Here is a 55,940-nt window from a genome sequence, read left to right on the forward strand (position 1 = left end):
GCGCCGCATGAGTTCGAATTCGTTCGACCCTCGCGCCACCACACCGTTGCCGCGGCCGTGCCTGTTCCCGCTCGTGCCACTGCTGTGCCTGATCCCGGTGGCCTGGCTGAGTGCGGGTTGGTCCTTCGGCCGCATCTCTCGCTGGTTCCGCCGCCGGTCGGCGCCGCGACCGGTGCGGACCGGTTTCGAGCGGATCTCGCGTCGTCTCGACGCCCCGGTCCTCCGTGGCGCGGAACTGTACGAACGTCCTCGGCCGCGCACGCCCGTCCATTCGACGTAAACAGGAGTGCGACATGGGTATACGCAGTCGGTGCCGCCCGATGCTGCCCGGTGTTCTGACGGCGGTGGTCGTGACGATCGGCGCGATACAGCCCGCCGCCGCCGCGCCCGCCGATGATGCCGAGGCGAGCGATGCCCAGATCCTGGACACCATCCGCGATACCGCCGCGCAGCTGACGCCGCTGCGGGGACCAGCACGGGACAAGCTGGTCGCGTCGGCCCGCGGCATACCGATTTCCATTGTGCGAGCGGCGGATTGGGACGGCACCTCGGCGTACCGGCTATCGGCCGGGCGAGCGGCGACGATCACCCCCCTCGGCGATACGCGCGGCGCTGTCGCGGTGCTGTTCGATGCCGACGGGACGGTCGCCCATCACATCGAGACGAGCCTTGCCCCGGGCTCGGACGGGTCGGCGGCGGTGACGACTCGGATCGACGCACGCCCCCCGATGACGCGCGCCCTGTCCGCCGACCGGTTGCGCGCCGCCGCCCGCGATATCGCGGCGAAGGAGATCCTGCTGGGCCCGGGCTGCTGGGCCGTGGCCGCGACCGCGATCCTCGCGACACTGCTCGTCGTGATCCTGATCCCGCTCAACATGATTCCCTTCTTCGGGGGCATCCTGTTCGGGATCCTGGCGGCGGCGCTGCTGATGAGCTGGATACCCGTGATCCCCGCCTGTCTGGGCCTGTAGCCCCGCGTCGTCGAGCGACCAGCGCCGGATCAGGGCAGCCGATCGTTCGACCGACGTAGCGCGGCGAGCGCGCCGACCAGGAGGATGAGACCGCCCTCGATGGTGTGCACGATATTGCCGAAGGTGTCGACCGCCATCAGATGTAGGACATTGTGGCCGCCGAGGAATCCGAGTGCGGCGACGAGTAGATAGAACGGGCCGCAGGTCCAGGTGTAGGCGAAGGCCCGATTGCGTTGTGGCGCAAGGACGAGACCGGCCAGGCCGGTGAGTAGATGGAACAGGGCGTGCCAGCCGTTGACGGTGACGGGGATGAAACCGAGGAACTGGATGGTGCAGGAGTTCATCTGCCCGCCGAAGGCCATATCGGGATAGATGCCGAAGGCGATGACGCCGTTGGCGGTGAACCAGGCCCCGATGACGAAGACGAACAACTGCAGCGGCGAACCCAGGACCGCGGTGACATAGCGCAGGATCGCGGCGCGGAGGGTGTCATAGGTCGGCATGGCATTCCTGAGCATCGGATTCTGCTAAGTCGGTCGACTTAGAACTGGACGGAAGTATCGTCTGAGTCGATCGGCTTAGTCAAGGGATGATCTTCCGCCCGGATGATTCGACACCCCCGCGGTGGTCGGTGTGGTTGCGCTGGATCTTGCACCGCGGGGATGCCATTGCGGAGTTGCGTTCTATGCACCACCTCCTTTGAATGCGGTCCAGAACTGGTGGCGTACGGCGTCCCAGAGTGGGGTGAACTCCGGGAGGAATTCGCGGGCCGACGCGAGGTCGGGATGTCGGCCGGTCTCGAAGGTCGCGACCGCCGTGCCGTCGGCGGCATTGCGTACCGACAGGATTTCGAGTCGGTGCAGGGCCCATCGCCAGACTGCCTCCACGCCGTCGACTTCCGTTCGGTGGATTCCGTTCACGCCGTCCCCCTTTCGTTCGCTGACGGGATCAGGGGATCACGGGGTGCCGGGTGGAATCGGGAAGATCGGTCTGTCCGAAGAGGTTTCGGGTGAAACCGCAGGAAGCGGTCCGTATCAGGAGTAGAGTGCGTACCGCGCTGGATACGTGAACGGTCCACTTCCGTAGGGGGTAGTAGATACATGTCCAACGCCGATGACGATCAACCATCAACCCTTGCCCAGCGGGAGCTGGGGCGCTTCCTCCGCGACAAGCGAGAGGGTATCGGGTTGACTCTTCAGCGGGCCGCGCGATTGGCGGAGCTGAGCAAGACCGCCCTCCAGCGCTTGGAAACGGCGAGTTTGAAGAAGAAGTACCGGACGAACGATGTCCGGGCGCTGTGTGAGATCTATGAGGTAGACCCCGAGGAGACTGCTCGCGCAATCGAATTAGCCGAGCAAGCCAAGGATGATGCCTGGTGTACCGGATTCAGCGGGGTGCAGAGACATAAGTTCACCATCGGCTTGTGCATAGATCTGGAACGGATCGCGAGTCGGATCACCGACTGTAACGAGATCGTGCCGGGACTGCTGCAGACTGCAGACTATGCGCGGGTATTGATCGGCTCCTACTACTATGAGGAGACTCTCGAGGAGATAGAGCAACGAGTCAATGTTCGAATGAAAAGGCAGGCGATCGTGACTCGCAGGGCTCAACCAGTGGAATTGGATGTCCTGCTTCATGAATCGGCTCTGCATCGTATCATCGGCAATCGACACATCATGCGCGCGCAGTTGCATCATCTGGCAGAGATGGGTAAGCGGTCGAACGTTACTATTCGCATAGTTCCGTTCTCTGCCGGGTGCCCGCGAGGGCTATTGATCGGACCATTCGTAATCTTCGACTTCGAGGCGAACTCCAGGGGCCGGAGTGTTGCACCGTCAGTCGCATATCTAGAAAAGGGCGATGCGCGTGATCTGTTCCTCCATCGGAAAGGCGATATCGATCGCTATCGCGAGCTGGTATCCGTCGCCAGAGCAGTTGCCCTTAACGAACAGCAATCGCGAGACCTGCTGAGGCGGGCGGCAAGGAGCTATGAACGATGAGTGATCAGGCCGGGATCGGTTGGTTCAAGAGCAGCCACAGCGGTGGTGAGAGCGAGTGCGTCGAGGTCGCCTGGCTCCCCAACGGCGAGACAGCCATCCGCGATTCCAAGAACCCCACCGGCCGGCCTTGATCTTCACCTCAACCGAATGGGACGCCTTCACCACAGCGCCGCGTAGTTCCACAGCGCATCGATAACCAGCACAAACCCGAAGACCAGCAACAGGATTCGGATCGACGGCGGCCCGAAGCGCGTGAGCGCTCGCATGAGCGCGCGGTAGACGCGACGCGCTCGGGCCGACCGTAGGGTGGCGGCGATGAGCACGAGTACCGGTGGGATCAAAGCGATTATGCAGTAGGCGACGATGATCAACGGCCACAGCGCCGGTCGTGGGTCGCGCGTGGAGAGCATGGCCAAAGCGGCCAGGTAGGGGACGGCCGTGGGGGCCTGGCCCAGACCGATGGCCGCGCCGAGCAAGGCCAGGAGCCCCGGGCGTCGGCGGGCCTCGAGAATTCGGTCCGGTACCGCGGCCGGTCCGCCGGATAGGCGGACCGTGCCGAGGATCAGCAGGACGATTCCGGCGACGAGTTCGCCCCAATAGCGGATCGTGGGGGTTATCTCGATATCGATCAGGTCCGTGAGGAAGCCCAGGCCCAGGACCGTGCAGATGCCGAAAGTGGTTGTGACCGCGAAGACTCCGGCGAGGAAGCTCAGCGCGCCGGGAATCGGGGAGCGGCGGGCCAGCCTGCTGTCGACGATCACCGCGGAGGTGACGCCGACGAGCAGGAGGTCCAGTGAATCGAGGAACGCGAATCCGGCCAGCGCCACGAGGAAGATCAGCATCGTTCCATCGAATGTACCGGCCAGGCGGTTCTAGAAGCCCAGTCGCTCGCCGATCTTCGAAACCGTCTCGCTCACTTCATGTCCCACGGTGCTCACTACGCTCGCGACATCGTTGCCGAGGTTGCGTACCGTGCGGATGAGCGGATCCTCCGATTGGTCGAAGTCCTGGCGGTAGGTGCGGGCCGCCTCGCGGATCTCGTCGCCGAGGCGGGTTTCCTTGTCGTTCTCGCGCAGCGGGTAGGTGCCGCCGAGGATCCGGTCGTAGTCGCCGCCGGTGATCCAGCGGCGCAGTTCGGCGGCGCGCAGTACCGAGAACGGATGCGACTGCAGCTCGAGATTCAGCAGTTTCAGCACGCCGTCGCGCAGATCACCGGTGCGGTCGTAGTCGTCGGCCTGTTCGAGGAAGGCGGCGTGATTCATCTCGTGGACCATCGCACCGCCCGCCAGCTTCATATGCACCCGTACCGACGCCTCGACATCCTGTCCGCACAGCAGTCCGGCCCGGTCGCCGGACAGTTCGGATTTGCGGCTCCACTCCATCAGCGCGGCCACGATCGCCCGTAATGCCCAGCCGCCCACCGGCATCCAGCCGATCGAACTCGCCAGCCGCAGCAGATGCATGAGCATCGTCCGATACACCGCATGTCCGGACATCGCATGCCCCAGCTCATGGCCGACGATGAATCGCAGCTCCTCGGGATCGAGCAGATCGACCAGTCCGGTGGTGAGCACGATGAACGGCGCGTCCATACCGACGGTGAAGGCATTGACCTGCGGATCCTGCACGACGAACATCTCCGGCGTGACCGGCGCGTCCAGCACGCGCACACAGTCCGCCCGCAACTCGTGCAACGTCGCGAACTGCCGCTCGTCGACCCGAACCGCGGTCGCCAGATACATCAGCCGATGCTGACGTTCCCTGAGTAGCCCCGACAGAATGCGCAACACGGTGTCGAATCCGCTCAACGACCGCAACATCACCAGGGCGGTGCGGTCGGCGGGGTGTTCCCAAGCGCGCGTACTGATCCCCGGAAACGTGCGCCGGATCCGGTCTGGACTGCTGTTCATCTGCTGCTCCCCGTTTCATCGCCGATCGTCCACCCGCCCCGATGGCGGAATGCGATCCCCTCATCTCATCGGCAACGACAGGGTAAGGAGTTACTCCCGGTCTGTCACCCCCTGCGCGCGGGGCGCACGATGATCTCGTTCACGTCGACATCGGACGGTTGGGCGAGGGCGTAGGAGACGGCCGCGGCGATGGCGGTCGGGGGGATCGCGTGGGCGCGGTAGGTGCGCATCGCCTCGGCCGCGCCGGATTCGGTGATCGAGTCCGCGAGTTCGGAGGTGACCACGCCGGGGGAGATGGTGGTGACGCGGATGGTGGGGTCGCATTCCTGGCGCAGGCCCTCGGTGATCGCCCAGGCGGCGTACTTGGTACCCGAATACACCGCGCTGGTCGGGACGACCTGATGGGCGCCGATGCTGGCGATCGTGACGAAGTGGCCCGCGCCCTGGGCGGTGAAATGCGGTAGGGCCGCGGCGATTCCATGAAGCAGGCCGCGGATGTTCACATCGATCATCCGGTCCCATTCGTCGACCAGCAGCGAGTCCAGCCGCGACAGCGGCATGACCCCGGCGTTGCCGACGAGGACGTCGATGCGGCCGGTTCGCTCCCGCGCCAGCGCGACGAACTCCTCGACCTGCGCGCGATCGGTCACGTCGAGCCGGACCGGATGCAGGCTGCCGCCGGATTCGGCCGCGGCCGCCGCGGTGTGCTCGGCGAGGGCGTGCAGGCGGTCGAGGCGGCGGGCGCCCGCGATCACATGATGTCCCTCGCCGATCAGCCGGGCGGCGACGGCCGCGCCGATTCCGCTGCTGGCTCCCGTGACGAGCACGGTCTTAGGGGTAGTGGTCGTGTCTTCGATCTGCATGTCGACCACTCTTCGCCCGCCGACCGTGCCGCGGGAGGCCGCCGTTCTCCTGGGAGCCGCGCACACAGGTCGCGGTGTGCGCGGCCGTTTTTCACATGGTCGCGGTATCGATGACGAAGCGGTAGCGGACGTCGCTGGCGACGGCGCGGTCGTAGGCCTCATCGATCCGATCGGCGGCGATGATCTCGATCTCGGCGCCGATGTTGTGCTCGGCGCAGAAGTCGAGCATCTCCTGGGTCTCCGGAATGCCGCCGATCATCGAACCCGCCAGGGCGCGACGGTAACCCGCGAGGGTGAACGGGCCGACCGAGAGGTCGTTATCGGGCAGGCCCAGGATGACCAGGGTGCCGTCGAGGTCGAGCAGCTTCATGTATTCGTCGATGGGCAGTTCCGCCGAGACCGTGTTCAGGATCAGGTCGAAGCGGCCGCGCAGATCGCGGAAGGTCTGCCGATCCTTGGTCGCGTAGTAGTCCTTCGCGCCGAAGCGCAGGCCGTCCTCCTGCTTGCTCAGCGAAGTGCTCAGGACGGTCACCTCCGCGCCCATCGCGGCGGCGATCTTGACGCCGACGTGGCCCAGGCCGCCCATGCCGATGATCGCGACCTTCTTGCCGGGGCCCGCATTCCAGCGGCGCAGCGGCGAATACAGCGTGATGCCCGCGCACAACAGCGGCGCGGCCTGTTCGAGGGAGATGCCGTCGGGGATGGACAGGACGAAGGTCTCGGTCACCACGACCTGGGTGGAGTAGCCGCCGAAGGTGACCCCGCCGGGCTGGTACTCCTCGGACACCTTGGTGTTGTAGGTCATCGTGGTGCCGCGCTCGCAGACCTGCTCCTCGCCCGCGAGGCAGAACCGGCACTCGCCACAGGAATCCACCATGCAGCCGACGCCGACCCGGTCGCCGACCTTGTGCTTGGTCACCGCGGAACCGACGGCGGCGACGAGTCCGGCGATCTCGTGGCCGGGCACGCACGGATAGGTGGTGCCGTGCCATTCGTTGCGGGCGGTGTGGATATCGGAGTGGCAGATGCCGGCGTACTTGATGTCGATCAGTACGTCGTGGGGGCCGAGTTCACGGCGCTCGATGGAGGTCTTGGCGAATCGACCTTCGGGCGTAGAAATGGCATACGCGGCAGCTGTGGTCATGCGTTCATGCCTACTCTCGCATAGTTGAGTTTGCAAACTATCGAGAGATAGACGACTGGCCGGTCGGATATGCCCGCCGAGGCTGTGACCGTGTCCGATGCTGATCGGATGGCGATTCTGCTGGCCCTGGTCTCGATGTGTTCGACCCTGGTGGGCGGTTTCGTGGCGGCCCGGATCGGGGAGCGTAAGCGTTTGGTGCTCGGCCTGGCCGCGGGCGTCATGCTCGGCGTGGTCGCCTTCGATCTGCTGCCGGATGCGTTGGCCGAATCACACGACGAGGTGGCCGGGGTGCCCGGCGCCCTGATCGCGAGCGTGGTCGGCTTCTTCACCGTGCACATCATCGAGCAGGAGATGGCCGTGCATGTCGGCCACGAACACCAATTCGGTGCGCACACCCATGGTTTCCAGTCGGTGGGCCTGTTCGCCGCGGGCGGCCTGATCTTCCACAGCATGCTCGACGGATTGAGCATCGGCGTCGGCTTCCAGGCCGGGACCGCGCTGGGCGCCTCGCTGGCGATCGCGGTGATCTGTCACGACTTCGCCGACGGATTCAACGCCTTCACGATTCCGACGTTGTACGGCTACGCGCGTCGGCGGGCGGTCGCGCTGCTGTGGCTGGACGCGCTCGCGCCGGTGGTCGGCGCGCTGATCGGGACGCTGATTCATGTGCCCGCGACACTGGCCGGGCTGTATCTGGGCTACTTCGCGGGGTTTCTGCTCTATCTCGCGACCAGTGACATCCTGCCCGAGGCTCATGCGGGCACACCGTCGCGCTGGGTGCTGCTGTGCACGATCGCGGGTGCGGCGCTCATGTTCGCCGTATCCGTACTGAGTCATTGATTCCGCGACACGGACCACTTGTTTTGGTACACATAGAAGCACAATCGCCGATAGGCCTGCGGCTACGCACGAGGCGGAGGTGGTGTCGATGTACGACGGCACGGATACTGCCGATGCGAACAGTGCGGAGTCGACTCGTACCGGTCGGCCGGGCCGGGTGGCCGCACTCGTGCTGGCCGCGCTGCTCACGGCTGCGGTGCTCTTCGGATATCGAGATCAGTTGCCGCGCTGGGCCTTCGGGGTCGGCGACTCCTCGGCCACACTGCTCGGGCCGCCGCTGCCGCCGATGGATTCGGCCGTGGTCGCCGCCGATGTCGAGCCGCAGCTGGTGAACATCAACGTCTCGATCCGGCCCAGCGGGATCAGCGCCGCCGGGACCGGGATCGTGCTCACCGCCGACGGGCAGGTGCTGACCAGTCATCACGTGGTCAAGGGCGCGGATGTCATTACCGTCGGGGATCTGGGCAATGGCCACGACTATCCCGCGACCGTCCTGGGTTACGACGCGACCGCCGATATCGCGCTGCTGTCGCTGCCCGGGGCGATCGGATTGCCGGTGGCACGGGTCGGCAGTTCGGCGGGACTGCGCCTCGGCGATGAGATCCTCGCGATCGGCAATGCGGGCGGCACCGGATCGCCGACGGTCACGCCGGGAAGTGTGACGTCACTGAGCAGTTCGATCGTCGCGCGCGATGCGGCCGATCTGTCGCGCAAACAGCTCACCGGCATGATCGAGGTGGCCGCGCCGGTGGCCTCCGGACAATCCGGTGGGGCGCTGGTGGATCGATACGGCGCGGTGGTGGGTGTGATCACGGCGTCGTCGGGGGAGGTGGCCCGGGCGGCCGGGCGGGCCAGCGGTTATGCGGTGCCGATCGATACGGCCATGTCGGTGATTCGCCAAATCCGTTCGGGCACACCGACGGATACGGTGCACGTCGGTCCGACCGCGACGCTCGGGGTGCTCACCTCCGATGCCGGACAGCTCGCCGGGGCGCGCATCGATGTCGCCCTGTACGGGCAGCCCGCATATCTGGCCGGATTGACCGCGGGCGAGGTGATCACGGCCGTCGACGGCCGCGTGATCACCTCGGTGCAGGCGCTGAAGGCGGCGCTGAACGTGCGCAAACCCGCCGACACCGTACGCCTGGATCTGGCCGAACCCGACGGCTCACACCGCGCGCTCGCGGTGGCGCTTGCCGTCGGGCCGCCCAATTAGAACAGCGACAGCCAGTAGTTCTGGAAGCGCAGGAATACCAGCAGCACCACGACCGCGTAGAACACGGCCACGAAGGTCCAGCGCCACTCCGCGAGGATCCGCAGCGGCCCGCGCGAGGCGCCCCACAGCTGATCGGTGGTCACGGCGAACAGGATCGGCGTGGCCACCCACACCACCATGCAGTACGGGCACAGCGCGTTGATGCGGTAGAGGCTCTGGAAGATCAGCCAGAAGATGAATCCCATGCCGACCAGCAGACCCAGCCACAGTCCGCCCCAGAACCATTGGGGCAGGCCGACTCCCGCGATGGCGAGCACCGCAATGGTGACCACGACCGAGAATCCGACGATGCCGATCATCGGATTCGGGAATCCGAAGACCTGCGCCTGATGCGTGGCCATCACCGAACCGCAGGACAGGATCGGATTGATACTGCAGGACGGGTGGTAGTCGGGATTCTCGAACAGTTTGAACCGCTCGACGGTCAGCGTGACCGCGGCTATCCAGCCCGCGAGGCCGCCGATCAGCAGCAGCCAGGCGGAGCGAGCAGGTGTGCCGATCACTTCGCCACGGCCTCGATCTTCTGCTTGAAGGTGTCGGGCATGAGGTCCTGACCCTGCAGCTGCTGGCCGTTGACGAAGATGGTGGGCGTCTGATGGATGCCGCTGTTCAGTGCGTCCTTGGTGACCTTCTGGACGTACTTGTCGTACTTGTCGTCGGTGATGCACTGTGCGACAGCGGGATCGGTGTACCCGTTGTCCTTGGCGATCTGGACCAGCTTGTCGTTGGGCAGGCCGCCGGCGCCCTCAGGGGGCTGCTGCTTGTACATGTTCGCCAGCCAGGGCTGGAACTTGGTCGGATCGCTACCCGCGACGCAGTACGCCGCATTGGCCGCGCGCGAGGAGTAGCGGGTGTTGCCGCCGGAGTTCGGATCCAGGAACGCGATGATGTTGTATTCGACCGCCGCGTTACCGGAGGCGACCGCATCCTCGAGCGCCTGGCTGTTGGCGGCCTCGAACGCCTGGCAGGCCGGGCACTGCAGGTCGGCGACCACGCGGACGACCGTCTTGGCGCCGGGCTTGCTGATCCGGATCGAACCGTTGTCGGTGATGGAACCGGTGACGCCGTCGGGGGTCGCGGGCTGCGCGGCGATGGCCGGCGTGGGTCCGGGATCGTTCTTCTCGGCGCTACGGACCGCGATACTGATCCCGATGGCGGCGATGAGGCCGATCAGCACGACCGCCACACCCACTTGGATGAGGATGGTGCGCTTGCGGTCGGTGCCTTTCACCGATGCCAACGCGTTCTTACCTCGCGGATTCCTGCTCACCTTCGAGTTCACCACGCCTTCCTGTTTCGTGAGGACCCTCGTACCGTGCCGCCCCGATCGTACGGGCGCAACGGAACGGACGTCGCGCCCGCACAATGATTACCGGCGAACCTGAGATTCCAATCAGAACTTCATGCAATCAGAACTTCATGTTCGACGGATGTATCGACCCCTATCCGTCGGCGAGGCGGCGCTTCTGTTCCTCGACATCGAATTGGGCCTTCGGCCAGGTCAATTCGAGGCCCTGCAGGGCATCTATGAGCAGTTCGGTGACGGCCAGGCGGGAGTACCACTTCCGGTCGGCGGGTATGACATGCCAGGGCGCGTACTCGGTGGAGGTGCGGTCGAGCACGGCTTGGTAGGCGTCCTGATAGGCGGGCCAGTAGGCGCGCTCGTCGATATCGCCGGGGTTGAACTTCCAATACTTGTCGGGTCGTTCCAGGCGCTGCGCCAGGCGTTTGCGCTGTTCGTCCAGGGAGACGAACATGGCCACCTTCACGATCGTGGTACCTGCCTCGACGAGTTTGGCCTCGAACTTGTTGATCTCGTCGTAGCGCTTGTCCCACACTTCCGGCGGGACCAGCTCATGGACACGCACCACCAGCACGTCCTCGTAGTGGGAGCGATCGAAGACGCCGATCTGGCCGCCGCGCGGCAGCTTTCGCCGAATACGCCACAGGTAGTGGTGCCGCTTCTCCTCCGCGGTCGGCACGCCGAAGGCCGCGTGATCGACGCCCTGCGGATCCACCGAGCCGATGACATGCCGCACGATGCCGCCCTTGCCCGCGGTGTCCATGCCCTGCAGCACCAGCAGCACGCTGCGGGGATCGCCGGAACGGCCGTTGGCATAGAGCATTTCCTGCAGATCCGACAGCACCTGGGTGCGCTCGTCGAGCAACTTCTCACCGTCGGCCTTGGCGCCCTTGTATCCGGGGGTGGCCGAGGTGTCGAGATCGCCGACCTTCACACCGTCGGCGCGCAGCGCCTTGATGATCGAACCGGGTCGAGGAGATTTGGGCATGCAAGCGAGTATGGCCTGTGTCGGGCCGGAATCACTGGATGCAGGCCAGGCGGGTCAATTGGGAGGCGAGGTCGCTGTCGGCGACGGGAGTGAGGGTGAGATCGGCGGCGGTGGTGAGCAGATAGCGGCCGTCGCCGGTGAAGTCGAGCCAGGTGCGGTGGCGGGTCGGGGGCGACATCGGGTTATCCGGTGCGGCGGTGACGGTGATGAAGCCGCGCGAATCGACCGGATCGCGGAGTTTTCGCCGGAAGCGGGCCGCATTGCGATGGCCGTGCGTGCGATAGGGCGGCTTACCCTCCGGGTCCAGCACCGCCTCCTGCGGCTCGCGCATGGTCCCGCCCCCGCCCGGCGGCGCGGAGCCGATCACCTCGACCAGTTCGGCGCCGACGGCGCGGGCGTGGCAGATCAGGACGACCACCGCGTCGGGACGGCCGATCAGGATTCCGGCGTGCTGATTCACCACGGACGCGAAGGCCAGGATCCGCTCCGGATCGGCGCCGGTCCGCTCGCCGGAGATCGTGATCGTGGTCGCGTCGGTGCGGGCGCACAGCAGCAGCGCCGCGGTCAGATCCGCATCGGTATTGCGGGCGTAGCGGTGCCGCAAACCCAGTGCGGCGTACTCGGATTCGGTGCGCGTGGTCGTCGCCGGGGTCATGTTCACGGGATAAGGCCGTCGATCCAATCCGGTCTCGGCGGCCCAGACGTGGGTGAACTCGTCCGGGGTGAGAACCCACTTCACTACGCACGCCCCCAGCTCGACGCCGGAGCGAACCGGGGTACGCGATCCCCGGAGGCGGGCAGGGTCGGGTTGTAGACATGGGTGAGCACGTCGCGGGCATCGGCGAGCGCGGCCGCGGCGGCCAGGTCGTGGGCCATCCGGCGCTGTCCGCCGTGCACGGCCTCGGCCGTCGGATCCGTCAGCGGCCGATAGGGTGGCGGCGGGGGCGGGATGGCGTCTCGAATGGATTGCGCCGCTTCGGCATTGGCGGCCATGAGGCGCTGCAGGGTATCGCAGACATCGGGCAGCGCCAGGCCGCGGTCGACGAATTCGCGGGTGGTCCGCTGGGCGACGTCCTGGGTCTGGCCGCGCCAGCGCGCGAGCTCACCGTTGACCGAATCGGAGAAGACGCGGAAGGCCTCGCCGACGAGTTCGGCCTGGCGACGCCAGGAATCGGCGATCCGGCCCAGCGCCGCGGGATCGAGCGCCTCGTGCACCAGATCCCAGATCTCCTGATGGGTGAAGGCGCCGAAGACCTCTCGATCCGGCACATAGGGCGGATCGACATCGGCGGGGGTCACAGATGGTCCCCCGACCGCACGGCGAGCAGCTCCACGGCGGCGCGGTTGGCGGCCTCGGCATCGTCGAAGCGTTTGCCCGCGGCCAGATAGGCGGCCTTGAACAGCAGCGCGGTCTGTTGATACGCCGTGATGGTGTCCAGGAATTCGCGGCTCTTTCCGGCGAAGCCGCGGGTCAGGGCGCGGCCGGAGGGCAGATTCGGGAAGCCGGTGAGATCGGCGACCCGCAGTTCGGCGCCGTGGGCGCGCTGCAGATCGTCGACGAGGCGGTCACAGGCCGCGGCCAGATTGCGGGCCACATCCTCGGCGATTTCGAAGACCGATCCCTCCGAACGCGTTGCCGCGCGGTACAGATCGCGGGCACCCTGCTGTCCGGTCTCCGGAACCCCCACTGCTGCTCCCTTTCCAGTCACCGCCCCCGGCCCCGGTTCGCGACCTTACCCGACCATGATCGGATGCGCCCGGGGTCGCCGCTGTGACTCGGCACACCATTGCGACCGCGAGGGTTGTCTAACTGCCTGCGCCCAAGGCGATTCCGAGCATCGTCTGGACGAGGGCGGCGGCGAAGCCGGGCAGGGCGCTGCGGCCGGACGGGTCGACCAGGGTGGAGGCGACCGTGGTGGTCGTGCAGCCCGCGGGCGGGGTGTGGCCGGACAGCACGCGGTCGAGCCAGGCGAAGGCGGGACCGGCGGCGGTCAGGGCGATGATGGTGTGGTCGCTGACCAGATCGGGCAGGGCGTCGCGGGTATAGGTCACCGAGGCGCCGCCGGCGCAGAATCCGTCGACCAGATTGTCCACGGCGGCAATGGGACTGACCTCGTCGTTCAGGCCGTTCACCACATAGAGCGGGGCCGTGGGTGTGGCGAATCCGCGGGCGCGGGCCCGCAGTGCCGCGGCCAGGGTCGGATCGGCCAGGACCTGATCCATCGGGGCGATCATGAGTTGATCGGAGCGGCGGAACAGGTTCTTCAGCACGGTCTCGGGGGCGCATTCGCGGCCCGCGGCGGCGATGACGGCCCGGCCCTCGGGGGTCAGATAGTGGTCGATGGTGGCGGCGAGTTCTGGGGAGTCCTTGGCCAGCGCCGCGACGCCGATCGGGGCGAGGCCGCCGAGCAGGCGGCCGTTCACCGCGCGCAGCGCGCCCTCGAAATCGTTGACGGGAGCGCCCAGGACGGCTCCGGCGAGATCGAGCTCCGGCGCGTACTCCGGTTGCAGTTCGGCGGCCCAGTCGGTGGTGATGCCGCCGCCCGAATAGCCCCACATCGCGGTGCGGGTGGCGGTGCCGGGCAGGCCCAGCGGGGTGAAATGCTCCGCGGCGCGGATGCCGTCGAGGACGGTGTAGCCCATCACGCGCGGGGTGAGGAAGTGGTTGTCGATGCCCGCGGCGTCCGGAACCGAGACCGCCCAGCCCTGCGCCAGTCCGGCCGCGGTGAGCGCGAATTCCATGGGCGGTAGCGCCCATCCGGACTGTTTCGCGGTATCGAGGATATCGAGTGGATTGCTGTTGACCAGCGAATAGGAGGGCATGCAGGCGCGCTGGATCGAATCGTAGGCCATGTTGTAGGACAGCAGCGGCCGCGGCCGCGCCGGTCCCTGCGGGATCATGACGGTAGTCACGGAGGCATAGGGACTGCCGTCGGAATCGGTGGTGCGATAGAGCAATTGCCAGCTTTGAGCGCGAACCGGGAACAGCTCCAGCGCCTTCACCACGACCGGCCTGCTGCGCAGCACCGTGCCGGGCGCGGTGTTCTCGTAGCCCGCGGGCGGGGTGTAGAAGGAGTCGTCGTCGCCCTGTGCGATATCGGTGTAATCGCCTGTGCTGGTTGATGTTTCAGGCTGTGCCGCGGCCATGGGCGCGAGCTGCGCCGCGCCGGAGAGCGCGGCCGCGCAGATCGCGAGAACCATTGTCGCCGAGCCCCATCGGCAACCGATAGTGACTGCCATGCCCCACCCCTCCCTGCTCCGAGCATCCGCGATTACTGTAACTCGTTACAGATCTGCGAATGATCGAATCGGTCGAGATCTATTGGGGCCGAGAGGCACTCACGTACTGCAGCAGGCCGTGGATCTCCTGATCGATATCCACCAGACCGGATCGCGCGAACAACTCCGGGAACGTATCGACACCGAATACGCGCAGTCCGCCCGCGCCGCCTACCATGCTGCTGACGAAGCCGAACCAGGTGTCGGTGCGCTGGCTGGCGCTCAGCGCGATGCGCCCGCCCGGAGCCAGGACCCGGATCATCTCCCGGACCGCCTCGAGCGGATCCGGAATCAGATACAGCGCGCCGAAGCAGCAGACGGCGTCGAAACTCCCGTCCGGGAACGGCAATTGCCGGGCGTCGCCGCGCAGGTAGCCGACCCGGGGGCCGGAGTTGTCGGCGAGGGCCTGGCGCAGCATGGGTGTCGAGAAGTCGAGACCGACCGCATAGCCGTCGCCGGAGAGCTGTTCACTCAGATAGTGGGTGATATTGCCTGGGCCGCAGGCGACATCGAGAACCTTGCTGCCCGCACCCAGACGCAGGGTGCGGGCGGCGTCGCGGCGATCGGCCTGCATGGTGCGCCCGGTTGCCACGAAGAATGCCGCCGGGCGCCAGGCCCGCTCGTAGACGACGGCGAAGGCGGAGCTGTTCATGGTGCGCCGGGCGAGATTCACGCGGATTTCCTCAGACTCGCTCGACCTTGACGGTCATCCCCGTCGCGCGCAGTCGCTCGGTGAGCGCATCGCCCATGGCCGAGGCGGGTGTCAGAATTCCGGCCAGCTCGGGCAATTCGTCGAAGGCCAGGCTCAGTCCCGCCTCGCCCAGCATGACCGAGGTCGCCTGATAGCCGGGATCGCCCTTACCCGCGAAGGTGCACACGTACTTCGTGCCGGAGGTGGTCCGGGCGAAGGTCTTCATCGTGAACCAGCCGCTGCGCCGGGACTTCTCGTCCGGACCGGTGCCGGGCTTGGGCAGGATGCGATCGAGCAGCCGCCGGCCGGCCGCGACGCGCGACAACACCGCGCCGGTCACCATGGTCGCCGCGATACCGCCCGCGAAGCCCGCCGCGACCAGCGGCGCCGCCGGGGACGAGCCGGTGCCCATGACCTCGCGATAACGGAAGTTCTTGCCGTACACCCAGCCCAGCAGCCCGTTACTGCGCCGCACGATCTTGGTGTTGTGCTGGGCCATGATGAATGTCGTCACCCAGCCGCCCAGGCTCGGATCGATGGCCGAGGCCCGCGACAGCGCCTGATCGGACTGGCGGCCGACATCGGGTTCCATCGAGCGGTCGGGGCTCAGCGAATACGGATGCGACAGCACCGAACCCTTGGCCGGATCGGCGGCGATGGCCTCCATCATGGCGCGCCCGGAGTCGATGGTGCCGCCGCTGGCGCCGCCCTTGAGCCAGGCCACCAGGGTGGTGTCGGTGAGCTCGCCGGTGTTGTCGTCCACCGAGCGGCGGTACAGCTGATAGACGCTCAGATCCGACGGAATCGAGTCGTAGCCACAGGAATTCACGATCTTGGCGCCGGTGGCCGCGGCCTGTTCGCCGTAGCGGTCGATGCATTCGCGGATGAACAGCGGCTCACCGGTCAGATCGGCGTAATGGGTCCCGGCCCGCGCACACGCCTGCACCAGCGCCATGCCGTACCGCAGATACGGGCCGACCGTGGTGACGACGACCTTGGTCCGGGCCGCGAGCGCGTCGAGGGCCGACTGATCCGACGAATCCGCCACCAGCAGCGGCCAATTCGCGGCCACCGGTCCCAGTTCGTCGCGCACGGCGGTGAGCTTGTCGGGGGAGCGGCCGGCCAGCGCGATGCGTGCGCCCGACGGCGCGGTCTCGGCCAGATAGTCGGCGGTGAGCTTGCCGACGAAGCCGGTCGCGCCGAACAGCACGAGGTCGAATTCCCTGTCTGTCATGGGTCTTTCACGTCTCCTGACGGATGATCACGCCTTGCTCCGCTTGGCGGTGCCGGACTTGCGGTGCGTGGTGGTTCGGGTGGGATTCTTCTTCGGCTGCGGGCGTTGCGCCAGCCAGGCGTGATGGAGTATGCCCAATTCGGTGACCGGCGGATCGCCGTAGAGCCATTCGCGGGCGATGCGATGCCAATTCGCGGTCGCCTCCAGCTGGCCCAGGACACCGAAGGTGAGGAAGTCGGCGCGTCGGGAGAACAGATGCTCCGGCGGCAGATTCTGCTGCTTCATCCCGGCGTATTCGGCGGCCCGCGGATCGACGGCGAGAATGAAGGCGCCGCTGGCCAATTCGGGGGTGATGGTCAGTTCCTCGTCGAGCAGCACCCACTCACACGCGGCCAGCACGTATTCCAGGGCCTCCTCGGGCGTGACCGCATCGGGCTCGTCGATCACGCCCCGATCGATCAGCAACTGCCACAACTCCTCCGCGCGATCCTCGGCGGCGAACCGGACCCCGGCCAACTCGGCCTGCACATGCTTGGGATCCATCCGGTTGTAGAGGCCGAAGTCCAGGAACGCCACCTTGCCGTCCTCGCCGAGCAGCAGATTGCCCGGATGCGGATCGCCGCAGAACTCGTTGAAGGTGAACAGCGATCCGACGTAGAAGCGGTAGATGATCTCGCCGATGCGGTTGCGCTCCGCCGCGGGCAGTGTGCGGATCTCCTCGAAGCCGCGGCCGGGGAAGTATTCGCTCACCAGCACCCGGGTACTCGACAGCTCCGGCATCGTCCTCGGCACGACGATGAACGGGTGGCCGGTGTAGAGCTCGGCGATCTCCCACTGGGTGTTGGCCTCGGCGACGTAATCCAGTTCGCTCTCCAGATTCAGCCGCAGCTCGTCGAGCACCGCCGGGGTCACCCACGGCATGGCCGACTGCAGCACGCGCCGGAACATGGCCAGATTCTTCAGATCCGCGCGCACCGCGACATCGATACCCGGATACTGCACCTTCACCGCGACCCGGCGGCCGTCGTGCAGGCGGGCGCGATACACCTGGCCGATCGAGGCGGCCGCGATCGGCTCGGGCTCGAATTCGGCGAACAGTTCGGAGATCGGGCGGCCGAAATCTTCTTCGATCACCGCGATCATGGTCTCGAAGGAGACCTTCGGCGCGCTGTCGCGCAGGACGGCCAGGCGGCGCTGGAAGCGTTCGCGATGTTCGGCGGGGACCAGATCCAGATCCAGTACCGACAGCATCTGACCGAGCTTCATGGCGACGCCCTTCATGGTGCCCAGCACCATGACCATCTGTTCGGTCGCCCGGATCATGGACTCCTCGGCCATCCGGGCTCGCACCGCCTCCGAGCGCCCGCGCATGGAGCGCCGAGTTCGCTGAGCGCGGATGACATTGCCGGCGACCGCCACGCCCAGCTTCGTCCCACGAGCAAGCCGGGACGTCGGCAATTCCTTCGCCATGGAGAGCTACTCCGCCTCTCTGCGTGTTCCTCGACCAGCGTTTGCCGCCTGCTAACAGGCTGGCCGATCATGGGAGCCCGGGTCAAGGGGTGAGGCGTGGTGTCGCGCCACGGATTATCGCGACGCGGATTGTTGCATCGAGGAATACGACCGGCTGTATTTTCCGCTCCACAACGGTCCCGACACGCTCTTCCTCACAATGGTCCCGGCACGCTCTTCGCCGGGATCAATCCTCGGTGGGTAGCTGATGCGGCTGGGCGTTGAACGCCTCCGGTGAACCCTTCGCGCGGACCATGCCCTCGATCGCGCTCCACGCCATCATCGTCATGTGGTCGAGCATCTTGTCGGCCGTCATGGCGCGGTTGGTGATCCACCAGTCGGTGGCCAGCTGCACGCCGCCCACGAGGACGTAGGCGTAGAGCATGACGCCCTCGGTCTCGACACCGCGGTCGAAGGCCTTGTCGCGCAACACCGCGGCCACCACATCGGCGAACAGGCGCTCGAAGTCGGCGAGGGTGGACTTGTCGGTGGTGGAGCCGTTGCCCATGATGAAGCGGTAGACATCGGTATCGGCGTCGACCGTGTGGACGTAGGCGGCCAGTGTGTTGCGCACCAGCCGGTATTCGTCGAGGTCGTCGCTGATCGCCTCGTAGATGCGCGGCATCAGGGTGGTCTCCACGAAACGTTCCATCGTCGCGCGGGTCAGATCGCCCTTATCCGAGAAATACCGGTACAGAACGGTTTTCGACACACCGATCTCGGCCGCGATCTCGTCCATGCCCACATCGCCGCCGCGTTTGCGGATGGCGGCCAGGGTGCCGTCGACCAGTTCTTCCCGCCGATCGATCTTGTGCTGATGCCAGCGTCGCTTGCGCCCATCCACTCGGCCCGGACGCGCCGGAGCGCTCGCGCCGGAGCGCGCGGCTCGGTCGCCGACTTCGACGAGGTCTTCGGTGGACAGGATGGACTCCTCGTTCGGGGATTTATCGGGGGGCGCATCCAGCTTAAGTCCTCCGCGGCGGGGTTGGCCGGGTCCCGGCGAAATGTATGCGAGGTTCGGGCGTGGCGGAAGTGCGTGGCGAGAGGTTGGTCGATCGACCCAGCAGAATGGGAATATGGAGCAATCTCCCGGCAGCGTGCCCGCTGTGTCCGAATCGCGCGCGGTCGTCGAATCGCGCGGCGAAGTGGGAAAGACCACAGGCCGAACCCCTACATCGTTCGCCGATCTGATGGACGAGGCCGGTAAGCGGCGCGATCTGCGCCGGATGAAGATGGTCGCGACGGGCTTTCTGGTCGCGGCCACGGTGATCTATCTGCTGTGTTGCTGGATCGGTTCGCGCGGTGTCGGCGGGAACTGGGTCGGCTATGTGCGGGCGGCGTCGGAGGCGGGAATGGTCGGCGCGCTCGCCGATTGGTTCGCGGTGACCGCGCTGTTCCGGCATCCGCTGGGCCTGCCCATTCCGCATACCGCGATCATCCGCAAGAAGAAGGATCAGCTCGGCGCCAGCCTCGGCGATTTCGTGCGCACGAACTTCCTGTCGCCGGATACCGTTGTGGCCAAGGTGAATTCGGCGCAGATATCGCTGCGGCTCGGGCGCTGGATGGCACAGCCGGCGCATGCCGCGCGGGTCTCGGAGGAGACCTCGACACTGTTGCGCGCGGTGATCGGCGCGCTGCGCGACGAGGATGTCGAGCAGATCATCGATCAGACCATCGTCAAACGCATTGCCGAACCGCTGTGGGGCCCGCCGATCGGGCGGGTGCTCGCCGAACTGCTGGCGGAGAATCGCCACGCGCCGATGCTGGATCTGCTGGCGGAACGCGCCCATCAGTGGGCCCTGAGCAGTCAGGAGACCATCGATCGGATCGTCCTGCGCGACGCGCCGTCGTGGGCGCCGAAATTCGTGAACGTGCTGTTGTCGGAGCGCATTTATCGGGAATTGGTGGAATTCACCTGGAAGCTGCGTTCCCAGCCCGATCACGAGGTGCGGCTGGCGGCGACCCGGTTCCTCGAGGATTTCGCGCGCGATCTGCAGCACGACGACGCCATGATCAAGAAGGCCGAGCGGATCAAGACCGAGATCATGGGCCGCGAGGAGATCACCGGAATGGCACAGGCCACCTGGCGGGCCGCCAAACGGATGATTCTGGAATCGGCCGACGATCCGGACAGCACGTTACGCCGTAAGGTCACCGAGAACGTGCAACAACTCGGTCAGCGACTGGTCGACGAGCCCGAACTGCGCGGGCGGATCGACACTTGGACCGAACGGGGCGTTCGGTATCTGGTGTCGAACTACGGTTCCGAGATCGCGGCCCTGATCAGCGATACGGTTGCCCGGTGGGATGCCGACGAGGCAAGTTCCAAGATCGAATTGCAGGCCGGGCGTGATCTGCAATTCATCCGCATCAACGGAACGGTGGTGGGATCGCTGGCGGGACTTGCGATCTACGCCGTTTCGCATGTGCTGTTTCCCGGCTGGTCGGCGTAGCGCCGAATGTTAGCCGAAACAGTGCTAGCAGAGTGCTTGCAAGAGTTAGCACCTCGTTTTAGAATCGACGGTACAACCGCCGGAAGGTGAGTGATGACAGAGGATCCCGAGGTTTCCGATCCGAACACCGGGGAAACCGCAGAAACATCTGCGGCCGACCGGGTGGCCCGCGTAGCCAACGCGGCCCACGACATCGGAAGCTTCATCCGGTCGCAGCGCGAAGCCGCGCAAGTCTCGCTGCGACAGCTCGCACAACTGGCGGGGGTGAGCAATCCGTATCTCAGTCAGATCGAGCGCGGATTGCGTAACCCGTCCGCCGAGGTGCTCGCCCAGATTGCCAAGGGTCTGCGGGTCTCCTCGGAGGTCTTGTACATGCGGGCCGGTTATCTCGAGCAGCGGCCGCATAGTCCGGTCCGGGATGCCCTGCTGGCCGATACGGGAATCACCGAGCGGCAGAAGCAGGTCCTGCTGGATATCTACGAATCGTTCCGCCGGGAAAACGCGGGGAACGAGATCGTAGGGGACATAACGGAATCCGAGGGAAGTGTTCCCGAGGGGACCAGGGACAACGATGTTCCGCACCATGCCACTGATGGCACGACTATCGAAGTTCCACGCCAGGAGAACGAAACATGACCGAAGCCAATGCCACCGTGACCAAGCCGCTCTACGCCACCGTCGGGGCCGGTGACGCCCTCTACAACGCCGTCACCGAACTCGTCGATCGGGTCCGCGAGCGCGCCGCCACCGCCGATGTGACCGGCCGGGTCGAAGAGGCCCGCGAGCGCATCGCCAATCTGCCCGCCGACGTTCAGGATCAGTTCGAGACGCTGCGTCAGCGCCTGTCGACCCTGCCCGCCGAACTGCCGGACGACGTCGCCGAGCTGCGCGAGAAGCTCACCCCCGAGGAGCTCCGCCGGGTCGTCGACCAGTACTACCACCAGCTGCTGGAGCTCTACTCGGATCTCGCCGTGCGTGGTGAGGAGCGGGTCGGCAAGCTGCGCGAGATCAACTCCGCCTTCGACGAGCAGTTCGGCAAGGTGGAGAACACCTACACCGATGTCGCGGGCCGCCTCGAGGATGTCCTCGGCAAGGTGACCGGTCAGGCCCGCGGCCTGCTGGGCAAGGCCGCCAACGGGGTCGAAGAGGTCGAGGACGCGGTCGAGGCCGAGGTCGTCTCGGTGACCAACGAGACCACGCCGGCGTCGGAGTCGGAGGCCGCGACCAAGACGGCCGCCGCTCCGGTCAAGAAGGCGCCCGCCAAGAAGGCCCCGGCCAAGAAGGCCACCAGCAGCACCACCGCTCCCAAGAAGTAGGGTGCTTCCCTGCCCAACGCCCCCGTACGACAGAGCAGCGCGGACCTCGGTCCCGCACGCGGATCCTTTCCAGGCCCCGCACGCTGCGGATCCTTTGAAGGCCCCGCACACTGCGGATCCTTTGAAGGCCCCGCACACGCTCTTAGTGCGGGGGCGTTGCTTCTATCATGGGAAGCGTGTATCAGCTGACAAGTGCAATCATCTGGCTGCTGTGGCTCGCGGCCATGGGGGCGACCATCTTCGCGCTGGTCCACGCGATTCGGCAGCGCGCCGATGCCTTCACCGCCGTCGACAAACTGACCAAGCCGATCTGGGTGACCATCCTCGTGGTCGCGCTGGGACTGCTGTTCCTGGCCCGAACGCCCGTCGGGCTGATCGGTATCGCCGCCGTGGTGGCCACCGGCGTCTATCTGGCCGATGTGCGGCCGAAGGTGGACGAAATCCAACGCGGTCCGCGCTGGTAGAGGTCGTTTTCCCGTCACCCGTCGTTCGCATTGGCGCACGGCGGGTGTCTTATTTCTGTCCAGCTAGCACTAGCTAGCACTCCCGCTGTGAGTTACCGTGGCTATGAGTAACACACAAAGGAGTGTTCGATGTCGGCAACGCTGCCCAACCCGCTGGCGGGTGTCGCGCGCCGGGTCCATGACCTGCTGCTCGCGCATCGAGTCCACCTGCGCACCCGGGTATACGCGACCGCGGAATTCGGTCCGCCGACCGCACCCTGTGAGGTCGTCCCGGTCACCACCGCCGACGGGATCGGGCTGCGGGTGCACGCCTACGGACCCGCCGACGGCGATGTGGTGGTTCTGGTGCACGGCTGGACCTGCTGCCTCGAATACTGGAATCCGCAGATCAACGAGTTCGCCGGACGCTATCGCGTAATCGCCTACGACCAGCGCGGCCACGGCGCGACCGAACTCGGCGACGCCCGGGTGAGCACCGATCTGCTGGCCGATGATCTGTCCGCGGTGCTCGCGGCGGTGCTGCGGCCCGGTCAGCGCGCGGTGCTGGTCGGACACAGCCTGGGCGGCATGTCGATTCAGGCCTGGGCTGGTCGCTATCCCGAACAGGTCGCCCAGCGCGCGGCCGCGGTGCTGCTGACCAATTCCGCGCCGCACAGCCTGATCGCGGAGACGACCGTGGTGCCGGTATTCAATCGCGGCGTGGTGTCATTGCCGTATTGGCTCGGGCACCTCGGGCTCGGCTCGCCCATCTGGTTCCCGCCGATTCGCCCGATGCGGTGGGTGTTTCGCCGTCAGGTCATGAGTTTGGCCGCGACCGGCGATATCGCCGACTTCGGGATGGCCATCGTGCGCTCGTGCCCGGCGCGGGTGCGGGCGACGTTCGGCGCCCTGCTCGCCGAGATGAATCTCGGCCGTGCGGCGGCGAATCTGATCGTGCCGACCACGGTGATCGCCGGATCGCGCGATGATCTGACGCCGCTGGTGCATTCCGAGCGGATCGTTGAAATGCTCAGGGAGGCAGGCAGTTTCGTGAAGCTGGTGATTCTGCCGACCGGACATCTGGGCAATGTCGAGGCCTATGACCGGTTCAACGACGAACTCGCGCGGGTACTCGTCGCGGCCTTCTCCCGCGTGCATGAGGTCAGCGCCTAGATCGCCTGGGATCGTTGGCATTTCGTTATCCGATGTATCGGTAGCGCGGATGGTTCCCGCGCCGATATGTGTTCTGGATGACAGAAAGTCCCCATGATTGCCGGACTACTCCGTGAATTGGGCTGTGCCTGAGTGGGTATTCGGACAATGCGGGCTGCACGCAGTGGAAGTTCCTCTCGAGCGCTTCACTGCTTGCACTGGCAAGCACCGCGGCTAGCGCGCTAGTGTGCGGTAGGACACAAAGGAGTGCTCATGCTGGTGAACTTGCCCGGTACGGTGACCCGTGGCGCCGACGCCTTGAATGCCGCCTACAGTGCGCGTTTGCGGTCGCGGACCTACGCGACGGCCGCATTGAACGCCGCGCCGTCTCCCGAAATCGTTCCCGTCACCACCGCCGACGGCGCCCGGCTGCGCGTCCATGCCTACGGCCCGGCCGATCGCGATGTGCTCGTGCTGATCCACGGCTGGTCGTGCTGCATCGAGTACTGGAATCCGCAGATCAACGAGTTCGCCGGCGACTATCGGGTGGTCGCCTACGATCAGCGCGGCCACGGCGAATCCACCCTCGGTGCCGGACGTTTCGGCGCCGATCAGCTGACCGGGGATCTGTCCGCGGTCCTGGACGCGGTGCTGCGTCCCGGACAGCGCGCGGTGCTGGTCGGCCACAGCATGGGCGGCATGACGATTCAGGCCTGGGCGCAACGCTTTCCGGAGCAGGTCGCGCAGCGGGCCTCGGCCATCATGCTCGCGACCACCGCCGCGCGCCGAATCACCGGGCGCGCCAAGGTCGTTCCGCTGCTGAACGAGGTGGTGCCCGCACCGACATGGCTGGCTCAGGCGTTGTTCGGCGCGCCCGTGCCGCTGCCCGGATCGGCCGCCGCGCGCGGGGTGTTCAAGAACCGCATCATGGGCCCCGCCGCGGATGCCGAGGCCGTGGCCTTCGGCCTGGCCATCGTCCGCTCCTGCCATCCGGCGGTGCGCGGCGCGGTCGCGCGGGATCTGGCCAAGCTCGACCTCGCCGACGCCGCCGCCAATATCACCGTGCCGACCAGCGTGATCGCCGGTGAATTCGACAAGCTGCTGCCGCCGATCCACTCCCGGGAGATCGCGGATCTGCTGGCCGCCACCGGCTCCCTGGACCGCTACACCCTGCTGCCCACCGGACATCTGCCGAATATCGAGGCTGCCGATGAGTTCAACGCCGAACTGCACCGGTTGATCCGTACCGCCCGCGCGGGCGCGCCGGGTCTGCGGGTCGGCGGCGTGGCCGCATCGTGACGGGATGTTCGCCCAGGGCGTGATCGACCGGTATCGGTTGACACGTCCCGGAAGCGGACACTGGAAGTACGCAGGACTTCTCCGACGAATGCGGGGGATGGGCGGCAGCGCGGGCGACCGAGTTGCCAGCCAAGGCCGGTCAAGGGCGCCCGGTCTTGGCCCGCCGCCACGCGTAACTAGTTGAATACGACCGTTCTGCGGCCGTGGACCAATACTCGCCCTTCCAGGTGCCAGCGGAGGCCTCGGGCCAGGACTACGCGTTCGATGTCGCGGCCCTGGCGGACCATGTCGCGGACGGTGTCGGCGTGATCGATTCGGGTGACATCCTGTTCGATGATCGGGCCCGCGTCGAGTTCCGGGGTGACGTAGTGGCAGGTGGCGCCGATGAGTTTGACGCCTCGGGCGAAGGCCTGATGGTAGGGGCGGGCGCCGACGAACGACGGTAGGAAGCTGTGGTGAATGTTGATCGCCCGGCCTGCCCAGTGTTCGCAGAGTTCGGGCGGGAGAACCTGCATGAAGCGGGCCAGTACGACCGCGTGCGGGTCGTGGGCGTCGACGAGGCGGCGGAGGAGCTCGAAGGCGGGGCCGCGGTCGGCGGGATCCTTCGGGAACGCGACGTGATGGAACTTCACGCCGTGCGCCTGGGTGATCTCCGCCAGATCCGGATGGTTGCCGATGACCGCCTCGATGGTGGCCGGTAGCTCGCCGGCGGCGGCGCGGCCGAGGAGATCGTGCAGGCAATGACCATCGCGGCTCACCAGCAGTACCGCGCGTCGCCGCTCATCGGAATCGAGCAGCTGCCATTCGGTCCGCGGGCCGAATTCATGGGCGACCGCCGCGAATCGGGCGCGCAGTTCGTCGAGGGAGTAGGGCACGGTCGAGGCCCGGATCGCCTGGCGGGTGAAGAACCATCCCGATTCGGTGTCCGAGTGATATCCGGCCTCGACGATCGATCCCCCGAATTCGGCGATGAAGGACGTGATGCCCGCGATGATGCCGGGACGATCCAGGCAGCCGAGGGTGAGCACATAACGACGGTCATCGGAGAGTGTGGGGGTGGAGCTCATGGGTCCATCTTTTCAGGCACGCGGCGGCCTGATGCGCGGGGAGGCGCTAGAGCGCGTAGAACGGCTCGGCGTAATGGAATTCGCCGACGATGCCCGTTTCATAGGTGGTGAGGCGGCGAATCTGGAAGTGCGAGGCCCAGTCGGGCTCGTCGGGCACGATGCCGACGCGGGCGCCGGGAACGAATCCGAAGCGGGGGTAGTAGTCGAGGCTGCCGAGCAGGCCGACCAGCGGTTCGTCGAGCGCATCGGCGGCGCCGAGGGCGGCGTGCATGAGGGCCGAACCCGCGCCCGCGCCTTGATGTTCGGGTCTCACGCCGATCGGTCCGAGCGCGAGCACCGGGAACGGGCCCACACTGGCCCGGGTCAGGCAGACATGGCCGACCACCCGATCGTGGACCTGAGCGACCAGCGACAGCGTCGGAATCCAACCCGCATCGCTGCGCAACTGATGGACCAGATCGACCTCCGCCGGATCGACGGCGGCCCGGGGCGCGCCCTCGGGACCGCCGTTCGGATAGTCGCGGGCGAAGGCGACGCGATGCACCGCATCGATAGCGGGGATGTCGCCGGCCCGTTCCCGACGGATCAGCACCGTGACGTTCTCCTCCCCAATGAGTGGCCCGGACGGGCCGTCCCCTACGAGTGTGCGGGACGGCCGAGGTCGCCCGCAACGCATATGTGCCAGACTCTGTCCCCATGGCCGATACCACCAGCGAATCCGGAAACCGCGCGCTGACCCGTGGGGAGGTGGCCGCGATGATCGACCACACCCTGCTCGCGCCCGAGGCCACCGGCGATCAGGTGGCCGCGACCATCGAGGAGGCGCGTCGGCTCGGGGTGTACGCGGTCTGCCTGTCGCCGTCGATGCTGCCGGTGCGCGCGCCGGGACTGGTCGTCGCCACCGTCGCGGGTTTCCCGTCGGGTAAACATCATTCGCTGGTGAAGGGCACCGAGGCGCGGCTGTCGGTGGAGCAGGGCGCGGCCGAGGTCGATATGGTCATCGATATCGGGGCCGCGGTGGCCGGGGACTACAACGCGGTGCTGTCGGACATCATCACCGTGCGCGAGGCGATCGGTGATCGCGCGCTGCTCAAGGTGATCATCGAATCGGCCGCGCTGTCCGATGCGGCGATCGTCGAGACGTGCCGTGCCGCCGAGCGCGCCGGGGCCGATTTCGTGAAGACCTCCACCGGATTTCACCCCGCGGGCGGTGCGAGCGTGCACGCCGTGCGGCTGATGGCCGAGACCGTCGGCGGGCGGTTGGGCATCAAGGCCAGCGGTGGCATCCGGACCGCCGAGGCCGCGGCCGAACTCGTCGCGGCCGGCGCGACGCGGCTGGGGTTGTCGCGTTCGGCCGCGATTCTGGACGGCTTCCCGGAGTGATCAGCAGCTGCCGTTGCCGCCGCCCTGCAGTCGGGTCGCGCCACCGGTCAGCTTCACCTCGATGCCGTTGCCGGTGACCTTGATCGCGGTCGGCTTCAGATCCAGCGGATAGCTCTGCAGGCTCTGCGTCATCAGTTGCACGATGCCGTCGACCAGATCGGTGGGCAGGCCGAGGCCGAGCAGCTGCGCCGATTCGGTGGAGACCTGAATCTGATCGCCGACGACCTGGGGCCGCAGCCGCAGATCGGCCAGGCCGCCCAGGACCTTCACATCCAGGGTGCCGCTGCTCGGATCGGATTGGACGCCGGAGACCAAGCCGCTCAACGTTTTCGCGATGCCGTCGTTGCTCCAGGTGGCGTCGGCGCTGGAGTTGTCGACGGTGGCGCCGCCGCGGCCGCTGTCGATCAGCTTGATGTCGTTGAGCCGGACGTGCACCTTCATGCCCACGGCCGGGCCGAATTTGGCGTCGTCGCTGTCCAATTCGACGTACTGGACCTGATGGTCGAGGGCGGTGAGCAGCAGGGGTTTCGGGCCGAAGTGCACCGAGACCTTCGAGCCCAGATCCCTGTCGACCTGGGCGGCAATACAGTCGGAGCTCTGGCGACGGTAATAGGTCTCCGCGGCCACGGCCGTGCCGACCAGCGCCAGCACGACGACGAGTCCGAGGATCAGCACGATCCGGCGCACATTACGGGTGCGCGGGCCACCTGCCGGTGCGCCGAAGGAAGTAGTCGAACTCATGGCAGCGATTCTTCCCGAGCTTTCTGAGCCGGTTCTGTGGGCCGTGTGAAGGGATTCGACGAAGGCGGCCGAATTGTGACATACCGCACATGTCCGGGCGTAGCCTGAATCACATGTCCGGGGAAGTCGTCGCCAGCAGTATCCGCAATCCGGAACAGGGCTGGTCGATATTGCGGCAGCTCGCGGGGCGGCACGCCGGATACTTCACCACCCGGCTGGTGCTGCGCACCGGCTGCGAGGCACGGATCCGCACGGCCCTCGAGGACGGGGACGTGATCCGGGCGGGGGTGGGCCTGCTCCGGATGGCCGACTGGCCCGAGCGGCCGCTCGACGAATACGCCATGTGGTCGGCCTGGTTCGACGGGCAGGCGGCGATCTCCCATCACAGCGCGGCCGAACTGCACGGTATGGGGCGACTGCGGCCGCGGTTCGTCCATCTGTCGGCCGGATCGGGCCGGGTGCCGAGTGCGCCGCGACTGGTGGTGTTGCGGCGGGTGTTGCGCGAGGACGAGGTGGAGTCGGCGGGGACGTTCCTGGTGACCACGCCGGTGCGGACCGTGCTGGATCTCGCCGAGACCGGGATCGGGCAGGCGGCCTTGGATGAGGTCGTCGCCGACGCGGTCGCCATACATCGCTGCGCGGGCGCCGAAATACGCACTGCCGTAGCGGAATTGCCGCCGCGCACCGCGGCGCGGGTGCGCCAGGCACTGGCCCGGGTGTGAATCACCGCGCCGGCGCCACCGTCTCCCACGGCACCGACAGCACGCAATCGCGCAACCGGCGGCGATAGTCGCGCACGGGAAAACCCTGCTCGCGCAACATCTTCGCCGCCTCGCGCCAGCGGACGCGGGGGCCGTAGGGCGCCAACGGGGCGGCGTGGGACCAGGCGCGGTCGGCGGCGGTGAGCAGGGTGTGGATGCGTTCGCCGGGAATGTTGCGGTGGATCAGGGCCTTCGGGAGGCGTTCGGCGATATCGGACGGGCGCTCGACGGTGAACGGATCCCAGGCCAGCGTGAGCGATCTCGGGCCGGAGCGGTCGAGCAGGACCCAGGCGCAGCGGCGGCCGAGTTCGTCGCAGGTGCCGTCGACCAGCAGTCCGCCGGGCGCCAGCCCCGAGAGGATCGTCGACCAGGCCTGGGGGACGGCCGATTCCGGATACTGGCGCAGAACGTTGAAGGCGCGCACCAGAATCGGGCGCAGCCCCGCCAATTCGAAACCGCCCCGGGCGAATACGACTCCGTCGCGGCCCGGTACGACCCGATCGGGATCGATCTCGAGGCCCACCACGCGTATATCGGGGCGCACGCCGCGCAGTCGCGCGGCCAATTCCAGGGTGGTGACCGGGCTCGCGCCGTAACCCAGATCGACGACCAACGGGTCGGCGGCTTCGCGCAGCCTTGCGCGCACCACCTCGTCGTGCACGAGTCGGCGATCGCTGCGGCGCAGCCGGTTGATCCCCGTGGTGCCGCGGGTGATCTCGCCGATCGGTTTGATCCGGGGCCCGCTCAGGCCGGGGGGTGCTGCTCGTCCAACCACTGTGCGGTGAACTCCGCCTCGGCGCGCAACAGGTCGACCAGATTGATCAGCAGCAGCTGCTCGAGCTTGGGACCCAGCAGCGGGATGAACACCTTGGCCGTCGAGGAGGTGCGCAGGGTGCAGCCGGTCTCGGTGGGGAACAGATGCAGGGTGCCGACGAGGCTGCCCGGGCCCGCCGGAATGGATGCGCTGTATTCGCCGGTGACCTCCGGACCGAAGGGGCCGAAGGTCTCCTTGCGGGCGATGACCATATCCTTGCGCATCACCGCCTGCGCGAGGTCGGGCAGCATATCGCGCGGCAGGACGTGCTGCAGTACGACCTCGATGCCGCCGTCGCCGCCGTCGAGGCTGACCACGTCATTGGGCGAGTACTTGCGCATTTCCGTCATGCGGGCGTCCCAGTAGGCGCGGTCCGACAGGGCCGCGTACACCTCTTTGATGGTGTGCAGCGGGTAGCGCGCGGAGTAGTCCAGTCGACGGGCCATGGCCGGTCAGGTTACCGTGCCGGACCGGCCGGACTCGCCCCGCCGCTCCGTCGCTGTCGGGTTGCTACTGCTTCGCCCGAATCGGGTGCGATCAGTGCGCGGCGATCCAGGCGCCGGTGAACTCGGCCTCGTTGGCGAGCAGTTCGGTGAGCTTCTCGGCCACCACGGCCTCGATCTTCTTGCCGAACAGCGGGACCGCGACCTCGACCGAACCGTCGACCACGATCGTCGCCGAGCGGTCGTCGCCGGTCAGGGTGACCGTGCCGCGGACCTTGGCGGGCGCACCCTCGACATGCGCCTCGAACAGGCCCGAATTCCCGGTGTAGGTCTCGGTGCGCGGGATGATCAGATCGCCGGGGCGCACGGAGGTGAGTGCGCTGGGCAGCTCCGCCTCCGGAATCGCCTGGACCATCTGCACCCGAAGCTGATCGCCTGAGGATTCGAATCCGTCGATCCGCGCCCCCGGCCCGCCGACCTCGGCGATGCGGTCCTTCCAATACTGCTCGTCGGCGATCGCCGCACGCACGGCCGCGGCCGGATGCGAGTAGTGAGCCGTATACGCCAGGGGTGTCGCCATGACCGAACACGCTACCGTCTGTGGTCGTGCGTACATCTCAGGTGGTGCCATTCGACGAGGTGAGCGAGCTGCTCGCCGCAACCGGTGCGCGGGTGCGCAATTCGGTGCGCCTGGCCGAGCTGACCACGCTGCGGGTCGGCGGCCCGGCGACGGTCGCCGAATGCGCGACGACCGACGCCCTCGTCGCGACCGTGCGCACGCTGGATACCGCGGGGATTCCGGTGCTGCTGCTGGCGGGCGGATCGAATCTGCTGATCTCCGATGCCGGTTTCGGCGGTGTGGTCGTGCGGATCGCGACCGACGATATGCGGATCGATGCCGATCGGGTGGTCGCCGATGCGGGCGCGAACTGGGATGCGGTCGTCGCGGCGACGGTCGAGGCCGGGCTGGGCGGACTGGAATGCCTGTCCGGGATTCCGGGCTCGGCGGGCGCGACGCCGGTGCAGAACGTCGGGGCCTACGGCGTGGAGGTGGCGCAGCTGCTGCGGCGGGTGCGGTTACTCGATCGCGCGTCCGGCGAGGAGCGCTGGGTCGAACCGGATGAGCTCGGATTCGGCTATCGGACCTCGGTGCTCAAGCACAGCGATCGGCCGGTCGTGCTGGGCGTGGAATTCGCGCTGCGGTCGGACGGTTCGAGCGCGCCGCTGCGGTATCGGGAGCTGTATCAGGCACTCGGGGCCGAGGAGGGGCGCAGTCGCCCGGCCGCCGAGGTGCGCGCGACGGTGCTGCGACTGCGCGCGGGCAAGGGCATGGTGCTCGATTCCGGCGATCACGACACCTGGAGCGCGGGATCGTTCTTCACCAATCCGGTGGTGCCGTCGGACCGGGAGGCCGAGGTGCGCGCGGCCATCGCCGAACATGTGGGAGATATCACAGTGCCGGTCTATCCGGCGGCCGACGGGGTGAAGTTCTCGGCGGGCTGGCTCATCGAACGGGCCGGATTCGCGAAGGGCTTCCCGGGGCCGCAGGCGCCCGCCCGACTGTCCACCAAACACACCTTGGCCCTGACCAACCGGGGCTCGGCGACCGCGGCGGATCTGGTGGAACTGGCTCGGACGGTGCGCGACGGGGTGGCCGAACGGTTCGGGATCCGGCTCGAACCCGAGCCCGTGACGGTCGGGGTCACCCTCTAGTTCGAGCGGGCCGCCCGGACTGGGGGCTGGGTTTGCCGCGGCTTCGCGGTAAATTCGAGGAAGTGAGCATTCGAGACATTGCTAGCCGACGTACCGTGCTGGTCGGGATGGGTCAGCTGGCGGCGGCCGCATTGGTGGCCGGATGTTCGAGCGGCAGCGGGGGCGGCAAGGCGGCGCCGAAGGAGCCACCGCCGGTCGCCAAGGTGACGTTCGAGCCCGGCAGCGGCGGCTCCGATATCAATCCCACTGCGCCGGTATCGGTTTCGGTGGCGGCCGGTCATATCGACCAGGTGGCGCTGAGCAATCCGAGCGGTAAGCAGGTCAAGGGCGAGCTGACGCCGGACAAGAGCAGCTTCAAGATCACCGAACCGCTCGGCTACGGGGTGACCTACACCTGGTCGGGCACCGCGATCGGCACCGATAACAAGCCCGTGCCGATCCAGGGCAAGCTCACCACGGTCGCGCCGAAGCAGACCGTGCCCGCGACGATCAACGTCGGCGACGGCCAGCAGGTCGGGATCGCGGCGTCGATCATCCTGCAGTTCAAGCGGCACGTCTCGAACAAGGCCGCGGCCGAACGGGCGTTGACGGTCACCACCAACCCGCCGACCGAGGGCGGCTGGGCCTGGCTGCCCGACGACAACGGCGGCTCTCGGGCACATTGGCGGCCGCAGAACTACTGGGCCCCCGGCACCGAGGTCACCTTCGGCGGCAAGCTCTACGGGCTGGATCTGGGCGACGGCGCCTACGGCGACTCCGATCTCACCTCGGAATTCAAGATCGGCCGGGCGCAGATCGTGAAGGGCAACGCGCCGAGCCATCGCGTACAGGTGGTCCGCGACGGCGATGTGGTCTTCGACTTCGCGTGCAGCTACGGCGAGGGCAACGAGCCGCGCAACGTGACGCGCTCGGGCATCCACGTGGTGACCGAGAAGTACGAGGACTTCATGATGTCGAATCCGCCCTTCTACACCAACGTTCGCGAACGTTGGGCGGTCCGCATCTCCAACAACGGCGAATTCATCCACGCCAACCCCGAATCCACCGCCGCTCAGGGCAATTCGAACGTCACCAACGGCTGCATCAACCTCAGCACCGCCGACGCCCAGAAGTACTTCCCCACCGCGATGTACGGCGACCCGGTCGAGGTCACCGGCACCAACATCCCCCTGTCCGCCGCCGACGGTGATATCTACGACTGGACCATCGACTGGGACACCTGGAAAACGATGTCGGCATTGCATGGCGAGCCGTCCGCAGTGGTGTCGGCGACGCCGGTGCCCCCGGGCCCGGTCCGCGGGGGGAACTGACGCCGGTGCCCTGGAGCCGGTCCGCGGGGAACTCGACCGGATCTACGTCCGTCGGGCGAAGCGGCCCGGGTCGGCCTGGTCGCGGGGTTTGACGATGATCGTGTCGAGGTTGACGTGGGAGGGGCGGCTGGCGGTGAAGCCGATGATTTCGGCGATGTCCTGGGCCATCAGGGGATCGTGCCTTCGTAGACCTTGGCGGCGCGGGTGGCGTCGCCGTCGAAGCGGACCAGGGAGAATTCGGTTTCCACTGCGCCGGGGGCGATTTCGGTGAGGCGGACCGGCCGGCCGAGTAGTTCGCCGCGCAGGGTGCGGTGCAGGACGGCCTGGGCGTGTTTGGCGGTGGTGTAGCCGGAGCCGTTGTCGTAGGCGTGGAAGGCGGCGACCGAGGTGATCGTGACGATCAGGCCGTCGCCGGAGTCGATCAGCTTCGGCAGCAGGGCCTTGGTGATGCGCAGGGTGCCGAGCACATTCGTCTCCCACATCCAGCGCCAGTCGTCGAGGTCCGATTCGGCGACCGAGGCCAGACCCTTCGCGCCGCCCGCATTGTTGACGAGCACATCGACCCGCTCGACGGCGTCGGCGAACGCCCGCACCGAATCCTCGTCGGTGACATCCAGCGCCAGCGCCGTCCCGCCGATCTCGTCGGCCAGCCGGGTGAGCCGGTCCATCCGCCGGGCGCCCACATAGACGTGATAGCCCTGTTCGGCGAGTTCACGGGCGGTGGCTTCCCCGATTCCCGAACTGGCTCCGGTGACGACGGCGGTAGGAGTGCTCATGGCCCGAGCTTAAGGGGGAGCGGGCCAACTAGCCTGGCCACATGGCGATTCGGGAAGTGATCAGCGCGGACGGAACCAGCATTGTCTATCGGGTGACCGGACCGGCCGACGGACGCCCACTGGTGCTGCTGCACGGATGGGCGGGCAACCTGCTCAACTGGGGTGCGGCGGAGCGGGAACTGGCCCGGCGGTTCCGGGTCATCGCCGTCGATCTGCGCGGGCACGGCTATTCGGGCGCCCCGGAGGCCGGATACGACGATCCGAAGAACTGGGCCGCCGATATCGCGGCCGTGCTGGCGGGCGAGGACATCGACACCGGGGCGGTGCTGCTGGGATGGTCCTACGGCGGCATCGTGCTCAGCGACTATCTGACCGCCTACGGCACCGGTGCGGTGGCGGGCGTGGTGTATTGCGGTTCGCAGGCGGGGATCGGGCGCGATGTGCCTGGGGCACAGACGGGTTCGGTGATGCAGAAGGCGATGCCCGACGTCTTCGACGAGAATGCGGGCAAGGCCGTGCGCGGCTTCTCGGCATTCGGCAGCGCCAACACCGGCCGCGCGCGCGATAAGGGCGCGGACGCTCAGCGACTGTTCGGCGGCTGCCTGTCGACCCCGCCCCGGGTCCGCAAGGCGCTGTTCTATCGCACCACCGACAACACCGAAACCCTTCGCACCCTGGATATTCCGGTCTTCGTGCTGCACGGCACGGCCGATCCGGTCGTCCCGATCGATAACGGCCGCTACATCGCCGAGGCGGTTCCCGATGCCCGCACATCCTATTGGGACGGCGCCCAGCACGGCCTGTTCGTGGAGGACACCGCCCGATTCGTCGCCGAGGTCGGCGAGTTCATCGACGGGCTGAACTAGTTAGGGTCTGCTCGTGCGTGGGGAATTGAAGATAGCTGTGGCGCAACCGAAGTGTGTGTCCCATGACGTGGCGGCGAATGCGGTCGAACATGCGCGGGCCGTGCGCGAGGCGCGGGCGCGGGTGGTGGTGTTCCCCGAGCTGTCGCTGACCGGATACGAGTTGGATGCCGAGGTGGTGGCGCCGGACGATGCGCGGTTGCGGCCGATCGTCGACGCCTGTGCGCAGACGGGGGCGCTGGCGCTGGTCGGTGCGCCGGTGCCGGGGCCGTGGATCGCATGTCTCGGCGTGGACGGCACGGGAGCGTCGGTGGTCTATCGGAAGGTGTGCCTGTACGGCGCCGAGGCCGACCTGTTCCGGGTCGGTGAGCACGCGGTGATCGAGGTGGACGGCTGGCGGCTCGGCCTGGCCTACTGCCGCGACACCGGGATCGCCGAGCATGCCGCGCGCACCGCCGAACTCGGAATGGACGGCTATGTCTCGGGCGTCGTGCACGACGCCGATCACGAATCCGAACTGCACGGTGAACGGGCCCGCCGGGTCGCCTCCGACCATGGTGTCTGGGTCGCGACCGCGGCCTTCGCGGGCCCGACCGGCGGCGGATTCGACCGCACCTCCGGCCGGTCGGGCATCTGGTCGGCCACCGGCGAACTGCTGGCCGAGGCTGGTTCCGCACCCGGCGACCTCGTCTGCCACACCTTCGTGGACTGATCCGATCCCGGATCAGGTTCGCGCGTCGTCGAACCCGGAACTCCGCGGCCGGTTTGTCGCACCGAACGTATTGTGCCGGACGGCGTTTCGAGGGATCCGGCCCCGGACACGATTGTGTCGCTTGATATTTGCCCGATCGCCACGCGAGGGATGCGTACCGGACCCTCGTGGCGGGTCCTTCGCAGCGGGGTCAATCGTGTTGTGATGGCGATCACTTGGTGGCGGAGGTCGTGCCGGAGGGTTCCGATGTACGTGCACACTGGTGTGGTGAGTCAACGCGCGGACCTACGGCCGAATCGGATCGCCGTGTTGTCGGTGCATACCTCACCACTCGCGCAGCCGGGCACCGGCGATGCGGGCGGCATGAACGTCTACGTGCTGCAGACCGCCATCCAGCTGGCCCGACGCGGCGTCGAGGTGGAGATCTTCACCCGCGCCACCTCATCCCACGACGAACCGGTCGTCGAGGCCGCGCCCGGTGTACTGGTCCGGCATGTGGTGGCCGGACCGTTCGAGGGGCTCGACAAACATGATCTGCCCACCCAGCTGTGCCCGTTCGCGGGCGAGGTGTTGCGGCAGGAGGCCCGGCATCAGCCCGGTCATTACGACCTGATCCACTCGCACTACTGGCTGTCCGGTCAGGTCGGCTGGCTGGCCCGCGATCGGTGGCGGGTGCCGCTCGTGCACACCGCGCACACCCTGGCCGCGGTGAAGAACGCCTATCTCGCCGAGGGCGACGTCCCCGAGCCGGCGGCCCGCGAGATCGGTGAGAAGCAGATCATCGCCGAATCCGATCGCCTGGTCGCCAATACCGCCGAGGAGGCCCGGCAGCTGGTCGAGCTGTACGGCGCGGAACCCGATCACATCGATGTGGTCCTGCCCGGTGCGGATCTGGTCCGCTATCACCCGGGCGACAAGGCGGCCGCCCGCGCGGCGTTGGGCCTGTCGCCGCGGGAACAGATCGTGGCCTTCGTCGGCCGGATCCAGCCGCTCAAGGCCCCCGACGTCCTGGTCCGGGCCGCCGCGCAGGTGCTGGCCGCCGAGCCCGATCGGGCGCTGCGGGTGCTGATCGTGGGCGGTCCGTCCGGCACCGGCCTGGAACGGCCCGATGCGCTGATCGAATTGGCCGCCGACCTCGGCATCGCCGATCGCGTGACATTCCTGCCGCCGCAGCCCCCGCAGCGGCTGGTGCAGGTCTACCGGGCCGCCGATCTGGTGGCCGTGCCGAGCTACAACGAATCGTTCGGGCTGGTCGCCATCGAGGCGCAGGCCAGCGGGACGCCCGTATTGGCCGCCCATGTCGGAGGCCTCGGCACCGCGGTGCGCGACGGGGTGTCGGGCCTGCTGGTGCCCGATCACAGCACCGGCGAATGGTCCTCGGCCCTGCGCTTACTGCTCGACGATCCCGCGCGGCTGGATCGGATGGGTCGCGCCGCACGCGGCCACGCCGCCAACTTCTCCTGGGAACATACGGCCGAGGGTTTGCTGGACAGTTATTCCGAGGCGTTGGCGGGCCATCGAGGTGTGCGATCGCGACTGGCGAGTACGGTGCTCGCAGAGGGCAATCAAGCCAGGTCGCGGGCGCTGTGGCGGCGCCGGATAGGAGCGGTGCGCCGGTGAGCCAGCCAACGATTCCCGAAACCGCGCGACTGATCGAGGACACCCTGCGCGACCGGGAGGTCGAATACACGCGCGAGGGCGAGGACACGTTCATCATCGTGCTGCCCGGTGAGCGCAAGCTGAAGACCACCGTCATGCTGACCGTCGGCACCCACGGCGTGCGCTACGAATGCTTCGTCTGCCGCAAGCCCGACGAGAACTTCGAGGGCGTCTACAAGTTCCTGTTGCGCCGCAACCGCCGCCTCTACGGCGTGGCCTACACCCTCGACCGCGTCGGGGACATCTACCTGATCGGCCGCGTCGCCACGCACGCCGTCACCGCCGACGAACTCGACCGCATCTTCGGTCAGATCCTCGAGGCCGTCGACGCCGATTTCAATGTGCTGCTCGAACTGGGCTTCGCGGAATCGATTCGGCGCGAATGGAAGTGGCGGGTCTCGCGCGGGGAGTCGTTGAAGAATCTGCGCGCGTTCGAGCATTTGGTCGAGGAGTGACCGGAGCATAGGTACCGGCGCATCTACTCTGGTCGAGAGATGACGGAAGGTGACCTCGGATGACTGTGCTGGCGCTCGATATCGGGGCGACGAAGTTCGCGGCGGGGATCGTGCATGCCGGGCGGCAGGTGCGGGATGTGCGGCAGGCGGGGGTGCCGGAGGCCAAGGTGTGGGAGGTGTGCCGGGAGTTGCTGCTCGAGGTGGCGGGCGATACTCCGATCACCGCGATAGGTATCGGGTCGGCGGGGCCGGTGGATGTGCGGTCGGGGATCACCGCACCGCTGAACATCCCCGAGTGGAAGTCCGGATTTCCGATCGTCGCGTCGGTGCAGGAGCTGTTTCCCTCGGCGGTGATCCGGTTCGCGATCGACGGGGCGTGCCTGGCCCTGGCCGAACATCACATCGGGGATCTGCGCGGGGTGCGTGACGGTCTGGCGATGACCGTCTCGTCCGGAATCGGCGGCGGCATCATCATCGACGGCCGGGTCGCGGTGGGCCGCACCGGAAATGCCGGTCATATCGGTCATATCGTGGTGCCGGGCTGGGACGAGCCGTGCGGCTGCGGCGGCGTCGGCTGCGTCGAAGCCGTGGCCAGCGGCATGTCGTCGGTGCGCTGGGCGCGGGCACAGGGCTGGGACGGTACGACCGGCGTGGAACTGTCCCGGGCCGCACAAGCGGGCGACGCCATCGCCCTCGCCGCCCTCGAGCGCGCGGGAACCGCACTGGGACAGGCGATTTCGTCCGCCGCGGCACTGCTCGACATCGATCGGGTGGTGATCGGCGGCGGCTTCGCCGAATCCGGTGCGCCGCTGTGGGATCCGATGCGCGCCGCGATCGCGAAACACGCCCGCCTCGGATTCCTGCGCGATCTGCGGGTGCTGAAATCGCGAATCACCAACGGCGCCACCCTGGTGGGCGCGGGCGTGCTGGCCGCCGGACACGCCACCGCCGACGAATACGACTGAATCGGGCGGGCGACCGCGGGGCCAGGCCGGTGAGCAGCGGTATCGCCGCTCTGGCAGGATGGCCCGCATGACGTACACCCTCGTTTTGCTGCGCCACGGCGAGAGCGAATGGAACGCCCTGAACCTGTTCACCGGCTGGGTGGACGTGCATCTCACCGATAAGGGCCGGGCCGAGGGTAAGCGCGCCGGGGAGTTGCTGGCCGAGCGGGGAATCCTGCCCGATATCGTCTACACCTCACTGCTGCGCCGCGCGATCAGCACCGCCAACCTGGCCCTCGACGCCGCCGACCGGCACTGGATTCCGGTCGTGCGGGACTGGCGTCTCAACGAGCGGCACTACGGTGCCCTGCAGGGCAAGGACAAGGCGCAGATCCGCGACAAGTACGGCGACGAGCAGTTCATGCTGTGGCGCCGCAGCTACGACACCCCGCCGCCGCCGATCGAGGCCGACGACGAATACAGCCAGGACGGCGATCCCCGCTACGCCGGCATCGAGGTGCCGCGGACGGAATGCCTGCAGGACGTCGTGGCCCGGATGGTGCCGTACTGGGAGTCGACCATCGCCGGGGAACTGGTGGCGGGCAAGTCCGTTCTCGTTGCCGCGCACGGCAATTCGCTGCGCGCCCTGGTCAAGCATCTGGAGAACATCTCCGACGAGGACATCGCCGGGCTGAACATCCCCACCGGCATTCCGCTGCGCTACGAGCTGGACGAGAATCTGCGCCCGATCGGTCCGGGCGAATACCTCGATCCCGAGGCCGCCGCGGCCGGCGCCGCCGCCGTGGCGAATCAGGGCGGCAAGTAACCGTTCATCCCGCCGTCGCGTAAGGGGGCTGGGCAACGTCGCCCAGCCCTGGTAATGTCCTGCCGTTCAGCGTCGGGCCGTCGCTGAAACGCTTTCTGCCAGGGGATATTTCGTTCCATTGCTCGGGGAGCTCGTTGCTGCCCGGCGATGGACGCTACCCCTCACACCCGGGCATCCGGGCATGCAGAAAGAGATACCTATGTTCGTAGCGGGACGCGCCCGAGTCGTTTCCTGGGCCGCCGCGACGGTGACGGCAATGGCCGCCACCGCATTCACCTCCGGCATCGCGGCCGCGGCCGCGCCGGTCACCCTCGGCGGCGGATCCGGCATCGTCGTCGAACAACTCGACGATCCGGGCAAGGCCGCCGACTGCACGCTCACCGCCATCGGCCGCGACCACAACGATCGCCTGGTCGGCCTCACGGCCGGGCACTGCGGTCAGATCGGCTCCCGGCTGCTGGCCGAATACGATCCGCATGCCGGTGTGATCGGCCGGGTCACCGCCAAGAGCGAGGATATGGACTGGGCGGTCATCGAATTCGATCAGGACCGCGTCGTGCCGACCCGCCAGGTGTCGCAGTCGGTGATCAACGGCATCGGTGCGGGACCGGGCGTCGGCGACAACGTCTGCAAGAACGGCCGCACCACCGGATTCACCTGCGGCATCGTCTGGGAGACCCATCAGGCCTGGTTCGCCAGCCATGTCTGCGCCGATCACGGCGATTCCGGTTCGCCGGTGCTGCGCGGCGATCAGCTCATCGGAATGGTGGTGGCGGGCAAGGACTTCCAGGTCGGCCCGGTGACCGTCCCGCTGCCGTCCTGCACGGGCGCGGGCGATGTGATCCATCAGCCCGACGCCGCCACCACGATCCAGACGGTGCTGAGCGATATCGACCGTCAGGGCGGTCCGGGCGCGGGCTTCCGGCTGATCTGATCGGGATCGGTGGCGGTCGCACGACCGCCACCGGCCGCCGATCTCGGTGAGCCTCATCACGTCTACGCGACCGTAGCTATGGCTTTGCCATGTCCGTTAAACATGCCTGTAACAAAGGTGGCGGCAGTCACATACGGGCCGGTCGGGAGTGGTCTGGGTAACTCTCGGTAGGCGATCCGCCAGGTCAGCCGATCCCTATCGGATGGTCGAGGCGCCGGAGATAAATCCGTTGGTGTTGGTGTAACCGAGGGTTTGCAACTTACTTACGGGTAGTTAAGCTCCGGACGTTCGACCATTGCGAGAGGTAGATCACGTCCGATGAAGTACGCGTTGCGCGCCACAGTGGCCGCGGTGGCCACCACCGTCACCCTCCCGTTCTTCGGCCCGGGCACTGCGAGCGCCGCACCGGTGTCGACCGGTCCGGACGGCGGCGCTGCCGGGGCGGCCTGGACCGCCACCGAGGATGGCGGGCAGCAGTATCCCGATATCAACATCCAGTGGGATGTGCCGATCACCATGAGCGACGGCACCGTGCTGAAGGCCAATGTGTACCGGCCCGCCGACGCCTCGGGTCGCCCGATCGATACGCGGACGCCGGTCGTGGTCAACATCACCCCGTATACGAAGTTGGTGAGTAACCTTGCCGACCACGCGAATTCGATTCCGGGACTGTCGGATCTGCTGATCAATCTGCTGCGGCAGATCGATCTGTCCGGTACGCCGCTGTCGGGTCTCACGGATCTGACGAAATCCTTCGGCGGCGGTGAGTTGCGCAACTTCTCGGTCGACCGCCAACTCATCAAGAGCGGTTATGCCCAGGTCGTCGTGGACACCCGCGGCACCGGATTCTCGCAGGGCGAATGGGATATGTTGCGCCAGCGCGAACAACAGGATTCGGTCGAGGTCGTCGACTGGGCGGCGGCGCAACCGTGGTCCGACGGCAAGGTCGGCATGAGCGGAATGTCCTATTCGGCGATCAACCAGATGCAGACGGCCGAGAAGCATCCGGACGCGTTGAAGGCGATCTTCCCCATCGTGCCGGGTAGCGATCTGGTGCAGGACGTTCTCGCGCCGGGCGGCGGATTCGGGTTGACCTTCATTCCGTTGTGGCTCACCGCGATCAACGCCACCAAGTGGGTGCCGGATGTGCAGTCGTTGCTGCAGGGCCGCTTCGACACCAAGTGGCTGTCCGACCGCGTCGCCAGCCCGATGACGTATCTGGACGTGCTGCTCAACGCGTATGCCAGTGTGCGCATGGAGGATCTGGATCCGCGGGTGAAGGGAATGCTCACCGACTTCAGCTCCGAACGCCAGGCGTGGCTGGGCGATCCGAGCCGGGTGCGGGTGCCGACCTTCGTCGTCGGCGGCTGGCACGACCTGTTCACGTATTCGGAATCCAAGATCTACAACGAGATTCCGCTGCCGCCGGGCCAGAAGCAGTTGCTGATGGGCGATACCTATCACATCAATTCGGGCAACCAGTACAGCAAGCCGGGTCTGCCGCCGCGGCTGGATGTGTTGCAGCGGGCGTGGTTCGACAAGTGGCTCAAGGGGATCGATAACGGCATCGACGGCTACGGCCCGGTGACGCTGTATCAGCAGGGCACCGGCGGCTGGGCGACCCAGGACGGGTTCGGGACCGGCGCGCCCACCGAGGAGGCGAGCGAGTATCGGCGGATGTACTTGTCCGCCAATCGAAGCGGCACCGCCCAGAGCGTCTACGACGGCTCGCTGACCGGCGAGGCGAACGATGACATCGCGCGACTGACCGTCGCCCCCGGGCTGACGACGGTGTGCTCCAACGATGCCGCGCAGGGATCGGCGGGTCTGCTGTCGATCATCGATGCCTGCGGTAAGGATTCGCGCATCGCCGAGCTGAACGGCCTGACCTTCACCAGTGCACCGGTGGCGGGGGAGACCACGATCTCCGGCCCGATCGCGGTGCGGCTCAACACCGTTCAGGACGCCGCGGACGGCTACTGGTCCGTGACGGTCAACGATGTCGCGCCCGACGGAGGGTCGACGGTGCTGTCGTCCGGACAGCTGATGGCGTCGCTGCGGCAGATCGACGATTCGGCCAGTACGCGCTCGGCGGGCGGCGACTACACCGATCCGCGCCCGTACGACTCCCTGGACCGCCGCGAGCCGACCGTGCCGGGCGAGGTGACCACGCTGGATATCGGCCTGTCCGGAACCCAGGCCGTGCTCGCGCCCGGCCACCGGCTGCGCGTCGACGTGTTCGCGAGCAACTTCCCCAAGGGCCTGCCCATCGGCCCGATGCTGGTCGACACCGGCCTCAAACCCGAACACATCCAACTCGATCCGAATGCGCCGAGCTTCGTGAACATCCCGGTCCGCGGTAATCCGGGGTGGTAGTTCCGAGCTCCCTCGCCGTCCCGGAGGCGCACAACGGCGTGTGCCCCGGGACTTCTCTCTCAGGCGCCGCGGCCGATGGAGCGCCGGCGCTTCGTCGGGGAATGAAGCATTTCCGACGAATGAGGCGCAGATCACATTTGCCATCGGCTGCGGCGAACGCCACTGTGCGGGGGCACAATGGAACACAGTTCACATTGGCTTCGCGTGTTGGTGAGATGAGCGGTGCCGCAAGGAAAAGTGCCTGCGAGATCCTGACTAGGGGCCCGGCCCTGCCGTCCGGAACGACCTCCGGACAGGCCGAACTCTGCGTAAACACCCGGCTAACAGTCGAGTAAGCGCCCGTGACCTGCGCGAAACTTCGCGAACCCGGACTTGGTGAGTGCGCCCGCGATCGTACGATTCAATTGTGAGCGTTCCTCAGGCCGTGTTGATGGCGATTCTCGCGGCCGTCGTAGGTCTGGCCGTCGGTGGTCTGCTCATCCCGTACGTGAATGCCCGTCAGGCGCAGCGCCGCGAGGCCGATTCGGGTCTGACCATGTCCCAGGTGCTCGATCTCATCGTGCTCGCCTCGGAAAGCGGTATCGCGGTCGTCGACGAATATCGCGACGTCGTGCTGGTGAATCCGCGCGCCGAGGAACTGGGACTGGTCCGCGATCGGCTGCTCGACGAGCGCGCGTGGGCCGCGGTGGAGAAGGTGATCGCCTCCGGCGAGAGCGCCGACTTCGATCTGACCGCCAAGAATCCCGTCCCGGGCCGCAGCCGCATCGCCGTGCGCGGCGTGGCCCGTCCGCTGTCGCGCGAGGGTTCCAGTTTCGTCGTGCTGTTCGCCGACGACGATTCCGAACAGGCGCGCATGGAGGCGACCCGGCGCGATTTCGTCGCCAATGTCAGCCATGAACTCAAGACGCCCGTCGGCGCGATGAGCCTGCTGGCCGAGGCGCTGCTGGAATCGGCCGACGATCCGGATTCGGTGCGGCATTTCGGCGAGCGGCTGATGGTCGAGACCCGGCGCATGGGCAAGATGGTCACCGAATTGATCGCGCTGTCGCGCCTGCAGGGCGCGGAGAAGCTGCCGCAGCTGGAGGCGGTCGATGTCGACACCGTCGTGAATGCGGCCATCGAACGCTCGCGCACCGCGGCCGAGGCCGCCGGAATCACCGTCAGTACCGATCGCAACAGCGGGCTGGAAATGCTCGGCGACGAGACGCTGCTGGTGACCGCGCTGTCGAATCTGGTCGAGAATGCGATCAACTATTCGCCCAAGGGTTCGCACGTCTCGGTGAGCCGATCCTTGCGCGGCGGATATGTGAACATCGCGGTCACCGACCGCGGAATCGGTATCGCCAAGGAGGATCAGGAACGGGTGTTCGAACGCTTCTTCCGCGCCGACAAGGCCCGTTCGCGCGCCACCGGCGGGACCGGACTCGGCCTGGCTATCGTCAAACACGTGGCCGCCAATCACAACGGTGAAATCACCCTGTGGAGCAAACTGGGGACCGGCTCGACGTTCACGCTGCGCGTCCCCGCCGTCGAAACCGACGATCAGAATTCCGCCAACCCGGCGGAGAAGAAGGGTCCCACCGCCATCCAGGTGGGCAAGAAAGAAACCGGTCCGCGCCCCGCAGGGCGGACCAGACCCAACGGTGTGGAGGCAACCCGATGACGAGTGTGCTGATCGTCGAGGACGAGGAGTCGCTGGCCGATCCGCTCGCATTCCTGCTGCGCAAGGAGGGATTCGAGGTCACGGTAGTCGGCGACGGCCCGTCCGCGCTGGCAGAATTCGACCGCTCGGGCGCCGACATCGTGCTGCTCGACCTCATGCTCCCCGGCATGAGCGGAACCGATGTGTGCAAGCAGCTGCGGACCCGCAGCAGCGTGCCGGTGATCATGGTGACCGCTCGCGACAGCGAGATCGACAAGGTGGTCGGGCTGGAGCTCGGCGCCGACGACTATGTCACCAAGCCGTATTCGTCGCGGGAGCTGATCGCGCGCATCCGCGCGGTGCTGCGCCGCGGCGCCGGCGAGGATGTCGACGGCTCGAACGAGAGCGGCGTGCTGGAGGCGGGGCCGGTGCGCATGGATGTCGATCGGCACACGGTTCAGGTGAACGGTAAGCCGGTCACCTTGCCGCTCAAGGAATTCGATCTGCTCGAATACCTCCTGCGCAACTCCGGGCGCGTGCTGACCCGCGGCCAGCTCATCGATCGTGTCTGGGGCGCGGACTACGTCGGCGATACCAAAACCCTCGATGTGCACGTCAAGCGGCTGCGCTCGAAGATCGAGGCGGATCCGGCGAAGCCGGAACATCTGGTGACCGTGCGCGGGCTGGGCTACAAGCTCGAGGCCTGACGGTTCGACAAGCGATGAGCCGCGGCGGCCCGATCGGGCCGCCGCGGCTCATCGCTTGTCGAACCGTCAGGCCTCGAGCTTGTAGCCCAGCCCGCGCACGGTCACCAGATGTTCCGGCTTCGCCGGATCCGCCTCGATCTTCGAGCGCAGCCGCTTGACGTGCACATCGAGGGTTTTGGTATCGCCGACGTAGTCCGCGCCCCAGACACGATCGATGAGCTGGCCGCGGGTCAGCACGCGCCCGGAGTTGCGCAGGAGGTATTCGAGCAGATCGAATTCCTTGAGCGGCAAGGTGACCGGCTTACCGTTCACCTGAACCGTGTGCCGATCGACATCCATGCGCACCGGCCCCGCCTCCAGCACGCCGCTCTCGTTCGAGCCGTCGACATCCTCGCCGGCGCCGCGGCGCAGCACCGCGCGGATGCGCGCGATCAGCTCCCGCGACGAATACGGCTTGGTGACATAGTCGTCGGCGCCGAGCTCCAGCCCGACCACCTTGTCGATCTCGCTGTCGCGAGCGGTCACCATGATCACCGGCACGCTGCTGCGGGTCCGCAGCTGCTTGCACACATCGGTTCCGCTCATGCCGGGGAGCATGAGGTCGAGCAGCACGATGTCGGCGCCCGAGCGGTCGAATTCTGCCAGCGCGGACGGGCCGTCGCCGACTACCGTGACCTCGAATCCCTCCTTGCGCAGCAGGAATGCGAGCGGATCGGCCAGCGACTCCTCGTCCTCGACGATCAGCACACTCGTCATCGGGTTGCCTCCACACCGTTGGGTCTGGTCCGCCCTGCGGGGCGCGGACCGGTTTCTTTCTTGCCCACCTGGATGGCGGTGGGACCCTTCTTCTCCGCCGGGTTGGCGGAATTCTGATCGTCGGTTTCGACGGCGGGGACGCGCAGCGTGAACGTCGAGCCGGTCCCCAGTTTGCTCCACAGGGTGATTTCACCGTTGTGATTGGCGGCCACGTGTTTGACGATAGCCAGGCCGAGTCCGGTCCCGCCGGTGGCGCGCGAACGGGCCTTGTCGGCGCGGAAGAAGCGTTCGAACACCCGTTCCTGATCCTCCTTGGCGATACCGATTCCGCGGTCGGTGACCGCGATGTTCACATATCCGCCGCGCAAGGATCGGCTCACCGAGACGTGCGAACCCTTGGGCGAATAGTTGATCGCATTCTCGACCAGATTCGACAGCGCGGTCACCAGCAGCGTCTCGTCGCCGAGCATTTCCAGCCCGCTGTTGCGATCGGTACTGACGGTGATTCCGGCGGCCTCGGCCGCGGTGCGCGAGCGTTCGATGGCCGCATTCACGACGGTGTCGACATCGACCGCCTCCAGCTGCGGCAGCTTCTCCGCGCCCTGCAGGCGCGACAGCGCGATCAATTCGGTGACCATCTTGCCCATGCGCCGGGTCTCGACCATCAGCCGCTCGCCGAAATGCCGCACCGAATCCGGATCGTCGGCCGATTCCAGCAGCGCCTCGGCCAGCAGGCTCATCGCGCCGACGGGCGTCTTGAGTTCATGGCTGACATTGGCGACGAAATCGCGCCGGGTCGCCTCCATGCGCGCCTGTTCGGAATCGTCGTCGGCGAACAGCACGACGAAACTGGAACCCTCGCGCGACAGCGGACGGGCCACGCCGCGCACGGCGATGCGGCTGCGGCCCGGGACGGGATTCTTGGCGGTCAGATCGAAGTCGGCGCTCTCGCCGGAGGCGATCACCTTCTCCACCGCGGCCCACGCGCGCTCGTCGAGCAGCCGATCGCGGACCAGTCCCAGTTCCTCGGCGCGCGGATTCACCAGCACGACGTCGCGATATTCGTCGACGACCGCGATACCGCTTTCCGAGGCGAGCACGATGAGATCGAGCACCTGGGACATGGTCAGACCCGAATCGGCCTCGCGGCGCTGCGCCTGACGGGCATTCACGTACGGGATGAGCAGACCACCGACGGCCAGACCTACGACGGCCGCGAGAATCGCCATCAACACGGCCTGAGGAACGCTCACAATTGAATCGTACGATCGCGGGCGCACTCACCAAGTCCGGGTTCGCGAAGTTTCGCGCAGGTCACGGGCGCTTACTCGACTGTTAGCCGGGTGTTTACGCAGAGTTCGGCCTGTCCGGAGGTCGTTCCGGACGGCAGGGCCGGGCCCCTAGTCAGGATCTCGCAGGCACTTTTCCTTGCGGCACCGCTCATCTCACCAACACGCGAAGCCAATGTGAACTGTGTTCCATTGTGCCCCCGCACAGTGGCGTTCGCCGCAGCCGATGGCAAATGTGATCTGCGCCTCATTCGTCGGAAATGCTTCATTCCCCGACGAAGCGCCGGCGCTCCATCGGCCGCGGCGCCTGAGAGAGAAGTCCCGGGGCACACGCCGTTGTGCGCCTCCGGGACGGCGAGGGAGCTCGGAACTACCACCCCGGATTACCGCGGACCGGGATGTTCACGAAGCTCGGCGCATTCGGATCGAGTTGGATGTGTTCGGGTTTGAGGCCGGTGTCGACCAGCATCGGGCCGATGGGCAGGCCCTTGGGGAAGTTGCTCGCGAACACGTCGACGCGCAGCCGGTGGCCGGGCGCGAGCACGGCCTGGGTTCCGGACAGGCCGATATCCAGCGTGGTCACCTCGCCCGGCACGGTCGGCTCGCGGCGGTCCAGGGAGTCGTACGGGCGCGGATCGGTGTAGTCGCCGCCCGCCGAGCGCGTACTGGCCGAATCGTCGATCTGCCGCAGCGACGCCATCAGCTGTCCGGACGACAGCACCGTCGACCCTCCGTCGGGCGCGACATCGTTGACCGTCACGGACCAGTAGCCGTCCGCGGCGTCCTGAACGGTGTTGAGCCGCACCGCGATCGGGCCGGAGATCGTGGTCTCCCCCGCCACCGGTGCACTGGTGAAGGTCAGGCCGTTCAGCTCGGCGATGCGCGAATCCTTACCGCAGGCATCGATGATCGACAGCAGACCCGCCGATCCCTGCGCGGCATCGTTGGAGCACACCGTCGTCAGCCCGGGGGCGACGGTCAGTCGCGCGATGTCATCGTTCGCCTCGCCGGTCAGCGAGCCGTCGTAGACGCTCTGGGCGGTGCCGCTTCGATTGGCGGACAAGTACATCCGCCGATACTCGCTCGCCTCCTCGGTGGGCGCGCCGGTCCCGAACCCGTCCTGGGTCGCCCAGCCGCCGGTGCCCTGCTGATACAGCGTCACCGGGCCGTAGCCGTCGATGCCGTTATCGATCCCCTTGAGCCACTTGTCGAACCACGCCCGCTGCAACACATCCAGCCGCGGCGGCAGACCCGGCTTGCTGTACTGGTTGCCCGAATTGATGTGATAGGTATCGCCCATCAGCAACTGCTTCTGGCCCGGCGGCAGCGGAATCTCGTTGTAGATCTTGGATTCCGAATACGTGAACAGGTCGTGCCAGCCGCCGACGACGAAGGTCGGCACCCGCACCCGGCTCGGATCGCCCAGCCACGCCTGGCGTTCGGAGCTGAAGTCGGTGAGCATTCCCTTCACCCGCGGATCCAGATCCTCCATGCGCACACTGGCATACGCGTTGAGCAGCACGTCCAGATACGTCATCGGGCTGGCGACGCGGTCGGACAGCCACTTGGTGTCGAAGCGGCCCTGCAGCAACGACTGCACATCCGGCACCCACTTGGTGGCGTTGATCGCGGTGAGCCACAACGGAATGAAGGTCAACCCGAATCCGCCGCCCGGCGCGAGAACGTCCTGCACCAGATCGCTACCCGGCACGATGGGGAAGATCGCCTTCAACGCGTCCGGATGCTTCTCGGCCGTCTGCATCTGGTTGATCGCCGAATAGGACATTCCGCTCATGCCGACCTTGCCGTCGGACCACGGTTGCGCCGCCGCCCAGTCGACGACCTCGACCGAATCCTGTTGTTCGCGCTGGCGCAACATATCCCATTCGCCCTGCGAGAATCCGGTGCCGCGGGTGTCCACGACGACCTGGGCATAACCGCTCTTGATGAGTTGGCGGTCGACCGAGAAGTTGCGCAACTCACCGCCGCCGAAGGATTTCGTCAGATCCGTGAGACCCGACAGCGGCGTACCGGACAGATCGATCTGCCGCAGCAGATTGATCAGCAGATCCGACAGTCCCGGAATCGAATTCGCGTGGTCGGCAAGGTTACTCACCAACTTCGTATACGGGGTGATGTTGACCACGACCGGCGTCCGCGTATCGATCGGGCGACCCGAGGCGTCGGCGGGCCGGTACACATTGGCCTTCAGCACGGTGCCGTCGCTCATGGTGATCGGCACATCCCACTGGATGTTGATATCGGGATACTGCTGCCCGCCATCCTCGGTGGCGGTCCAGGCCGCCCCGGCAGCGCCGCCGTCCGGACCGGTCGACACCGGTGCGGCGCTCGCAGTGCCCGGGCCGAAGAACGGGAGGGTGACGGTGGTGGCCACCGCGGCCACTGTGGCGCGCAACGCGTACTTCATCGGACGTGATCTACCTCTCGCAATGGTCGAACGTCCGGAGCTTAACTACCCGTAAGTAAGTTGCAAACCCTCGGTTACACCAACACCAACGGATTTATCTCCGGCGCCTCGACCATCCGATAGGGATCGGCTGACCTGGCGGATCGCCTACCGAGAGTTACCCAGACCACTCCCGACCGGCCCGTATGTGACTGCCGCCACCTTTGTTACAGGCATGTTTAACGGACATGGCAAAGCCATAGCTACGGTCGCGTAGACGTGATGAGGCTCACCGAGATCGGCGGCCGGTGGCGGTCGTGCGACCGCCACCGATCCCGATCAGATCAGCCGGAAGCCCGCGCCCGGACCGCCCTGACGGTCGATATCGCTCAGCACCGTCTGGATCGTGGTGGCGGCGTCGGGCTGATGGATCACATCGCCCGCGCCCGTGCAGGACGGCAGCGGGACGGTCACCGGGCCGACCTGGAAGTCCTTGCCCGCCACCACCATTCCGATGAGCTGATCGCCGCGCAGCACCGGCGAACCGGAATCGCCGTGATCGGCGCAGACATGGCTGGCGAACCAGGCCTGATGGGTCTCCCAGACGATGCCGCAGGTGAATCCGGTGGTGCGGCCGTTCTTGCAGACGTTGTCGCCGACGCCCGGTCCCGCACCGATGCCGTTGATCACCGACTGCGACACCTGGCGGGTCGGCACGACGCGGTCCTGATCGAATTCGATGACCGCCCAGTCCATATCCTCGCTCTTGGCGGTGACCCGGCCGATCACACCGGCATGCGGATCGTATTCGGCCAGCAGCCGGGAGCCGATCTGACCGCAGTGCCCGGCCGTGAGGCCGACCAGGCGATCGTTGTGGTCGCGGCCGATGGCGGTGAGCGTGCAGTCGGCGGCCTTGCCCGGATCGTCGAGTTGTTCGACGACGATGCCGGATCCGCCGCCGAGGGTGACCGGCGCGGCCGCGGCCGCGATGCCGGAGGTGAATGCGGTGGCGGCCATTGCCGTCACCGTCGCGGCGGCCCAGGAAACGACTCGGGCGCGTCCCGCTACGAACATAGGTATCTCTTTCTGCATGCCCGGATGCCCGGGTGTGAGGGGTAGCGTCCATCGCCGGGCAGCAACGAGCTCCCCGAGCAATGGAACGAAATATCCCCTGGCAGAAAGCGTTTCAGCGACGGCCCGACGCTGAACGGCAGGACATTACCAGGGCTGGGCGACGTTGCCCAGCCCCCTTACGCGACGGCGGGATGAACGGTTACTTGCCGCCCTGATTCGCCACGGCGGCGGCGCCGGCCGCGGCGGCCTCGGGATCGAGGTATTCGCCCGGACCGATCGGGCGCAGATTCTCGTCCAGCTCGTAGCGCAGCGGAATGCCGGTGGGGATGTTCAGCCCGGCGATGTCCTCGTCGGAGATGTTCTCCAGATGCTTGACCAGGGCGCGCAGCGAATTGCCGTGCGCGGCAACGAGAACGGACTTGCCCGCCACCAGTTCCCCGGCGATGGTCGACTCCCAGTACGGCACCATCCGGGCCACGACGTCCTGCAGGCATTCCGTCCGCGGCACCTCGATGCCGGCGTAGCGGGGATCGCCGTCCTGGCTGTATTCGTCGTCGGCCTCGATCGGCGGCGGCGGGGTGTCGTAGCTGCGGCGCCACAGCATGAACTGCTCGTCGCCGTACTTGTCGCGGATCTGCGCCTTGTCCTTGCCCTGCAGGGCACCGTAGTGCCGCTCGTTGAGACGCCAGTCCCGCACGACCGGAATCCAGTGCCGGTCGGCGGCGTCGAGGGCCAGGTTGGCGGTGCTGATCGCGCGGCGCAGCAGTGAGGTGTAGACGATATCGGGCAGGATTCCCCGCTCGGCCAGCAACTCCCCGGCGCGCTTACCCTCGGCCCGGCCCTTATCGGTGAGATGCACGTCCACCCAGCCGGTGAACAGGTTCAGGGCGTTCCATTCGCTCTCGCCGTGGCGCAGCAAAACGAGGGTGTACGTCATGCGGGCCATCCTGCCAGAGCGGCGATACCGCTGCTCACCGGCCTGGCCCCGCGGTCGCCCGCCCGATTCAGTCGTATTCGTCGGCGGTGGCGTGTCCGGCGGCCAGCACGCCCGCGCCCACCAGGGTGGCGCCGTTGGTGATTCGCGATTTCAGCACCCGCAGATCGCGCAGGAATCCGAGGCGGGCGTGTTTCGCGATCGCGGCGCGCATCGGATCCCACAGCGGCGCACCGGATTCGGCGAAGCCGCCGCCGATCACCACCCGATCGATGTCGAGCAGTGCCGCGGCGGACGAAATCGCCTGTCCCAGTGCGGTTCCCGCGCGCTCGAGGGCGGCGAGGGCGATGGCGTCGCCCGCTTGTGCGGCCCGGGACAGTTCCACGCCGGTCGTACCGTCCCAGCCCTGTGCCCGCGCCCAGCGCACCGACGACATGCCGCTGGCCACGGCTTCGACGCAGCCGACGCCGCCGCAGCCGCACGGCTCGTCCCAGCCCGGCACCACGATATGACCGATATGACCGGCATTTCCGGTGCGGCCCACCGCGACCCGGCCGTCGATGATGATGCCGCCGCCGATTCCGGACGAGACGGTCATCGCCAGACCGTCACGCACCCCGCGCAGATCCCCGATGTGATGTTCGGCCAGGGCCAGGCACGCCCCGTCGATCGCGAACCGGATCACCGCCGAGGGAAACAGCTCCTGCACCGACGCGACGATCGGAAATCCGGACTTCCACTCGGGGATGTTCAGCGGTGCGGTGATCCCCGACCGCACATCCACCGGCCCCGCCGACCCGATACCTATCGCGGTGATCGGAGTATCGCCCGCCACCTCGAGCAGCAACTCCCGGCACACCTCCCACACCTTGGCCTCCGGCACCCCCGCCTGCCGCACATCCCGCACCTGCCGCCCGGCATGCACGATCCCCGCCGCGAACTTCGTCGCCCCGATATCGAGCGCCAGCACAGTCATCCGAGGTCACCTTCCGTCATCTCTCGACCAGAGTAGATGCGCCGGTACCTATGCTCCGGTCACTCCTCGACCAAATGCTCGAACGCGCGCAGATTCTTCAACGACTCCCCGCGCGAGACCCGCCACTTCCATTCGCGCCGAATCGATTCCGCGAAGCCCAGTTCGAGCAGCACATTGAAATCGGCGTCGACGGCCTCGAGGATCTGACCGAAGATGCGGTCGAGTTCGTCGGCGGTGACGGCGTGCGTGGCGACGCGGCCGATCAGGTAGATGTCCCCGACGCGGTCGAGGGTGTAGGCCACGCCGTAGAGGCGGCGGTTGCGGCGCAACAGGAACTTGTAGACGCCCTCGAAGTTCTCGTCGGGCTTGCGGCAGACGAAGCATTCGTAGCGCACGCCGTGGGTGCCGACGGTCAGCATGACGGTGGTCTTCAGCTTGCGCTCACCGGGCAGCACGATGATGAACGTGTCCTCGCCCTCGCGCGTGTATTCGACCTCCCGGTCGCGCAGGGTGTCCTCGATCAGTCGCGCGGTTTCGGGAATCGTTGGCTGGCTCACCGGCGCACCGCTCCTATCCGGCGCCGCCACAGCGCCCGCGACCTGGCTTGATTGCCCTCTGCGAGCACCGTACTCGCCAGTCGCGATCGCACACCTCGATGGCCCGCCAACGCCTCGGAATAACTGTCCAGCAAACCCTCGGCCGTATGTTCCCAGGAGAAGTTGGCGGCGTGGCCGCGTGCGGCGCGACCCATCCGATCCAGCCGCGCGGGATCGTCGAGCAGTAAGCGCAGGGCCGAGGACCATTCGCCGGTGCTGTGATCGGGCACCAGCAGGCCCGACACCCCGTCGCGCACCGCGGTGCCGAGGCCTCCGACATGGGCGGCCAATACGGGCGTCCCGCTGGCCTGCGCCTCGATGGCGACCAGCCCGAACGATTCGTTGTAGCTCGGCACGGCCACCAGATCGGCGGCCCGGTAGACCTGCACCAGCCGCTGCGGGGGCTGCGGCGGCAGGAATGTCACGCGATCGGCGATGCCGAGGTCGGCGGCCAATTCGATCAGCGCATCGGGCCGTTCCAGGCCGGTGCCGGACGGACCGCCCACGATCAGCACCCGCAGCGCCCGATCGGGCTCGGCGGCCAGCACCTGCGCGGCGGCCCGGACCAGGACGTCGGGGGCCTTGAGCGGCTGGATCCGGCCGACGAAGGCCACGATCTGTTCCCGCGGCGACAGGCCCAACGCCGCGCGGGCGGCCGCCTTGTCGCCCGGGTGATAGCGGACCAGATCCGCACCGGGCAGGACCACATCGATGTGATCGGGTTCCGCGCCGTACAGCTCGACCAGCTGCCGGGCCTCCTCGGCGGTATTGGCGACCAGGCGATCGGATTCGGCGATGATCTGCTTCTCACCGATCTCGCGGGCCGCCGGCTCGGGGACGTCGCCCTCGGCGAGATAGGCGTTCTTCACCGCGGCCAGGGTGTGCGCGGTGTGCACGAGCGGCACCCGCCACCGATCGCGGGCCAGCCAGCCGACCTGACCGGACAGCCAGTAGTGCGAGTGGATCAGGTCGTAATGACCGGGCTGATGCCGGGCCTCCTGCCGCAACACCTCGCCCGCGAACGGGCACAGCTGGGTGGGCAGATCATGTTTGTCGAGCCCCTCGAACGGTCCGGCCACCACATGCCGGACCAGTACACCGGGCGCGGCCTCGACGACCGGTTCGTCGTGGGATGAGGTGGCGCGGGTGAAGATCTCCACCTCGACGCCGCGTCGGGCCAGCTGGATGGCGGTCTGCAGCACGTAGACGTTCATGCCGCCCGCATCGCCGGTGCCCGGCTGCGCGAGTGGTGAGGTATGCACCGACAACACGGCGATCCGATTCGGCCGTAGGTCCGCGCGTTGACTCACCACACCAGTGTGCACGTACATCGGAACCCTCCGGCACGACCTCCGCCACCAAGTGATCGCCATCACAACACGATTGACCCCGCTGCGAAGGACCCGCCACGAGGGTCCGGTACGCATCCCTCGCGTGGCGATCGGGCAAATATCAAGCGACACAATCGTGTCCGGGGCCGGATCCCTCGAAACGCCGTCCGGCACAATACGTTCGGTGCGACAAACCGGCCGCGGAGTTCCGGGTTCGACGACGCGCGAACCTGATCCGGGATCGGATCAGTCCACGAAGGTGTGGCAGACGAGGTCGCCGGGTGCGGAACCAGCCTCGGCCAGCAGTTCGCCGGTGGCCGACCAGATGCCCGACCGGCCGGAGGTGCGGTCGAATCCGCCGCCGGTCGGGCCCGCGAAGGCCGCGGTCGCGACCCAGACACCATGGTCGGAGGCGACCCGGCGGGCCCGTTCACCGTGCAGTTCGGATTCGTGATCGGCGTCGTGCACGACGCCCGAGACATAGCCGTCCATTCCGAGTTCGGCGGTGCGCGCGGCATGCTCGGCGATCCCGGTGTCGCGGCAGTAGGCCAGGCCGAGCCGCCAGCCGTCCACCTCGATCACCGCGTGCTCACCGACCCGGAACAGGTCGGCCTCGGCGCCGTACAGGCACACCTTCCGATAGACCACCGACGCTCCCGTGCCGTCCACGCCGAGACATGCGATCCACGGCCCCGGCACCGGCGCACCGACCAGCGCCAGCGCCCCCGTCTGCGCACAGGCGTCGACGATCGGCCGCAACCGCGCATCGTCCGGCGCCACCACCTCGGCATCCAACTCGTATCCGGTCAGCGACAGCTCGGGGAACACCACCACCCGCGCCCGCGCCTCGCGCACGGCCCGCGCATGTTCGACCGCATTCGCCGCCACGTCATGGGACACACACTTCGGTTGCGCCACAGCTATCTTCAATTCCCCACGCACGAGCAGACCCTAACTAGTTCAGCCCGTCGATGAACTCGCCGACCTCGGCGACGAATCGGGCGGTGTCCTCCACGAACAGGCCGTGCTGGGCGCCGTCCCAATAGGATGTGCGGGCATCGGGAACCGCCTCGGCGATGTAGCGGCCGTTATCGATCGGGACGACCGGATCGGCCGTGCCGTGCAGCACGAAGACCGGAATATCCAGGGTGCGAAGGGTTTCGGTGTTGTCGGTGGTGCGATAGAACAGCGCCTTGCGGACCCGGGGCGGGGTCGACAGGCAGCCGCCGAACAGTCGCTGAGCGTCCGCGCCCTTATCGCGCGCGCGGCCGGTGTTGGCGCTGCCGAATGCCGAGAAGCCGCGCACGGCCTTGCCCGCATTCTCGTCGAAGACGTCGGGCATCGCCTTCTGCATCACCGAACCCGTCTGTGCCCCAGGCACATCGCGCCCGATCCCCGCCTGCGAACCGCAATACACCACGCCCGCCACCGCACCGGTGCCGTAGGCGGTCAGATAGTCGCTGAGCACGATGCCGCCGTAGGACCATCCCAGCAGCACCGCCCCGGTGTCGATGTCCTCGCCCGCCAGCACGGCCGCGATATCGGCGGCCCAGTTCTTCGGATCGTCGTATCCGGCCTCCGGGGCGCCCGAATAGCCGTGCCCGCGCAGATCGACGGCGATGACCCGGAACCGCCGGGCCAGTTCCCGCTCCGCCGCACCCCAGTTGAGCAGGTTGCCCGCCCATCCGTGCAGCAGCACCAGTGGGCGTCCGTCGGCCGGTCCGGTCACCCGATAGACAATGCTGGTTCCGTCCGCGCTGATCACTTCCCGAATCGC

At 67.2% G+C, this 55,940-nt stretch carries 60 protein-coding genes and 1 pseudogene (2 of these 61 only partly in view); 27 read left to right on the top strand and 34 right to left on the bottom strand.

Annotated elements, in window-relative coordinates:
* The 3 genes in view from ACIA76_RS31545 to ACIA76_RS31555 are tightly spaced (at most 13 nt apart) and all read left to right on the top strand, a layout consistent with a single transcriptional unit that may run on beyond the window.
* Nucleotides 1-11, top strand: partial view of an esterase/lipase family protein gene (locus ACIA76_RS31545; RefSeq protein ID WP_397157127.1) — the 3' portion only. The gene continues 730 nt to the left of window position 1, outside the view; 11 of the gene's 741 nt are visible here — the last part of the coding sequence; its start codon lies beyond the left edge, outside the window; it ends in the stop codon at nt 9-11.
* On the top strand, nt 8-280 hold the full coding sequence (locus ACIA76_RS31550; RefSeq protein ID WP_397157129.1) for a hypothetical protein: 273 nt from the start codon (nt 8-10) through the stop codon (nt 278-280). The genes ACIA76_RS31545 and ACIA76_RS31550 overlap by 4 nt, the downstream gene beginning before the upstream one ends.
* A gap of 13 nt (nt 281-293) precedes the next feature.
* Nucleotides 294-971: a hypothetical protein gene (locus ACIA76_RS31555; protein ID WP_397157131.1), complete on the top strand. Its 678-nt coding sequence runs from the start codon at nt 294-296 to the stop codon at nt 969-971.
* Between the two features lie 29 nt (nt 972-1,000).
* On the opposite strand, the gene ACIA76_RS31560 is transcribed toward ACIA76_RS31555, so the two are convergent.
* Both ACIA76_RS31560 and ACIA76_RS31565 read right to left on the bottom strand, forming a co-directional pair.
* Nucleotides 1,001-1,489, bottom strand: a complete 489-nt coding sequence (locus tag ACIA76_RS31560; protein ID WP_397157133.1) for a DUF4383 domain-containing protein — start codon at nt 1,487-1,489, stop codon at nt 1,001-1,003.
* A gap of 165 nt (nt 1,490-1,654) precedes the next feature.
* A complete protein-coding gene (locus ACIA76_RS31565) occupies nt 1,655-1,891 on the bottom strand; it encodes a hypothetical protein (RefSeq protein ID WP_397157135.1) in 237 nt (78 codons plus the stop codon).
* 180 nt (nt 1,892-2,071) lie between these two features.
* On the opposite strand from ACIA76_RS31565, the gene ACIA76_RS31570 reads away from it, so the two are divergent.
* Nucleotides 2,072-2,974: a helix-turn-helix domain-containing protein gene (locus ACIA76_RS31570; protein WP_397157137.1), complete on the top strand. Its 903-nt coding sequence runs from the start codon at nt 2,072-2,074 to the stop codon at nt 2,972-2,974.
* The gene (locus ACIA76_RS31575; RefSeq protein ID WP_397157139.1) at nt 2,971-3,105 is read left to right on the top strand and encodes a DUF397 domain-containing protein; all 135 of its coding nucleotides are present in this window, start codon (nt 2,971-2,973) and stop codon (nt 3,103-3,105) included. The genes ACIA76_RS31570 and ACIA76_RS31575 overlap by 4 nt, the downstream gene beginning before the upstream one ends.
* A 27-nt stretch (nt 3,106-3,132) precedes the next feature.
* Here the strand turns inward: ACIA76_RS31575 and ACIA76_RS31580 are convergent, their stop codons facing one another.
* The 4 genes from ACIA76_RS31580 to ACIA76_RS31595 form a co-directional block, all read right to left on the bottom strand.
* On the bottom strand, nt 3,133-3,816 hold the full coding sequence (locus ACIA76_RS31580; protein WP_397157141.1) for a GAP family protein: 684 nt from the start codon (nt 3,814-3,816) through the stop codon (nt 3,133-3,135).
* Nucleotides 3,817-3,846: 30 nt separating this feature from the next.
* Nucleotides 3,847-4,884, bottom strand: coding sequence for a M48 family metallopeptidase (locus tag ACIA76_RS31585; protein WP_397157143.1), 1,038 nt, complete (start codon nt 4,882-4,884; stop codon nt 3,847-3,849).
* A 104-nt stretch (nt 4,885-4,988) separates the two neighbouring features.
* Complete coding sequence (locus ACIA76_RS31590; RefSeq protein WP_397157145.1) at nt 4,989-5,747, bottom strand: SDR family oxidoreductase; 759 nt, start codon at nt 5,745-5,747, stop codon at nt 4,989-4,991.
* A 91-nt stretch (nt 5,748-5,838) separates the two neighbouring features.
* On the bottom strand, nt 5,839-6,891 hold the full coding sequence (locus tag ACIA76_RS31595) for an NAD(P)-dependent alcohol dehydrogenase (RefSeq protein WP_397157147.1): 1,053 nt from the start codon (nt 6,889-6,891) through the stop codon (nt 5,839-5,841).
* A 90-nt stretch (nt 6,892-6,981) separates the two neighbouring features.
* Here ACIA76_RS31595 and ACIA76_RS31600 point away from each other — a divergent pair, with 90 nt between their 5' ends.
* Nucleotides 6,982-7,731 carry a ZIP family metal transporter gene (locus ACIA76_RS31600; RefSeq protein WP_397157149.1) on the top strand — a complete coding sequence of 250 codons (750 nt, stop codon included), beginning with the start codon at nt 6,982-6,984 and terminating at the stop codon, nt 7,729-7,731.
* A gap of 88 nt (nt 7,732-7,819) precedes the next feature.
* Nucleotides 7,820-8,947 (top strand): S1C family serine protease, encoded by a 1,128-nt coding sequence (locus tag ACIA76_RS31605; RefSeq protein ID WP_397157151.1) that lies wholly within the window; start codon nt 7,820-7,822, stop codon nt 8,945-8,947.
* Here ACIA76_RS31605 and ACIA76_RS31610 read toward each other — a convergent pair.
* The 11 genes from ACIA76_RS31610 to ACIA76_RS31660 all read right to left on the bottom strand — a co-directional run bounded on the left by ACIA76_RS31610 (nt 8,944) and on the right by ACIA76_RS31660 (nt 18,855).
* Nucleotides 8,944-9,510 carry a vitamin K epoxide reductase family protein gene (locus ACIA76_RS31610; RefSeq protein WP_397157153.1) on the bottom strand — a complete coding sequence of 189 codons (567 nt, stop codon included), beginning with the start codon at nt 9,508-9,510 and terminating at the stop codon, nt 8,944-8,946. The two genes, ACIA76_RS31605 and ACIA76_RS31610, sit on opposite strands and share 4 nt — an antisense overlap.
* Nucleotides 9,507-10,289, bottom strand: a complete 783-nt coding sequence (locus tag ACIA76_RS31615) for a DsbA family protein (protein ID WP_397157155.1) — start codon at nt 10,287-10,289, stop codon at nt 9,507-9,509. Before ACIA76_RS31615 ends, ACIA76_RS31610 begins: the two co-directional genes overlap by 4 nt.
* Nucleotides 10,290-10,449: 160 nt before the next feature.
* Nucleotides 10,450-11,298 (bottom strand): polyphosphate kinase 2 family protein, encoded by an 849-nt coding sequence (locus ACIA76_RS31620; protein WP_397157157.1) that lies wholly within the window; start codon nt 11,296-11,298, stop codon nt 10,450-10,452.
* A 31-nt stretch (nt 11,299-11,329) separates the two neighbouring features.
* Complete coding sequence (locus ACIA76_RS31625; RefSeq protein WP_397157159.1) at nt 11,330-12,037, bottom strand: ESX secretion-associated protein EspG; 708 nt, start codon at nt 12,035-12,037, stop codon at nt 11,330-11,332.
* Entirely contained in the window at nt 12,037-12,597 is a 561-nt protein-coding gene (locus ACIA76_RS31630) for a hypothetical protein (protein WP_397157160.1), read from the bottom strand. The genes ACIA76_RS31625 and ACIA76_RS31630 overlap by 1 nt, the downstream gene beginning before the upstream one ends.
* A complete protein-coding gene (locus tag ACIA76_RS31635; RefSeq protein ID WP_397157162.1) occupies nt 12,594-12,986 on the bottom strand; it encodes a hypothetical protein in 393 nt (130 codons plus the stop codon). Before ACIA76_RS31635 ends, ACIA76_RS31630 begins: the two co-directional genes overlap by 4 nt.
* Nucleotides 12,987-13,104: 118 nt before the next feature.
* On the bottom strand, nt 13,105-14,538 hold the full coding sequence (locus tag ACIA76_RS31640) for a lipase family protein (protein ID WP_397157164.1): 1,434 nt from the start codon (nt 14,536-14,538) through the stop codon (nt 13,105-13,107).
* Nucleotides 14,539-14,617: 79 nt separating this feature from the next.
* Nucleotides 14,618-15,250 (bottom strand): class I SAM-dependent methyltransferase, encoded by a 633-nt coding sequence (locus tag ACIA76_RS31645; protein WP_397157166.1) that lies wholly within the window; start codon nt 15,248-15,250, stop codon nt 14,618-14,620.
* A gap of 10 nt (nt 15,251-15,260) precedes the next feature.
* Nucleotides 15,261-16,502: a saccharopine dehydrogenase family protein gene (locus tag ACIA76_RS31650; RefSeq protein ID WP_397157168.1), complete on the bottom strand. Its 1,242-nt coding sequence runs from the start codon at nt 16,500-16,502 to the stop codon at nt 15,261-15,263.
* Nucleotides 16,503-16,529: 27 nt separating this feature from the next.
* Nucleotides 16,530-17,972 carry an ABC1 kinase family protein gene (locus ACIA76_RS31655; protein WP_397157170.1) on the bottom strand — a complete coding sequence of 481 codons (1,443 nt, stop codon included), beginning with the start codon at nt 17,970-17,972 and terminating at the stop codon, nt 16,530-16,532.
* A gap of 226 nt (nt 17,973-18,198) precedes the next feature.
* The gene (locus ACIA76_RS31660; RefSeq protein ID WP_397157172.1) at nt 18,199-18,855 is read right to left on the bottom strand and encodes a TetR/AcrR family transcriptional regulator; all 657 of its coding nucleotides are present in this window, start codon (nt 18,853-18,855) and stop codon (nt 18,199-18,201) included.
* 232 nt (nt 18,856-19,087) lie between these two features.
* Here ACIA76_RS31660 and ACIA76_RS31665 point away from each other — a divergent pair, with 232 nt between their 5' ends.
* The 6 genes from ACIA76_RS31665 (at nt 19,088) to ACIA76_RS31690 (ending at nt 24,674) form a co-directional block, all read left to right on the top strand.
* Nucleotides 19,088-20,464, top strand: coding sequence for a DUF445 domain-containing protein (locus ACIA76_RS31665; protein WP_397157174.1), 1,377 nt, complete (start codon nt 19,088-19,090; stop codon nt 20,462-20,464).
* Between the two features lie 93 nt (nt 20,465-20,557).
* Nucleotides 20,558-21,100 (top strand): helix-turn-helix domain-containing protein, encoded by a 543-nt coding sequence (locus tag ACIA76_RS31670; RefSeq protein WP_397157176.1) that lies wholly within the window; start codon nt 20,558-20,560, stop codon nt 21,098-21,100.
* Nucleotides 21,097-21,780, top strand: a complete 684-nt coding sequence (locus ACIA76_RS31675) for a heparin-binding hemagglutinin (protein ID WP_397157178.1) — start codon at nt 21,097-21,099, stop codon at nt 21,778-21,780. Before ACIA76_RS31670 ends, ACIA76_RS31675 begins: the two co-directional genes overlap by 4 nt.
* A 167-nt stretch (nt 21,781-21,947) precedes the next feature.
* Complete coding sequence (locus tag ACIA76_RS31680) at nt 21,948-22,244, top strand: DUF2516 family protein (protein ID WP_397157180.1); 297 nt, start codon at nt 21,948-21,950, stop codon at nt 22,242-22,244.
* A 129-nt stretch (nt 22,245-22,373) separates the two neighbouring features.
* A complete protein-coding gene (locus tag ACIA76_RS31685; protein WP_397157182.1) occupies nt 22,374-23,396 on the top strand; it encodes an alpha/beta fold hydrolase in 1,023 nt (340 codons plus the stop codon).
* Nucleotides 23,397-23,648: 252 nt separating this feature from the next.
* Entirely contained in the window at nt 23,649-24,674 is a 1,026-nt protein-coding gene (locus tag ACIA76_RS31690) for an alpha/beta fold hydrolase (RefSeq protein WP_397157184.1), read from the top strand.
* 176 nt (nt 24,675-24,850) lie between these two features.
* On the opposite strand, the gene purU is transcribed toward ACIA76_RS31690, so the two are convergent.
* Together purU and ACIA76_RS31700 are read right to left on the bottom strand one after the other, a co-directional pair.
* Nucleotides 24,851-25,741 carry a formyltetrahydrofolate deformylase gene (purU, locus tag ACIA76_RS31695; protein WP_397157186.1) on the bottom strand — a complete coding sequence of 297 codons (891 nt, stop codon included), beginning with the start codon at nt 25,739-25,741 and terminating at the stop codon, nt 24,851-24,853.
* A 46-nt stretch (nt 25,742-25,787) separates the two neighbouring features.
* On the bottom strand, nt 25,788-26,333 hold the full coding sequence (locus ACIA76_RS31700) for a GNAT family N-acetyltransferase (protein ID WP_397157188.1): 546 nt from the start codon (nt 26,331-26,333) through the stop codon (nt 25,788-25,790).
* Between the two features lie 104 nt (nt 26,334-26,437).
* Here ACIA76_RS31700 and deoC point away from each other — a divergent pair, with 104 nt between their 5' ends.
* Nucleotides 26,438-27,124, top strand: a complete 687-nt coding sequence (deoC, locus tag ACIA76_RS31705) for a deoxyribose-phosphate aldolase (protein WP_397157191.1) — start codon at nt 26,438-26,440, stop codon at nt 27,122-27,124.
* On the opposite strand, the gene ACIA76_RS31710 is transcribed toward deoC, so the two are convergent.
* On the bottom strand, nt 27,125-27,865 hold the full coding sequence (locus tag ACIA76_RS31710) for a DUF2993 domain-containing protein (RefSeq protein ID WP_397157193.1): 741 nt from the start codon (nt 27,863-27,865) through the stop codon (nt 27,125-27,127).
* A 113-nt stretch (nt 27,866-27,978) separates the two neighbouring features.
* Between ACIA76_RS31710 and ACIA76_RS31715 the strand changes: the two genes are divergently transcribed.
* Nucleotides 27,979-28,587, top strand: a complete 609-nt coding sequence (locus tag ACIA76_RS31715) for a hypothetical protein (RefSeq protein ID WP_397157195.1) — start codon at nt 27,979-27,981, stop codon at nt 28,585-28,587.
* A 1-nt stretch (nt 28,588) separates the two neighbouring features.
* Here the strand turns inward: ACIA76_RS31715 and ACIA76_RS31720 are convergent, their stop codons facing one another.
* From ACIA76_RS31720 to ACIA76_RS31730, 3 genes are all read right to left on the bottom strand, one after another.
* On the bottom strand, nt 28,589-29,401 hold the full coding sequence (locus tag ACIA76_RS31720) for a class I SAM-dependent methyltransferase (protein ID WP_397157197.1): 813 nt from the start codon (nt 29,399-29,401) through the stop codon (nt 28,589-28,591).
* Entirely contained in the window at nt 29,371-29,886 is a 516-nt protein-coding gene (locus tag ACIA76_RS31725; RefSeq protein WP_397157199.1) for a DUF2505 domain-containing protein, read from the bottom strand. The genes ACIA76_RS31720 and ACIA76_RS31725 overlap by 31 nt, the downstream gene beginning before the upstream one ends.
* A 91-nt stretch (nt 29,887-29,977) precedes the next feature.
* Nucleotides 29,978-30,463 carry a DUF2505 domain-containing protein gene (locus ACIA76_RS31730; RefSeq protein ID WP_397157201.1) on the bottom strand — a complete coding sequence of 162 codons (486 nt, stop codon included), beginning with the start codon at nt 30,461-30,463 and terminating at the stop codon, nt 29,978-29,980.
* Between the two features lie 44 nt (nt 30,464-30,507).
* On the opposite strand from ACIA76_RS31730, the gene ACIA76_RS31735 reads away from it, so the two are divergent.
* Together ACIA76_RS31735 and ACIA76_RS31740 are read left to right on the top strand one after the other, a co-directional pair.
* Nucleotides 30,508-31,596 (top strand): UDP-N-acetylmuramate dehydrogenase, encoded by a 1,089-nt coding sequence (locus ACIA76_RS31735; RefSeq protein WP_397157225.1) that lies wholly within the window; start codon nt 30,508-30,510, stop codon nt 31,594-31,596.
* A gap of 107 nt (nt 31,597-31,703) precedes the next feature.
* The gene (locus ACIA76_RS31740) at nt 31,704-32,906 is read left to right on the top strand and encodes an Ig-like domain-containing protein (RefSeq protein WP_397157228.1); all 1,203 of its coding nucleotides are present in this window, start codon (nt 31,704-31,706) and stop codon (nt 32,904-32,906) included.
* A gap of 42 nt (nt 32,907-32,948) precedes the next feature.
* Here ACIA76_RS31740 and ACIA76_RS31745 read toward each other — a convergent pair.
* Nucleotides 32,949-33,682, bottom strand: a pseudogene (locus ACIA76_RS31745) (SDR family NAD(P)-dependent oxidoreductase).
* 41 nt (nt 33,683-33,723) lie between these two features.
* Here ACIA76_RS31745 and ACIA76_RS31750 point away from each other — a divergent pair.
* From ACIA76_RS31750 to ACIA76_RS31795, 10 genes are all read left to right on the top strand, one after another.
* On the top strand, nt 33,724-34,548 hold the full coding sequence (locus tag ACIA76_RS31750) for an alpha/beta fold hydrolase (protein ID WP_397157203.1): 825 nt from the start codon (nt 33,724-33,726) through the stop codon (nt 34,546-34,548).
* 13 nt (nt 34,549-34,561) lie between these two features.
* Entirely contained in the window at nt 34,562-35,257 is a 696-nt protein-coding gene (locus ACIA76_RS31755; protein ID WP_397157205.1) for a carbon-nitrogen hydrolase family protein, read from the top strand.
* A gap of 246 nt (nt 35,258-35,503) precedes the next feature.
* Entirely contained in the window at nt 35,504-36,877 is a 1,374-nt protein-coding gene (gene mshA, locus ACIA76_RS31760; RefSeq protein ID WP_397157208.1) for a D-inositol-3-phosphate glycosyltransferase, read from the top strand.
* Between the two features lie 11 nt (nt 36,878-36,888).
* Nucleotides 36,889-37,371: a YbjN domain-containing protein gene (locus ACIA76_RS31765; protein ID WP_397157230.1), complete on the top strand. Its 483-nt coding sequence runs from the start codon at nt 36,889-36,891 to the stop codon at nt 37,369-37,371.
* Between the two features lie 59 nt (nt 37,372-37,430).
* Nucleotides 37,431-38,336 carry an ROK family protein gene (locus ACIA76_RS31770; RefSeq protein ID WP_397157210.1) on the top strand — a complete coding sequence of 302 codons (906 nt, stop codon included), beginning with the start codon at nt 37,431-37,433 and terminating at the stop codon, nt 38,334-38,336.
* A 67-nt stretch (nt 38,337-38,403) separates the two neighbouring features.
* A complete protein-coding gene (locus tag ACIA76_RS31775) occupies nt 38,404-39,141 on the top strand; it encodes a phosphoglyceromutase (protein WP_397157213.1) in 738 nt (245 codons plus the stop codon).
* 199 nt (nt 39,142-39,340) lie between these two features.
* Nucleotides 39,341-40,075 carry a S1 family peptidase gene (locus ACIA76_RS31780; protein ID WP_397157215.1) on the top strand — a complete coding sequence of 245 codons (735 nt, stop codon included), beginning with the start codon at nt 39,341-39,343 and terminating at the stop codon, nt 40,073-40,075.
* Nucleotides 40,076-40,393: 318 nt separating this feature from the next.
* Nucleotides 40,394-42,451, top strand: coding sequence for a CocE/NonD family hydrolase (locus tag ACIA76_RS31785; RefSeq protein WP_397157218.1), 2,058 nt, complete (start codon nt 40,394-40,396; stop codon nt 42,449-42,451).
* A gap of 406 nt (nt 42,452-42,857) precedes the next feature.
* Nucleotides 42,858-44,114 carry a sensor histidine kinase gene (locus ACIA76_RS31790; RefSeq protein WP_397157220.1) on the top strand — a complete coding sequence of 419 codons (1,257 nt, stop codon included), beginning with the start codon at nt 42,858-42,860 and terminating at the stop codon, nt 44,112-44,114.
* Complete coding sequence (locus ACIA76_RS31795; protein ID WP_062505398.1) at nt 44,111-44,800, top strand: response regulator transcription factor; 690 nt, start codon at nt 44,111-44,113, stop codon at nt 44,798-44,800. Before ACIA76_RS31790 ends, ACIA76_RS31795 begins: the two co-directional genes overlap by 4 nt.
* 66 nt (nt 44,801-44,866) lie before the next feature.
* Here ACIA76_RS31795 and ACIA76_RS31800 read toward each other — a convergent pair whose 3' ends face one another.
* The 10 genes from ACIA76_RS31800 to ACIA76_RS31845 form a co-directional block, all read right to left on the bottom strand.
* Nucleotides 44,867-45,556, bottom strand: a complete 690-nt coding sequence (locus ACIA76_RS31800) for a response regulator transcription factor (RefSeq protein ID WP_062505398.1) — start codon at nt 45,554-45,556, stop codon at nt 44,867-44,869.
* Nucleotides 45,553-46,809 (bottom strand): sensor histidine kinase, encoded by a 1,257-nt coding sequence (locus ACIA76_RS31805; protein ID WP_397157220.1) that lies wholly within the window; start codon nt 46,807-46,809, stop codon nt 45,553-45,555. Before ACIA76_RS31805 ends, ACIA76_RS31800 begins: the two co-directional genes overlap by 4 nt.
* 406 nt (nt 46,810-47,215) lie before the next feature.
* Nucleotides 47,216-49,273, bottom strand: a complete 2,058-nt coding sequence (locus tag ACIA76_RS31810) for a CocE/NonD family hydrolase (protein WP_397157218.1) — start codon at nt 49,271-49,273, stop codon at nt 47,216-47,218.
* Between the two features lie 318 nt (nt 49,274-49,591).
* A complete protein-coding gene (locus tag ACIA76_RS31815) occupies nt 49,592-50,326 on the bottom strand; it encodes a S1 family peptidase (RefSeq protein WP_397157215.1) in 735 nt (244 codons plus the stop codon).
* Nucleotides 50,327-50,525: 199 nt separating this feature from the next.
* Complete coding sequence (locus ACIA76_RS31820) at nt 50,526-51,263, bottom strand: phosphoglyceromutase (RefSeq protein WP_397157213.1); 738 nt, start codon at nt 51,261-51,263, stop codon at nt 50,526-50,528.
* A 67-nt stretch (nt 51,264-51,330) separates the two neighbouring features.
* Complete coding sequence (locus ACIA76_RS31825) at nt 51,331-52,236, bottom strand: ROK family protein (protein WP_397157210.1); 906 nt, start codon at nt 52,234-52,236, stop codon at nt 51,331-51,333.
* A 59-nt stretch (nt 52,237-52,295) separates the two neighbouring features.
* On the bottom strand, nt 52,296-52,778 hold the full coding sequence (locus ACIA76_RS31830) for a YbjN domain-containing protein (RefSeq protein ID WP_397157230.1): 483 nt from the start codon (nt 52,776-52,778) through the stop codon (nt 52,296-52,298).
* Between the two features lie 11 nt (nt 52,779-52,789).
* Nucleotides 52,790-54,163: a D-inositol-3-phosphate glycosyltransferase gene (mshA, locus tag ACIA76_RS31835; protein ID WP_397157208.1), complete on the bottom strand. Its 1,374-nt coding sequence runs from the start codon at nt 54,161-54,163 to the stop codon at nt 52,790-52,792.
* Nucleotides 54,164-54,409: 246 nt separating this feature from the next.
* Entirely contained in the window at nt 54,410-55,105 is a 696-nt protein-coding gene (locus tag ACIA76_RS31840) for a carbon-nitrogen hydrolase family protein (protein WP_397157205.1), read from the bottom strand.
* Between the two features lie 13 nt (nt 55,106-55,118).
* Nucleotides 55,119-55,940, bottom strand: partial view of an alpha/beta fold hydrolase gene (locus ACIA76_RS31845; RefSeq protein ID WP_397157203.1) — the 3' portion only. It continues 3 nt past the right edge of the window; only the last 822 of its 825 coding nucleotides appear in the window; the start codon falls outside the window, past its right edge; it ends in the stop codon at nt 55,119-55,121.

This window comes from Nocardia sp. NPDC051570, from assembly GCF_044454005.1.
In the GTDB taxonomy this organism is placed as follows: Bacteria; Actinomycetota; Actinomycetes; order Mycobacteriales; family Mycobacteriaceae; genus Nocardia.

Excerpts from the sequence above, each read along its gene's own strand:
- ACIA76_RS31820 (WP_397157213.1), bottom strand. The coding sequence starts at position 51,263 with ATGACGTACACCCTCGTTTTGCTGCGCCACGGCGAGAGCGAATGGAAC.
- ACIA76_RS31715 (WP_397157195.1), top strand. The coding sequence starts at position 27,979 with ATGTCCGGGGAAGTCGTCGCCAGCAGTATCCGCAATCCGGAACAGGGC.
- ACIA76_RS31800 (WP_062505398.1), bottom strand. The coding sequence starts at position 45,556 with ATGACGAGTGTGCTGATCGTCGAGGACGAGGAGTCGCTGGCCGATCCG.
- ACIA76_RS31670 (WP_397157176.1), top strand. The coding sequence starts at position 20,558 with ATGACAGAGGATCCCGAGGTTTCCGATCCGAACACCGGGGAAACCGCA.
- ACIA76_RS31775 (WP_397157213.1), top strand. The coding sequence starts at position 38,404 with ATGACGTACACCCTCGTTTTGCTGCGCCACGGCGAGAGCGAATGGAAC.
- ACIA76_RS31575 (WP_397157139.1), top strand. The coding sequence starts at position 2,971 with ATGAGTGATCAGGCCGGGATCGGTTGGTTCAAGAGCAGCCACAGCGGT.
- ACIA76_RS31795 (WP_062505398.1), top strand. The coding sequence starts at position 44,111 with ATGACGAGTGTGCTGATCGTCGAGGACGAGGAGTCGCTGGCCGATCCG.
- ACIA76_RS31825 (WP_397157210.1), bottom strand. The coding sequence starts at position 52,236 with ATGACTGTGCTGGCGCTCGATATCGGGGCGACGAAGTTCGCGGCGGGG.
- ACIA76_RS31595 (WP_397157147.1), bottom strand. The coding sequence starts at position 6,891 with ATGACCACAGCTGCCGCGTATGCCATTTCTACGCCCGAAGGTCGATTC.
- ACIA76_RS31650 (WP_397157168.1), bottom strand. The coding sequence starts at position 16,502 with ATGACAGACAGGGAATTCGACCTCGTGCTGTTCGGCGCGACCGGCTTC.
- mshA (WP_397157208.1), top strand. The coding sequence starts at position 35,504 with ATGTACGTGCACACTGGTGTGGTGAGTCAACGCGCGGACCTACGGCCG.
- ACIA76_RS31810 (WP_397157218.1), bottom strand. The coding sequence starts at position 49,273 with ATGAAGTACGCGTTGCGCGCCACAGTGGCCGCGGTGGCCACCACCGTC.
- ACIA76_RS31560 (WP_397157133.1), bottom strand. The coding sequence starts at position 1,489 with ATGCTCAGGAATGCCATGCCGACCTATGACACCCTCCGCGCCGCGATC.
- ACIA76_RS31655 (WP_397157170.1), bottom strand. The coding sequence starts at position 17,972 with ATGGCGAAGGAATTGCCGACGTCCCGGCTTGCTCGTGGGACGAAGCTG.
- ACIA76_RS31665 (WP_397157174.1), top strand. The coding sequence starts at position 19,088 with ATGGAGCAATCTCCCGGCAGCGTGCCCGCTGTGTCCGAATCGCGCGCG.
- ACIA76_RS31710 (WP_397157193.1), bottom strand. The coding sequence starts at position 27,865 with ATGAGTTCGACTACTTCCTTCGGCGCACCGGCAGGTGGCCCGCGCACC.
- ACIA76_RS31680 (WP_397157180.1), top strand. The coding sequence starts at position 21,948 with ATGGGAAGCGTGTATCAGCTGACAAGTGCAATCATCTGGCTGCTGTGG.
- ACIA76_RS31555 (WP_397157131.1), top strand. The coding sequence starts at position 294 with ATGGGTATACGCAGTCGGTGCCGCCCGATGCTGCCCGGTGTTCTGACG.
- ACIA76_RS31605 (WP_397157151.1), top strand. The coding sequence starts at position 7,820 with ATGTACGACGGCACGGATACTGCCGATGCGAACAGTGCGGAGTCGACT.
- ACIA76_RS31815 (WP_397157215.1), bottom strand. The coding sequence starts at position 50,326 with ATGTTCGTAGCGGGACGCGCCCGAGTCGTTTCCTGGGCCGCCGCGACG.
- ACIA76_RS31590 (WP_397157145.1), bottom strand. The coding sequence starts at position 5,747 with ATGCAGATCGAAGACACGACCACTACCCCTAAGACCGTGCTCGTCACG.
- ACIA76_RS31675 (WP_397157178.1), top strand. The coding sequence starts at position 21,097 with ATGACCGAAGCCAATGCCACCGTGACCAAGCCGCTCTACGCCACCGTC.
- ACIA76_RS31785 (WP_397157218.1), top strand. The coding sequence starts at position 40,394 with ATGAAGTACGCGTTGCGCGCCACAGTGGCCGCGGTGGCCACCACCGTC.
- ACIA76_RS31730 (WP_397157201.1), bottom strand. The coding sequence starts at position 30,463 with ATGGCGACACCCCTGGCGTATACGGCTCACTACTCGCATCCGGCCGCG.
- ACIA76_RS31740 (WP_397157228.1), top strand. The coding sequence starts at position 31,704 with ATGGGTCAGCTGGCGGCGGCCGCATTGGTGGCCGGATGTTCGAGCGGC.
- ACIA76_RS31780 (WP_397157215.1), top strand. The coding sequence starts at position 39,341 with ATGTTCGTAGCGGGACGCGCCCGAGTCGTTTCCTGGGCCGCCGCGACG.
- ACIA76_RS31750 (WP_397157203.1), top strand. The coding sequence starts at position 33,724 with ATGGCGATTCGGGAAGTGATCAGCGCGGACGGAACCAGCATTGTCTAT.
- ACIA76_RS31725 (WP_397157199.1), bottom strand. The coding sequence starts at position 29,886 with ATGGCCCGTCGACTGGACTACTCCGCGCGCTACCCGCTGCACACCATC.
- ACIA76_RS31685 (WP_397157182.1), top strand. The coding sequence starts at position 22,374 with ATGTCGGCAACGCTGCCCAACCCGCTGGCGGGTGTCGCGCGCCGGGTC.
- ACIA76_RS31550 (WP_397157129.1), top strand. The coding sequence starts at position 8 with ATGAGTTCGAATTCGTTCGACCCTCGCGCCACCACACCGTTGCCGCGG.
- purU (WP_397157186.1), bottom strand. The coding sequence starts at position 25,741 with ATGAGCTCCACCCCCACACTCTCCGATGACCGTCGTTATGTGCTCACC.
- ACIA76_RS31580 (WP_397157141.1), bottom strand. The coding sequence starts at position 3,816 with ATGCTGATCTTCCTCGTGGCGCTGGCCGGATTCGCGTTCCTCGATTCA.
- ACIA76_RS31640 (WP_397157164.1), bottom strand. The coding sequence starts at position 14,538 with ATGGCAGTCACTATCGGTTGCCGATGGGGCTCGGCGACAATGGTTCTC.
- ACIA76_RS31620 (WP_397157157.1), bottom strand. The coding sequence starts at position 11,298 with ATGCCCAAATCTCCTCGACCCGGTTCGATCATCAAGGCGCTGCGCGCC.
- ACIA76_RS31585 (WP_397157143.1), bottom strand. The coding sequence starts at position 4,884 with ATGAACAGCAGTCCAGACCGGATCCGGCGCACGTTTCCGGGGATCAGT.
- mshA (WP_397157208.1), bottom strand. The coding sequence starts at position 54,163 with ATGTACGTGCACACTGGTGTGGTGAGTCAACGCGCGGACCTACGGCCG.
- ACIA76_RS31770 (WP_397157210.1), top strand. The coding sequence starts at position 37,431 with ATGACTGTGCTGGCGCTCGATATCGGGGCGACGAAGTTCGCGGCGGGG.
- ACIA76_RS31690 (WP_397157184.1), top strand. The coding sequence starts at position 23,649 with ATGCTGGTGAACTTGCCCGGTACGGTGACCCGTGGCGCCGACGCCTTG.
- deoC (WP_397157191.1), top strand. The coding sequence starts at position 26,438 with ATGGCCGATACCACCAGCGAATCCGGAAACCGCGCGCTGACCCGTGGG.
- ACIA76_RS31570 (WP_397157137.1), top strand. The coding sequence starts at position 2,072 with ATGTCCAACGCCGATGACGATCAACCATCAACCCTTGCCCAGCGGGAG.